The organism is Pseudomonas sp. TE3911, assembly GCF_054062775.1.
Genome location: NZ_JBSSFP010000001.1, coordinates 5,151,273 through 5,208,566 on the forward strand (window position 1 = coordinate 5,151,273; position 57,294 = coordinate 5,208,566).

52 protein-coding genes and 1 pseudogene (2 of these 53 running past the window's edge) are annotated in these 57,294 nt (G+C 59.7%); 35 read left to right on the forward strand and 18 right to left on the reverse strand.

Features of this window, described 5'->3' with window-relative positions; translation table 11 throughout:
* Nucleotides 1-1,075, forward strand: partial view of a M48 family metallopeptidase gene (locus ACVWXD_RS23270; protein ID WP_457371367.1) — the 3' portion only. The gene continues 1,055 nt to the left of window position 1, outside the view; 1,075 of the gene's 2,130 nt are visible here — the last part of the coding sequence; the start codon falls outside the window, past its left edge; its stop codon occupies nucleotides 1,073-1,075.
* 73 nt (nucleotides 1,076-1,148) lie between these two features.
* On the opposite strand, the gene ACVWXD_RS23275 is transcribed toward ACVWXD_RS23270, so the two are convergent.
* Nucleotides 1,149-2,441, reverse strand: a complete 1,293-nt coding sequence (locus ACVWXD_RS23275) for an OprD family porin (protein WP_032884986.1) — start codon at nucleotides 2,439-2,441, stop codon at nucleotides 1,149-1,151.
* A 410-nt stretch (nucleotides 2,442-2,851) separates the two neighbouring features.
* On the opposite strand from ACVWXD_RS23275, the gene ACVWXD_RS23280 reads away from it, so the two are divergent.
* Nucleotides 2,852-4,921 carry a TonB-dependent receptor gene (locus ACVWXD_RS23280; RefSeq protein ID WP_457371368.1) on the forward strand — a complete coding sequence of 690 codons (2,070 nt, stop codon included), beginning with the start codon at nucleotides 2,852-2,854 and terminating at the stop codon, nucleotides 4,919-4,921.
* 90 nt (nucleotides 4,922-5,011) lie between these two features.
* On the opposite strand, the gene ACVWXD_RS23285 is transcribed toward ACVWXD_RS23280, so the two are convergent.
* From ACVWXD_RS23285 to ACVWXD_RS23295, 3 genes and pseudogenes are all read right to left on the reverse strand, one after another.
* Nucleotides 5,012-5,227 (reverse strand): hypothetical protein, encoded by a 216-nt coding sequence (locus ACVWXD_RS23285; protein WP_032884982.1) that lies wholly within the window; start codon nucleotides 5,225-5,227, stop codon nucleotides 5,012-5,014.
* Nucleotides 5,228-5,461: 234 nt separating this feature from the next.
* Nucleotides 5,462-6,568, reverse strand: coding sequence for an agmatine deiminase (gene aguA, locus ACVWXD_RS23290; protein WP_032884980.1), 1,107 nt, complete (start codon nucleotides 6,566-6,568; stop codon nucleotides 5,462-5,464).
* 122 nt (nucleotides 6,569-6,690) lie between these two features.
* A pseudogene (locus ACVWXD_RS23295) lies at nucleotides 6,691-7,307 on the reverse strand (aminotransferase class III-fold pyridoxal phosphate-dependent enzyme); the annotation flags it as partial.
* Between the two features lie 318 nt (nucleotides 7,308-7,625).
* Here ACVWXD_RS23295 and rfbB point away from each other — a divergent pair.
* The 7 genes from rfbB to ACVWXD_RS23330 are packed head-to-tail and all read left to right on the forward strand — an operon-like array spanning nucleotide 7,626 to nucleotide 14,685.
* Entirely contained in the window at nucleotides 7,626-8,708 is a 1,083-nt protein-coding gene (gene rfbB, locus ACVWXD_RS23300; RefSeq protein ID WP_457371369.1) for a dTDP-glucose 4,6-dehydratase, read from the forward strand.
* Nucleotides 8,705-9,577 carry a glucose-1-phosphate thymidylyltransferase RfbA gene (rfbA, locus tag ACVWXD_RS23305; protein ID WP_032884973.1) on the forward strand — a complete coding sequence of 291 codons (873 nt, stop codon included), beginning with the start codon at nucleotides 8,705-8,707 and terminating at the stop codon, nucleotides 9,575-9,577. Before rfbB ends, rfbA begins: the two co-directional genes overlap by 4 nt.
* On the forward strand, nucleotides 9,574-10,119 hold the full coding sequence (rfbC, locus tag ACVWXD_RS23310) for a dTDP-4-dehydrorhamnose 3,5-epimerase (RefSeq protein ID WP_032884972.1): 546 nt from the start codon (nucleotides 9,574-9,576) through the stop codon (nucleotides 10,117-10,119). The genes rfbA and rfbC overlap by 4 nt, the downstream gene beginning before the upstream one ends.
* Nucleotides 10,116-10,985 (forward strand): dTDP-4-dehydrorhamnose reductase, encoded by an 870-nt coding sequence (gene rfbD, locus ACVWXD_RS23315; protein ID WP_457371370.1) that lies wholly within the window; start codon nucleotides 10,116-10,118, stop codon nucleotides 10,983-10,985. Before rfbC ends, rfbD begins: the two co-directional genes overlap by 4 nt.
* Before the next feature lie 36 nt (nucleotides 10,986-11,021).
* Nucleotides 11,022-12,830, forward strand: a complete 1,809-nt coding sequence (locus ACVWXD_RS23320) for a sensor histidine kinase (RefSeq protein ID WP_032884970.1) — start codon at nucleotides 11,022-11,024, stop codon at nucleotides 12,828-12,830.
* Complete coding sequence (locus tag ACVWXD_RS23325) at nucleotides 12,827-14,203, forward strand: sigma-54-dependent transcriptional regulator (protein ID WP_032884969.1); 1,377 nt, start codon at nucleotides 12,827-12,829, stop codon at nucleotides 14,201-14,203. The genes ACVWXD_RS23320 and ACVWXD_RS23325 overlap by 4 nt, the downstream gene beginning before the upstream one ends.
* 26 nt (nucleotides 14,204-14,229) lie before the next feature.
* Entirely contained in the window at nucleotides 14,230-14,685 is a 456-nt protein-coding gene (locus tag ACVWXD_RS23330; RefSeq protein WP_457371371.1) for a YiiD C-terminal domain-containing protein, read from the forward strand.
* A gap of 127 nt (nucleotides 14,686-14,812) precedes the next feature.
* On the opposite strand, the gene cysQ is transcribed toward ACVWXD_RS23330, so the two are convergent.
* Together cysQ and nudE are read right to left on the reverse strand one after the other, a co-directional pair.
* On the reverse strand, nucleotides 14,813-15,649 hold the full coding sequence (cysQ, locus tag ACVWXD_RS23335) for a 3'(2'),5'-bisphosphate nucleotidase CysQ (RefSeq protein WP_032884967.1): 837 nt from the start codon (nucleotides 15,647-15,649) through the stop codon (nucleotides 14,813-14,815).
* Entirely contained in the window at nucleotides 15,646-16,212 is a 567-nt protein-coding gene (gene nudE, locus ACVWXD_RS23340) for an ADP compounds hydrolase NudE (RefSeq protein WP_457371372.1), read from the reverse strand. Before nudE ends, cysQ begins: the two co-directional genes overlap by 4 nt.
* An 87-nt stretch (nucleotides 16,213-16,299) precedes the next feature.
* On the opposite strand from nudE, the gene yrfG reads away from it, so the two are divergent.
* Nucleotides 16,300-16,962, forward strand: coding sequence for a GMP/IMP nucleotidase (gene yrfG / locus ACVWXD_RS23345; RefSeq protein WP_032884964.1), 663 nt, complete (start codon nucleotides 16,300-16,302; stop codon nucleotides 16,960-16,962).
* 109 nt (nucleotides 16,963-17,071) lie between these two features.
* Here yrfG and lysM read toward each other — a convergent pair whose 3' ends face one another.
* On the reverse strand, nucleotides 17,072-17,512 hold the full coding sequence (gene lysM / locus ACVWXD_RS23350) for a peptidoglycan-binding protein LysM (RefSeq protein ID WP_095186282.1): 441 nt from the start codon (nucleotides 17,510-17,512) through the stop codon (nucleotides 17,072-17,074).
* A 132-nt stretch (nucleotides 17,513-17,644) separates the two neighbouring features.
* Between lysM and ACVWXD_RS23355 the strand changes: the two genes are divergently transcribed.
* The 4 genes from ACVWXD_RS23355 to ACVWXD_RS23370 all read left to right on the forward strand — a co-directional run bounded on the left by ACVWXD_RS23355 (nucleotide 17,645) and on the right by ACVWXD_RS23370 (nucleotide 22,500).
* Nucleotides 17,645-18,532: a LysR family transcriptional regulator gene (locus tag ACVWXD_RS23355; RefSeq protein WP_032884960.1), complete on the forward strand. Its 888-nt coding sequence runs from the start codon at nucleotides 17,645-17,647 to the stop codon at nucleotides 18,530-18,532.
* 97 nt (nucleotides 18,533-18,629) lie between these two features.
* Entirely contained in the window at nucleotides 18,630-19,469 is an 840-nt protein-coding gene (fdhD, locus tag ACVWXD_RS23360) for a formate dehydrogenase accessory sulfurtransferase FdhD (RefSeq protein WP_032884958.1), read from the forward strand.
* Nucleotides 19,466-21,814, forward strand: a complete 2,349-nt coding sequence (locus ACVWXD_RS23365; RefSeq protein ID WP_032884956.1) for an FdhF/YdeP family oxidoreductase — start codon at nucleotides 19,466-19,468, stop codon at nucleotides 21,812-21,814. Before fdhD ends, ACVWXD_RS23365 begins: the two co-directional genes overlap by 4 nt.
* A 206-nt stretch (nucleotides 21,815-22,020) precedes the next feature.
* Nucleotides 22,021-22,500 carry a glycine zipper domain-containing protein gene (locus ACVWXD_RS23370; protein WP_032884954.1) on the forward strand — a complete coding sequence of 160 codons (480 nt, stop codon included), beginning with the start codon at nucleotides 22,021-22,023 and terminating at the stop codon, nucleotides 22,498-22,500.
* Nucleotides 22,501-22,566: 66 nt separating this feature from the next.
* On the opposite strand, the gene ACVWXD_RS23375 is transcribed toward ACVWXD_RS23370, so the two are convergent.
* The 3 genes from ACVWXD_RS23375 to ACVWXD_RS23385 form a co-directional block, all read right to left on the reverse strand.
* Nucleotides 22,567-22,998 carry an acyl-CoA thioesterase gene (locus ACVWXD_RS23375; protein WP_032884953.1) on the reverse strand — a complete coding sequence of 144 codons (432 nt, stop codon included), beginning with the start codon at nucleotides 22,996-22,998 and terminating at the stop codon, nucleotides 22,567-22,569.
* A gap of 23 nt (nucleotides 22,999-23,021) precedes the next feature.
* Nucleotides 23,022-24,959, reverse strand: coding sequence for a RecQ family ATP-dependent DNA helicase (locus ACVWXD_RS23380; protein ID WP_457371373.1), 1,938 nt, complete (start codon nucleotides 24,957-24,959; stop codon nucleotides 23,022-23,024).
* Between the two features lie 224 nt (nucleotides 24,960-25,183).
* The gene (locus ACVWXD_RS23385) at nucleotides 25,184-26,359 is read right to left on the reverse strand and encodes a tetratricopeptide repeat protein (protein WP_260368047.1); all 1,176 of its coding nucleotides are present in this window, start codon (nucleotides 26,357-26,359) and stop codon (nucleotides 25,184-25,186) included.
* 257 nt (nucleotides 26,360-26,616) lie between these two features.
* Between ACVWXD_RS23385 and ACVWXD_RS23390 the strand changes: the two genes are divergently transcribed.
* From ACVWXD_RS23390 to ACVWXD_RS23400, 3 genes are all read left to right on the forward strand, one after another.
* On the forward strand, nucleotides 26,617-27,030 hold the full coding sequence (locus ACVWXD_RS23390; RefSeq protein WP_457371374.1) for a hypothetical protein: 414 nt from the start codon (nucleotides 26,617-26,619) through the stop codon (nucleotides 27,028-27,030).
* A 269-nt stretch (nucleotides 27,031-27,299) separates the two neighbouring features.
* Nucleotides 27,300-27,656, forward strand: coding sequence for a DUF1493 family protein (locus tag ACVWXD_RS23395; RefSeq protein WP_181644145.1), 357 nt, complete (start codon nucleotides 27,300-27,302; stop codon nucleotides 27,654-27,656).
* Nucleotides 27,657-27,765: 109 nt separating this feature from the next.
* Complete coding sequence (locus ACVWXD_RS23400) at nucleotides 27,766-28,629, forward strand: DMT family transporter (protein ID WP_241089534.1); 864 nt, start codon at nucleotides 27,766-27,768, stop codon at nucleotides 28,627-28,629.
* Between the two features lie 57 nt (nucleotides 28,630-28,686).
* Here ACVWXD_RS23400 and ACVWXD_RS23405 read toward each other — a convergent pair whose 3' ends face one another.
* Both ACVWXD_RS23405 and hslO read right to left on the reverse strand, forming a co-directional pair.
* Nucleotides 28,687-30,228, reverse strand: coding sequence for a phosphoenolpyruvate carboxykinase (locus ACVWXD_RS23405; protein WP_032884949.1), 1,542 nt, complete (start codon nucleotides 30,226-30,228; stop codon nucleotides 28,687-28,689).
* A 179-nt stretch (nucleotides 30,229-30,407) separates the two neighbouring features.
* Nucleotides 30,408-31,310, reverse strand: coding sequence for an Hsp33 family molecular chaperone HslO (hslO, locus tag ACVWXD_RS23410; protein ID WP_032884948.1), 903 nt, complete (start codon nucleotides 31,308-31,310; stop codon nucleotides 30,408-30,410).
* A gap of 126 nt (nucleotides 31,311-31,436) precedes the next feature.
* Between hslO and ACVWXD_RS23415 the strand changes: the two genes are divergently transcribed.
* Nucleotides 31,437-32,240, forward strand: a complete 804-nt coding sequence (locus ACVWXD_RS23415; protein ID WP_122682158.1) for a phosphatase PAP2 family protein — start codon at nucleotides 31,437-31,439, stop codon at nucleotides 32,238-32,240.
* A gap of 63 nt (nucleotides 32,241-32,303) precedes the next feature.
* Here the strand turns inward: ACVWXD_RS23415 and ACVWXD_RS23420 are convergent, their stop codons facing one another.
* Nucleotides 32,304-32,711 carry an RNA-binding S4 domain-containing protein gene (locus ACVWXD_RS23420; protein WP_032884944.1) on the reverse strand — a complete coding sequence of 136 codons (408 nt, stop codon included), beginning with the start codon at nucleotides 32,709-32,711 and terminating at the stop codon, nucleotides 32,304-32,306.
* Between the two features lie 116 nt (nucleotides 32,712-32,827).
* Here ACVWXD_RS23420 and rimA point away from each other — a divergent pair, with 116 nt between their 5' ends.
* Genes rimA through rimK form a run of 3 tightly spaced genes read left to right on the forward strand, consistent with a single transcriptional unit; the run spans nucleotide 32,828 to nucleotide 35,005 of the window.
* Nucleotides 32,828-33,607, forward strand: coding sequence for a S6 modification regulatory phosphodiesterase RimA (gene rimA / locus ACVWXD_RS23425; protein ID WP_032884942.1), 780 nt, complete (start codon nucleotides 32,828-32,830; stop codon nucleotides 33,605-33,607).
* Nucleotides 33,608-33,620: 13 nt separating this feature from the next.
* The gene (gene rimB, locus ACVWXD_RS23430; protein ID WP_032884940.1) at nucleotides 33,621-34,103 is read left to right on the forward strand and encodes a retropepsin-like aspartic endopeptidase RimB; all 483 of its coding nucleotides are present in this window, start codon (nucleotides 33,621-33,623) and stop codon (nucleotides 34,101-34,103) included.
* A complete protein-coding gene (gene rimK, locus ACVWXD_RS23435) occupies nucleotides 34,100-35,005 on the forward strand; it encodes a 30S ribosomal protein S6--L-glutamate ligase (protein WP_003171022.1) in 906 nt (301 codons plus the stop codon). The genes rimB and rimK overlap by 4 nt, the downstream gene beginning before the upstream one ends.
* Nucleotides 35,006-35,145: 140 nt before the next feature.
* On the opposite strand, the gene ACVWXD_RS23440 is transcribed toward rimK, so the two are convergent.
* A complete protein-coding gene (locus ACVWXD_RS23440) occupies nucleotides 35,146-36,459 on the reverse strand; it encodes an ATP-binding protein (protein WP_032884939.1) in 1,314 nt (437 codons plus the stop codon).
* 116 nt (nucleotides 36,460-36,575) lie between these two features.
* Complete coding sequence (ompR, locus tag ACVWXD_RS23445; RefSeq protein WP_015373500.1) at nucleotides 36,576-37,316, reverse strand: osmolarity response regulator transcription factor OmpR; 741 nt, start codon at nucleotides 37,314-37,316, stop codon at nucleotides 36,576-36,578.
* Nucleotides 37,317-37,672: 356 nt separating this feature from the next.
* On the opposite strand from ompR, the gene ACVWXD_RS23450 reads away from it, so the two are divergent.
* The 7 genes from ACVWXD_RS23450 (at nucleotide 37,673) to tauD (ending at nucleotide 45,891) form a co-directional block, all read left to right on the forward strand.
* Complete coding sequence (locus ACVWXD_RS23450; RefSeq protein WP_095186289.1) at nucleotides 37,673-40,009, forward strand: Tex family protein; 2,337 nt, start codon at nucleotides 37,673-37,675, stop codon at nucleotides 40,007-40,009.
* Nucleotides 40,009-40,392, forward strand: a complete 384-nt coding sequence (locus ACVWXD_RS23455; RefSeq protein ID WP_457371375.1) for a PaaI family thioesterase — start codon at nucleotides 40,009-40,011, stop codon at nucleotides 40,390-40,392. Before ACVWXD_RS23450 ends, ACVWXD_RS23455 begins: the two co-directional genes overlap by 1 nt.
* Before the next feature lie 214 nt (nucleotides 40,393-40,606).
* Complete coding sequence (gene gshA, locus ACVWXD_RS23460; protein ID WP_457371376.1) at nucleotides 40,607-42,190, forward strand: glutamate--cysteine ligase; 1,584 nt, start codon at nucleotides 40,607-40,609, stop codon at nucleotides 42,188-42,190.
* Between the two features lie 249 nt (nucleotides 42,191-42,439).
* Complete coding sequence (gene tauA / locus ACVWXD_RS23465) at nucleotides 42,440-43,417, forward strand: taurine ABC transporter substrate-binding protein (RefSeq protein ID WP_122756734.1); 978 nt, start codon at nucleotides 42,440-42,442, stop codon at nucleotides 43,415-43,417.
* Nucleotides 43,418-43,430: 13 nt separating this feature from the next.
* A complete protein-coding gene (gene tauB, locus ACVWXD_RS23470) occupies nucleotides 43,431-44,210 on the forward strand; it encodes a taurine ABC transporter ATP-binding subunit (RefSeq protein WP_032884932.1) in 780 nt (259 codons plus the stop codon).
* Nucleotides 44,207-45,043 (forward strand): taurine ABC transporter permease TauC, encoded by an 837-nt coding sequence (gene tauC / locus ACVWXD_RS23475; protein ID WP_032884931.1) that lies wholly within the window; start codon nucleotides 44,207-44,209, stop codon nucleotides 45,041-45,043. Before tauB ends, tauC begins: the two co-directional genes overlap by 4 nt.
* An 11-nt stretch (nucleotides 45,044-45,054) precedes the next feature.
* A complete protein-coding gene (gene tauD / locus ACVWXD_RS23480; protein WP_260368042.1) occupies nucleotides 45,055-45,891 on the forward strand; it encodes a taurine dioxygenase in 837 nt (278 codons plus the stop codon).
* A 65-nt stretch (nucleotides 45,892-45,956) separates the two neighbouring features.
* On the opposite strand, the gene mgrA is transcribed toward tauD, so the two are convergent.
* The 3 genes from mgrA to epsC all read right to left on the reverse strand — a co-directional run bounded on the left by mgrA (nucleotide 45,957) and on the right by epsC (nucleotide 50,472).
* Nucleotides 45,957-46,994 (reverse strand): L-glyceraldehyde 3-phosphate reductase, encoded by a 1,038-nt coding sequence (gene mgrA, locus ACVWXD_RS23485; RefSeq protein WP_457371377.1) that lies wholly within the window; start codon nucleotides 46,992-46,994, stop codon nucleotides 45,957-45,959.
* A gap of 187 nt (nucleotides 46,995-47,181) precedes the next feature.
* On the reverse strand, nucleotides 47,182-49,143 hold the full coding sequence (gene betT, locus ACVWXD_RS23490; RefSeq protein ID WP_163033287.1) for a choline transporter BetT: 1,962 nt from the start codon (nucleotides 49,141-49,143) through the stop codon (nucleotides 47,182-47,184).
* A 402-nt stretch (nucleotides 49,144-49,545) separates the two neighbouring features.
* Entirely contained in the window at nucleotides 49,546-50,472 is a 927-nt protein-coding gene (epsC, locus tag ACVWXD_RS23495; RefSeq protein WP_095186296.1) for a serine O-acetyltransferase EpsC, read from the reverse strand.
* Between the two features lie 166 nt (nucleotides 50,473-50,638).
* Between epsC and ACVWXD_RS23500 the strand changes: the two genes are divergently transcribed.
* The 7 genes from ACVWXD_RS23500 to ACVWXD_RS23530 form a co-directional block, all read left to right on the forward strand.
* Nucleotides 50,639-51,634, forward strand: coding sequence for a D-cysteine desulfhydrase (locus ACVWXD_RS23500; protein WP_032884924.1), 996 nt, complete (start codon nucleotides 50,639-50,641; stop codon nucleotides 51,632-51,634).
* 278 nt (nucleotides 51,635-51,912) lie between these two features.
* On the forward strand, nucleotides 51,913-52,707 hold the full coding sequence (gene tcyJ / locus ACVWXD_RS23505) for a cystine ABC transporter substrate-binding protein (protein WP_181644141.1): 795 nt from the start codon (nucleotides 51,913-51,915) through the stop codon (nucleotides 52,705-52,707).
* The gene (gene tcyL / locus ACVWXD_RS23510; RefSeq protein WP_457371378.1) at nucleotides 52,707-53,372 is read left to right on the forward strand and encodes a cystine ABC transporter permease; all 666 of its coding nucleotides are present in this window, start codon (nucleotides 52,707-52,709) and stop codon (nucleotides 53,370-53,372) included. The genes tcyJ and tcyL overlap by 1 nt, the downstream gene beginning before the upstream one ends.
* Nucleotides 53,373-53,375: 3 nt before the next feature.
* Complete coding sequence (gene tcyN, locus ACVWXD_RS23515; RefSeq protein WP_032884920.1) at nucleotides 53,376-54,122, forward strand: L-cystine ABC transporter ATP-binding protein TcyN; 747 nt, start codon at nucleotides 53,376-53,378, stop codon at nucleotides 54,120-54,122.
* Between the two features lie 327 nt (nucleotides 54,123-54,449).
* Nucleotides 54,450-55,226, forward strand: coding sequence for a hypothetical protein (locus ACVWXD_RS23520; protein ID WP_181644140.1), 777 nt, complete (start codon nucleotides 54,450-54,452; stop codon nucleotides 55,224-55,226).
* A 187-nt stretch (nucleotides 55,227-55,413) separates the two neighbouring features.
* The gene (locus ACVWXD_RS23525) at nucleotides 55,414-56,655 is read left to right on the forward strand and encodes an SfnB family sulfur acquisition oxidoreductase (RefSeq protein ID WP_260368040.1); all 1,242 of its coding nucleotides are present in this window, start codon (nucleotides 55,414-55,416) and stop codon (nucleotides 56,653-56,655) included.
* A gap of 26 nt (nucleotides 56,656-56,681) precedes the next feature.
* A protein-coding gene (locus ACVWXD_RS23530; protein ID WP_032884916.1) for an SfnB family sulfur acquisition oxidoreductase crosses the window boundary here: on the forward strand, nucleotides 56,682-57,294 show its 5' portion. 581 nt of this gene lie beyond the right edge of the window; 613 of the gene's 1,194 nt are visible here — the first part of the coding sequence; its start codon is at nucleotides 56,682-56,684; its stop codon lies off the right edge, out of view.

Here is a 57,294-nt window from a genome sequence, read left to right on the forward strand (position 1 = left end):
CGGTGTGTTTTTCATGCAGCGCTTTGATGACGCAGTTAACCACTGGAGCCGTGAGCGCGAATTGCTGGCGGATGCGGCTGGTGCGCGACTGGTAGGCAGTACAGCTGCGGCGTCGGCGCTGTTGCGGGTGTCGGTGTTGCAACCGCACATAGAGGACTCACTGCTGGCACTGTGTGACGCTGCCTCGGCGACAGATTTGCCCGACGCCGTGCTCGCGACCTCGCGTGAGTGCCAATTGCAACTGCCGCCCGAAGCCTTGGCGATTCATCAACCGCACCCAACCGACTCCCATCCCTCCAACGGCGAACGCCTGCAGGCGCTGAACGTTTCGCTGGACGATGCCCTGCGCAGCGCAACCCGCGCGGTGGATAGCGACGCGGCGAATGCTCAGATAGATGCCTGCTTCAGCGCACCACAGGCCCTGCGCGCGCAGCTGTCTGGCGACGTGATGGAAGTGGCCGAGTCGGAGAACACCGCGCATACCCATCTGCTGGAAACCCTGGCCGCTTCGACCGAAGGTGATCGTAGATTGCATGAAGGAGGACAGTGGCGCGGGGTACTGATGGCGCTGTCGGGCCTGCCCTTTGTGTTGGCTGCGCTGTTTATCTTGAGCCGGGTCTGGCTCGCCCCGGAGCGTTTGAAAGGCACGCCGCTGTCGGCAGTCGGCGCGGGCGCTTGCCTGGGTGTTATTGGGCTGGCCCTGCTGTGGCTGGGGATCCGCCGATTCATTCGTGCGCCGCAGACCGCATTGCGCCTGACGCCGGAACATTTTGAGTTCAATAACCTGGCGCAGCCGCTGCCCATCGAACATATCGAAGAGATTTCGCTGCAATTCGTCCAGGGCATTTGGATAACGCTTCAATTGACGCCCGAGGCGCCATTACCTGCAACGCGCAAGACAGCGTTCGGCGTTCCCGGTGTGCGAATTAATAAAAAGAAACGCCAAGTGCTGCTGCTTATGGCACAGCTCTGTATCGACAATAAAAAGATAGAGCCCTATGAAGGGTTGTCCTTGATGCTCGACTACAAGAATGCAGCGTTGGCGCGCAAGATGTTGCAGAGCCGCCAGGACTGATACGCGCACATAAAAAAACCCCGAACCAGTCGGGGTTTTTTATCGCCTGGAATCAGGCGTGACGTGCGATCAGTTAGAAAACGTTGATCGGGTAGTCGGCGAACAGACGGATTTCGTTACCGCCTACGTTGTACTTGTCGGCATTGCTGGAAACGCGCAACCACGAGGCACGAGCACGCAGGCTCAGGTCTTTGGCTGGGCCGCTCTGAACGACGTATTTGAACTGGTTGAAGATCTCGCGCTCGGTGCCGTTGCCACGGCCACTGCCGTCGTCAATGTTGGTGCCGCGAACGTAGGCCACGTTGTAGGTCAGGCCAGGCACGCCGAAGGTGCTGAAGTCCAGACCGTAGCCGGCTTGCCAGGAGCGCTCGTCCTTGCCGTTGAAGTCGGACCAGTAGGAGTTGGCCAGCAGGATGGTGTTGCCGCCGTCGCCGATGCCGGTGTCCACGGTATTGTCACGGTAGCCGCCATACAGGTAACCGGTATCGCCGGTACTGCGCTGATGGGCCAAGGTGAAGCTGTGCGCACCAACAGCCCATGTAGCGCCCAGGCTCCAGATTTTGTTGTCGCGCGCGTCGCCATTACCGCGTTGCTCGGCGAAGCTCCTGTCCAGCTTGGTTTTGTAGCCGTTGAAGTCAAAGGTCAGCGACTGTTTCTCTGGCAGGGCCAGCACGTAGTTGACGTTGACGTATTGCTTCTTCAGCACGTCTTGCATGTCGGAAGCGTACAGCGCAGCCGACAGGCTTTCGGTGAACTTGTAGCTGCCGCCCAGGTAGCTGATGTTCTTCAGGTTACCGCTGTCGGTGCCTTCAGCACCTTTTTGGGCTTCCTTGGTGAAGCGACCTGCGTCCAGTTGCAGACCTTCGATCTCTTTGGAAACGATCGAGGTACCGGTGTAAGTTTCCGACAACAGACGAGAGTTGTCGTACTGCAGCACAGGAACGGCCGGCATTTGATCGCCGTACTTGAGCACGGTGTTCGATACGCGGAACTTCACCGCGGCGCCGCCCTTGGCCAGGTCGTCGGCTGCTGCGCCGCTGTCACCTTGCTTGAAGAAGTTAATACCGCCCGCGCCGCTGCGACCTTTGCCACCGTCCAGACGGATAGCGTACTGACCGATCACGTCCACACCCACACCAACGGTGCCTTGGGTGAAGCCGGACTCAAACTTGCCGATGAAGCCCTGGCCCCATTCAGCTTTGTCTTGCTTGCCGTTTTTGTAGTCACGGCTGATGTAAGCGTTACGTGCTGCGATGTTCAGGTGGCTGTCTTCAACGAAACCCTTGGATTGCTCCTGGTCGTTTGCCATTGCTGCCGATGCGCTCAAAATCCCCAGAGCGATCAGACTCATCCGTTGCTTCAACATTTTCTTGTATTCCTTATTTCTGGTTGAGTACGCACTGTGACACCAGGCTCCATGTCGCTTTTCTGGTGTCGACTTTTCCGGAAAAAAGAAGGCCCGCGGACGACTGAACATGCCGCGGGCCTTTTTTTATTAGATGAGTCATGGCGGTTAGCCACAGGCGTTGGGCGCAATCCTAGTCGCGGGTTGAACTATGTGTCAATTTCGCGAATCGTCTGTATTTAGGCGAAATAATTCTAAGCAAAGGCCTATAGCCTGTCTGAAAACGACAAAAATCTTGTCGCATACAAGAAAAAAACACATCCAGTAACACATATCAAAGTGGATACGTTTGGTAATAGATAACGTACGCAAATGCAAAGCATTACCATTAGCGCGTTTTCTCCTCCCAAACATTTTGGATACTTTTCCCAATGCCTGCCCCTCGCCTGACACCCATGACTCTTGGGCTTTCTGTTCTGCTGTCTGCCGGTTTTGCCTGCGCGGCCACCACCTTGCCCGAGACCTCGATCAGCGTCGAAGCTGACGAAGATGACCCGCGCATCAAGGAAACCAGCACCGCCACACGCACCGCCACTCCCGTGCGTTATGTGCCTCAGGCTATTGATTCGGTGAAGACTGAGAACCTGCGTTCATACGGCACCAACGACCTGGGCCAGGCTTTGAGCGGCATCCCCAACGTGAGCAGCGGCGCCGATACACGTTTCGACAGTGTGCGCATCCGTGGTTTTGACGCGAGCAATGACTTCTACCTGGACGGCATTCGCGACGACAGCCAGTACGTGCGCGACCTGCATAACATCGAGCGCATCGAAGTGCTCAAAGGCCCGGCAGCAGTGCTTTACGGGCGAGGAGGTCAGGGAGGGATCGTCAACCGCGTGAGCAAGTTGCCAACGGCCGGGCACAAATCGAGCATCGAGGCGCAAGGCGGCAGCAACGATTTGCGCAGCCTGTATGCCGACCTGAGCACTGACCCCACCGATAACATCAGCCTGCGCCTGAACATGGGTAACCAGGACAACAACAGCTTTCGCGACGACGTGAGCGGCAGTCGCCAACTGTTTGCACCGTCCATGAGCTGGCAACTCACGCCTGACCTGAACTGGCTGGTGCAATACGAATACAGCCGCTACAACCGCACGCCTGATCGCGGCGTGCCCGGCGTCAACGGGCGCCCAGCGGATGTGAGCCGCAGCACCACCTACGGCGACAGCCGCGATTACATCGACGACAAAACCCAGTCCCTGCGCTCCAAGCTCACCTACGAGCTCAACGACAACTGGCAACTGCGCCAGACGCTGGGCGTGTTCAAGCTCGACAGCGATTTCGACAATACCTACCAAACCGGCTACAACCCTGCGAACAACCGCGTGACGCGCCAACGCTGGCAACAGGACCTGACCACCCTCAACATTTTCAACAACGTCGAGCTCGAAGGCAGTTTCAGTACCTATGGCCTGGAGCACCGCCTGCTCACTGGCCTTGAGCTGGGCAGCCAACGTCGCGATCCAAAGCTATACAGTGGTGGCCTGACCGTGCCGGCCATTGACCTCAACCAGCCGAATCGTCATTTGAGCCATACCGGGCGGATGAGCGTGTCGAGCAACAACCACACCGAAGTCGAAAGCCGCGCCATTTACGTCCAGGACCAACTGCGCCTGAATGATCAATGGCAAGTGCTGGCCGGCGTGCGTTACGACGTGTTTGAAGTGAGCACCAAAAACAAGCTGCTCAATGTTCAGGAGGGGGTCGACAGCCGCAAGGCCAGCCCACGTTTCGGCCTGGTGTGGACGCCTCTGGAACACCACTCGTTCTATGCCTCGTGGAGCAAGACGTTCTCACCGGCAGGGGGTGGTTTGATCGGCATCACCCCGAACGCCGCCGGCAGCGTCAACGACCTGAGCCCCGAGCTGACCAAGCAGAAAGAAATCGGCGTGAAGAGTGACTGGCTCGACGACCGCCTGAGCACCACTCTGGCGGTGTACGAACTGGAACTCTACAACCGCCGCACCAACGACCCGCTTGACCGCACCATCATCCTGCTCAGCGGCCTTCAGCGTTCGCGTGGCGTGGAGCTGACGGCCACCGGCAAGATCGTCGGCAATTGGTATGTACGCGGCGGTGTTGGCGTGCAGGATGCCAAGGTCGAGAAAGACAACAATGGCTTTGAAGGCAAGCGCGTCAGCGACGTCGCCAAGCGCAATGCCAGCCTGTTTATCACCTGGAAACCGGAAATGGGCTGGTACGCAGAAACCGGCCTGACGCTGGTGGGCGACCGTTATGCCGACAGTCTCAACACCGTGGTCCTACCGGGTTATGGCAGTTGGGATGCGCTGGTCGGGTTCCGCCATAAAGAATGGGACGTGCGGGCGGCGCTGAACAACATTACCGACAAGACTTACTACGAATCAGCAACCAGTGTGGCGCAGATTCAGCCGGGGGAGCCGCGTAACCTGGTGGTGACGGGGACTTACAGCTTTTAATTTAAGTGTGGGAGGGGCTGCTTCGCCGCACAACGCAGGCGAGCCCCCTCGCCGCAGCAGGCTCGCTCAAACCTTTGATGGCCGTGTTGTTCAGTTTTTGAGCAGGTCACACAACGCGTGCACTTCATCATCACTGAACAACCCTACCGGGTAGCGTTCACTCATCACGCTGCGCAGATCCGATTGCCGCCGGACCTGCCGCGCGCCGTGTTCCTTCAACCAGTGCCCCAGCGCATGGATCGTATCGTTGTTAACCCGTAAAGGGTGGAAGGTGCGCGTGTAGATCGGGTTGATATCGGCGTTCATTTCAGCGCTCTCTCCTACTGCTTGAGCGGCTAACTTACTCAAGGTTTATGACAGAACTGTGCAGTTCTCACCTTGGGCCACTGAGGCAACACCGATACAAGAGCTATGCCAATGTCGCGTGCTTGCGGGCTTATGGGCACAAAAAAGCCCGCGGCCTTACTGGGCCGCGGGCTTGCTGCAGACGCTGAAACCGAGTAGCACCCGGCCGCCGGAAAGGCGCTGTTACAACTGCACTCAGTTTTTGTGCGGGGCGGGCTGCTGCTGGGTCAGACAGTGGATATTACCGCCACCCAGTAACAGTTCACGGCCCGGCACCATCACCACTTCGTGTTGCGGGAACAGGTTCTGCAGGATGGCCTTGGCTTCGTTGTCCAGCGGGTCGTCGAAGCTTGGCGCGATGATGCCGCCGTTGACGATCAGGAAGTTGACGTAGGAACCGGCTAACCGCACGGTCGGATTACGTTCCTGGGTGCCGTCCACCGGGTCAACACCTGCGCATTCTTCTTCAGTGGCATACAACGGCCCTGGGATCGGCATTTTGTGCACTGTGAATGGGCGGCCCTGAGCGTCGGTGCTGCTTTGCAGCACGTCCATCGCCGCGTGGCAGCGGGCGTAGTTCGGGTCTTGCGCATCGTCGGTCCACGCCAACAACACTTCACCTGGACGCACGTAGCAGCAGAAGTTATCCACATGGCCGTCGGTTTCGTCGTTGAACAGACCGTCCGGCAGCCAGATGATCTTATCCACAGCCAAGTTGGCGCTGAGCACCGCTTCGATCTCGGCACGGTCAAGGTGCGGGTTGCGATTGCGGTTGAGCAGGCATTCTTCAGTAGTGATCAGGGTGCCTTCGCCATCGACATGGATCGAACCGCCTTCCAGCACAAAACCTTCGGTGCGATAACGCGGTGCTCGCTCGATTTCGAGGATCTTGCCGCCCACCTGCGAGTCGCGATTCCACGGCGAGTAGAGGCCGCCATCAAAACCGCCCCAGGCGTTGAAATCCCAGTTCACGCCGCGCACTTCGCCGCTGTTGTTGATCACGAACGTCGGGCCAGTGTCGCGTACCCAGGCGTCATCGCTGGACATTTCCACCACACGAATATTCGGCACGTCCAAACGAGCGCGGGCGTTTTCGTACTGGCCGGCAGAAACCGCCACGGTCACCGGCTCAAAACGCGCGATGGCCTTGGCCACTGCCACATGAGCCGCCTGCGCAGGTTTACCCCCCAGACGCCAGTTGTCCGGGCGCTCGGGCCAGACCATCCAGGTTTGCGTCTGTGGTGCCCATTCGGCGGGCATATGGAAGCCATCGGCGCGGGGGGTGCTGTGCAGGGTGGTCATGGCGATCAGGACTCCGAATGGGGGAAAAGGCCGACTTTATAACGGATAAAAATCGGCTTTAAAAGCGATCAAAAAGCATGATCGATAAATATGACAGGTAATAGCCGATAACAATCGATTAATTACAACTGCTCATCGAGTACCTTCGACAACATGTCGACAAAAAAATCCACGCTGCGTTTAGACGTAACCATCGGCGGCTTGATCTTGAGGATGTTCAGGTAGTCACCAGTAGGTTGCATGAAAATCCCCAACGCGCGCAGGCGGTCACATAGCAACGTGGTCTCTTCGGTCGCCGGTTCCAGGGTTTGTCGATCGCGAACCAACTCCAGGCCAAGATAAAAACCGGAACCGTGAACCGCGCCCACCAAGGGATGGCGATCAATCAGTGCTTCCAACCGCGCCTTGAAATGCCCTCCGACAACTTTGGCGTTTTCCCACAGTTTTTCTTCCTCCATCACGTCCAGCACCGCCATGCCGATGCGGCAACTCACCGGGCTGCCCCCGACGACGAGAAGAAATACCCTCCAGCCTCCAGTGCCTCGGCGATTTCCCGCCGGGTAATCACTGCACCCAACGGCTGGCCGTTGCCCATGCCCTTGGCCATGGTGATGATGTCAGGTACAACGCCCTGCTCTTCAAAGCCTCAGAAAAAATGCCCCATGCGGCCATAGCCCACCTGCACTTCATCGGCGATGCAGACGCCGCCCTGAGCGCGAACCAACCCGTACACCTGCTCAGCGCCCTGATGACCTTGGGTACGCGCACGCCCTGCAGTGTGTTGAGGGCTGCGAGCTAGGGCTGCAACTCCACAGCGGCGTAGTCGCCCCGGCAGATTTTCAGAACAAACCGGCCGCGGGAGCTGTCGACTTTGTAATTGAGGTCTTGCTGGCTGCCCAATGACTGCAACGTGCCAGAAAGGCCGTTTTTTAGACGTGTATATCGCCATTGTTCAGGGGGCTTGCGCAACCCCCACATGCACACGGTCCTGACCAGCGCCACAACACAAGCTATGCTCCATTCGCTAAACGTCCGCCTAAGGAAAAGGGCCCCAGTCATGCGCATTCTCATTACCGGTGGCGCCGGTTTTATCGGTTCTGCTTTGATACGTCATCTGATTCAGCACACCGAGCACGAAGTGCTCAACCTGGACAAACTCACCTACGCCGGCAATCTGGAATCGCTGACCAGTATCGCGGCCAATAGCCGCTATGAGTTCGTACAGGCCGATATCATCGACCAAGCCACCGTCAGCGCAGTGCTCGCGCGCTTCGAGCCTCAAGCGATCATGCATCTGGCCGCCGAATCCCACGTCGACCGTTCGATTGACGGCCCGTCGGATTTTATCCAGACCAATATCGTCGGCACCTACAGCCTGCTGGAAGCCGCCCGCGGCTACTGGCAAACCCTTTCCGGGCCAGACAAGAGCGCGTTTCGCTTCCACCATATTTCTACCGACGAGGTCTACGGCGACCTACACGGCGTGGACGATCTGTTCACCGAAACCACGCCCTACGCGCCCAGTTCGCCCTACTCTGCCAGCAAAGCCGCGTCCGACCACTTGGTCCGCGCCTGGCAACGCACCTACGGCCTGCCCGTGTTGCTGACCAATTGCTCCAACAACTACGGCCCCTTCCACTTTCCTGAAAAGTTGATTCCGCTGGTGATCCTCAACGCTCTCGCGGGCAAGCCTTTGCCGGTCTATGGTGATGGCTTGCAAGTGCGCGACTGGCTGTTTGTCGAGGACCACGCCCGAGCGTTGCTCACCGTCGTGACGCACGGCGTAGTCGGCGAGACCTACAACATCGGCGGCCACAACGAGCAGAAGAACATCGATGTTGTGCGCAGCATCTGCAGCCTGCTGGAGGAATTGGTACCCCACCCTCCGCACGGTGTGGAGAAATACGCCGACCTGATCACGTTCGTGAAAGACCGTCCGGGCCACGACCAACGCTACGCGATCGACGCCAGCAAAATCGAACGCGAACTGGGCTGGGTACCCGAAGAAACCTTTGAAACCGGGCTGCGCAAAACCGTGCAGTGGTACCTCGATAACCTGGAATGGTGCCGCAGGGTTCAGGATGGGAGTTATCAAGGTGAACGATTGGGCAATACCGACACGAGGGATCTGATTGCATGAAAGGAATCGTATTGGCCGGTGGCTCCGGCACACGCTTGCACCCCATCACCCTGGGTGTCTCCAAACAACTGCTGCCGGTCTACGACAAGCCGATGATTTACTACCCGATCTCGGTACTGATGCTGGCAGGCATCAAAGAAATTCTGGTGATTTCCACGCCGGCGGACTTACCGCAATACCGCAACCTGCTGGGTGACGGTAGCCAGTTTGGCGTGACGTTCAGCTACGCCGAACAACCGAAGCCGGACGGGCTGGCGCAAGCCTTCCTGATTGGCGAGCAGTTCATCGGCAACAACCCCGTGTGCCTGATCCTGGGCGACAACATTTTCCACGGCCAGCGTTTCAGCGAGCAGTTGCATGCGGCGGTCAATCGCGGCAAAGGTGCCACGGTGTTTGGCTATTGGGTCAAAGACCCAGAGCGCTTCGGTGTAATCGACTTCGACAGCGAAGGCCGCGCCCTGTCCATCGAAGAAAAACCCGCTGTACCGAAATCCAGCTATGCCGTCACCGGCCTGTATTTTTACGACAACGACGTGGTCAGCATCGCCAAGGCGGTCAAACCCTCCGCCCGTGGCGAACTGGAAATCACCGACGTCAACAACGCTTATCTCAAGCGCGGCGACTTGCAGGTGGAGCGCTTCGGTCGAGGTTTCGCCTGGCTGGATACCGGCACCCACGACAGTTTGCTGGACGCGTCGCAGTACGTGCAGACCATCGAGCGTCGCCAAGGTCTCAAAGTGGCGTGCCTTGAAGAAATCGCCTACGGCAACGGCTGGATCGACCGCGACCATTTGTTGGAGCGCGCCAAATACTTCGGCAAGACCGGTTATGGTCAGTACCTGTATTCCCTGGCGGGAGACAACCAGTGAATATCATCGACACCTCACTTCCCGGTGTATTGATCCTCGAACCAAAAGTATTCGGTGACGAACGCGGCTTTTTCTACGAAAGCTTCAACGCCCGAGCCTTTGCAGAGGCTACCGGGCTCAGGCGCGAGTTCGTCCAGGACAACCACTCGCGCTCACAAAAAAATGTGCTGCGAGGCCTGCATTACCAACTGGAGCACACCCAAGGCAAACTCGTGCGTGTCACCGCTGGCGAAGTGCTCGATGTCGCCGTGGACATTCGCCGCAGTTCGCCGAACTTCGGCCAATGGGTGGGCGTACGTCTGTCGGCACAGAACCGTCGCCAGTTGTGGGTACCGGAAGGGTTTGCCCATGGGTTTGTGGTGCTGAGCGACTACGCCGAGTTCCTGTACAAGACCACCGACTACTACCAGCCGAGCGCCGAACGCAGCATCCTGTGGAATGACCCGACGCTGGCTATCGACTGGGAGCTGAACGAGCCGCCGCAACTGTCCGCCAAGGACCAGGCGGGCAAACTGCTGATGGACGCCGATCTGTTCCCATGAAGATCCTGATTACCGGCCAACATGGCCAAGTCTCCCAGGCACTGCAAGCGCACCTTCAGGGGCTGGGCGAATTGATGGTGCTTGGCAGCAACCAGCTCGACCTGGCCAAACCGGACCAGATCCGCGAGCAGATCCGCGCCCATCGCCCCGACCTGATCATCAACGCCGCCGCCCACACCGCAGTCGACCAAGCCGAAAGCGAACCAGACGCCGCATTCGCCATCAACGCCATCGCCCCCGGCATCCTTGCGCAGGAAGCCAAGGCCCTGGGGATTCCACTGATTCACTACTCCACCGACTATGTGTTCGACGGCAGCAAGCCTGCGCCCTACACCGAAGCCGACACGCCGAACCCGTTGAGCGTCTACGGCCAGAGTAAGCTGGCGGGCGAGCAGGCCATTGCGACGGCGGGCGGTCAATACCTGATCCTGCGTACCAGTTGGGTCTACTCCAACCAGGGCAAGAATTTCCTGCTGACCATGCAACGCCTGCTGCAAGAGAAACCGCAGATGCGCATCGTGGCTGACCAGATCGGCGCGCCAACATGGGCCGGGACCATTGCCGGCAGCACCCGCGCACTGATCGAGCGCTGGCTGGCCGGCGAGGCGGGAGAATGGGGTATTTATCACCTCACCGCCCAAGGTGAAACATCGTGGTTCGGCTTCGCTCAGGCGATTGGCGAGCACCTGCACGCCGATGGCAAAGCCTGTGCCGAACTGGAAGCGATCCCATCCAGCGCCTACCCGACGGCCGCCAAGCGCCCCTTGAACTCACGCCTCGATTGCAGCCGCTTGCAGCAACAGTGGCACGTCAGCCAGCCACACTGGCAAGACGCATTGCGCGAGTGTCTTGCACAGCAGCACTAGGCATAATGCGCCTGTCCCCATAGGCGCACGACTCCCATGACTCCATCCCTTCCGCGAAGACCCCGCTGGCGCAGCCTCGCCCTGCTGGCATTGTGCCTGGCACCGCTGCTGTGGCCGCTGGAGCACTTGGCCGAGCGCTATTACCGCAGCGAACTGGCCGGGCAGAATCGCCAGACCCTCGACCTCTACGTCGCCAACCTGTTGGGCACCCTGCACCGCTATGAAGTGCTGCCGCAGATCCTCGGCGACTTGCCCGCGCTGCGCACCGTGCTGGATGCGCCGAATGTAAGCTCCCATCAAATCAACGCCAACCTGCTGCTCAAGGACGTCGCCGCCCAGGCCGGGGTTGAAGTGATGTACCTGATGGACACCACCGGCAAGACCCTCGCCGCCTCGAACTGGGATAAACAGGACAGCTTTGTCGGGCGCAATTTCTCGTTCCGCCCGTACTTCAGCGAAGCCATGGCCGGGCGCCTCGGGCGGTTTTTCGGCCTGGGTACTACGTCGGCCAAACGCGGTTATTTCTTCGCCGCCGCCGTGCGCGAGGGCGACAAGATCATCGGCGTGCTGGTGGTCAAGGTCGACCTGGACCATACCGAAAGCCTGTGGGGCAACACGCCTGAACAACTGCTGGTAACCGACCACAACGGCGTGGTGATCCTCACCTCACGCCCGCAATGGCGTTTCCGCGCCACTCGGCCGCTGACCGCTGAAGAACGACAGGCGATCACTGCAATCCAGCCCTACCCCACCCGTGATCCACAGCCGCTGAGCCTAAGCAACACCGCATGGTTGCGCCAATCCACTGCCATCGCCGAGACCGGCTGGAACGTCGAAATCCTCGCGCCCCAATCATTGATCAGCCGCCCGGTGCGCACGGTGGTCGCCGTGGGTGGGGCCACGCTTCTGGTGCTGATGTTGCTGCTCGGTTTGATGATGCAACGACGCCGCCATTACCTGGAGCGCATCGCTTTTGAAGCCAAGGCGCGTCGCGAACTGGAAGCCCGTGTGATCGAGCGGACCAGCGACCTGGAAGGCTTGAACCGCCGCCTCAAACAAGAAGTGCTGGAACGCGAACATGCCCAGCAGGAACTGGTGCGCGCCCAGGATGATTTGGTGCAAGCGGGCAAGCTCTCGGCGCTGGGCACCATGTCGGCGAGTATCAGCCACGAACTCAATCAGCCCCTGGCCGCAATTCGCAGCTATGCGGAAAACGCCGAGATCCTGCTGGACCATGAACGCACCGCCGATGCGCGGGGCAACCTTAAGTTGATCAGCGAACTGACCGGACGCATGGCTTCGATCATCGCCCACCTGCGCGCCTTCGCCCGGCGCGACCGGCATGCGCCGGAGAGCGTGGCCCTGCAACCGGCGCTAGACGACGCGCTGGCGCTGCTGGCCAAACGTCGGCGGTCAATGGAAGTGGAGCTGATCCGCGATTTGCCGGAAGCGACCCTGTGGGTACAGGCCGGCGAAACACGGCTGCGCCAAGTGCTGGGCAACTTGCTGGCCAACGCCCTGGACGCCCTCACCGAAAAAGGCCCGCCGCGTAAACTGTGGCTGAGTGCCGAAACCACCGCCCAAGGCGTCAACCTGTACATTCGTGACAATGGCCCTGGGTTTTGCATGGAAGCGTTGGGCCGCGCCAGCGAACCGTTCTACACCACCAAGACCCGCACCCAAGGCCTGGGATTGGGCCTGGCGATCTGTGACACCTTGATGCGTGCCTTTGGCGGCGAACTGTCGTTCGCTAACCACAAGGAAGGTGGCGCGCTGTTAACCCTGAAATTGCGTGCCGGCTCGCCGGGCGTCAGTCTGCAACCGTCCGAGGACCGCAGTGTATGAGTATCGATAACCAGATTCAGGTGGTGTTGATCGACGACGATCCACACCTGCGTCAGGCCCTGTGCCAGACCCTGGACCTGGCCGGGCTGAAAGTCCTGACCCTGGGCGAAGCCACCGGCCTCACCGCGCGCCTGTCGCGGGATTGGCCGGGCGTAGTGGTCAGCGACATCCGCATGCCCGGCATGGACGGCCTGGAGCTGCTGGCCGAACTACACGGCCAGGATCCAGACCTGCCGGTGCTGCTGATCACCGGCCACGGCGACGTGCCGTTGGCGGTGCAGGCGATGCGCGCGGGTGCCTATGACTTCCTCGAAAAACCCTTCGCCAGCGACTCGCTGCTCGACAGCGTGCGCCGCGCCCTGGCCTTGCGCCGGCTGGTGTTGGATAACCGCAGCCTGCGCCTGGCCCTCAGCGACCGCCAGCAACTGAGCACGCGACTCGTTGGGCACTCACCGCAAATGCTGCGCCTGCGCGAGCAGATCGGCGCGTTGGCGGCGACCAAGGCCGACGTGCTGATCCTCGGTGAAACCGGCGCCGGCAAAGAAGTCGTGGCCCGTGCACTGCATGACCTGTCGAACCGACGCAGCGGTCCGTTTGTGGCGATCAACGCCGGTGCCCTGGCGGAATCTGTAGTGGAAAGCGAACTGTTCGGTCATGAGCCCGGAGCCTTTACCGGGGCGCAGAAACGCCGCATCGGCAAGTTCGAGTTTGCCAACGGCGGCACCTTGTTCCTCGACGAAATCGAAAGCATGAGCCTGGATGTGCAGGTCAAACTGTTGCGCCTGTTGCAGGAGCGCGTGGTGGAACGCCTGGGCGGCAATCAACTGATCCCGCTGGATATCCGCATTATCGCTGCCACCAAGGAGGACCTGCGCCAGGCCGCCGACCAGGGCCGTTTCCGCGCCGACTTGTATTACCGTCTCAACGTCGCGCCGCTGCGCATTCCGCCGCTGCGCGAGCGCGGTGAAGATGCATTGATGCTCTTCCAGCACTTCGCCGACGAAGCCAGCAGCCGCCATGGCCTGACGTTGCACGAGCTGCAGCCGGGCCAGCGGGCCTTGTTGTTGCGTCACAGCTGGCCGGGCAATGTGCGGGAATTGCAGAACGCCGCCGAGCGCTTTGCACTGGGCCTGGAACTGGCACTGGACAGCACGCCGGACAACCCCGCCAGCAGCGTACTGACCTCCACACCGGGTGGCTTGAGCGAGCAAGTCGAGCAGTTCGAGAAAAGCCTGATCGCTGCCGAACTGACCCGTCCCCACAGCTCCATGCGCAGCCTCGCCGAAGCCCTCGGAGTACCGCGCAAGACCTTGCACGACAAACTGCGCAAGCATGGCCTGAACTTCGCCAACCAAAGCGCCGACGACGAATGACCCTGCCCACCCACCAAGAGGTCCCCATGAGCCGCGACAGCCGTTACCTGGAATCCGTCCTGCACCACGACATCCCCCTGACCCGGGAAATGGGCCTCAAGGTGCTCGACTGGCAAGACAGGCAACTGCGGCTGCACCTGCCCCTGCAGGCCAATATCAACCACAAGAGCACCATGTTCGGCGGCAGCCTCTACTGCGGCGCGGTGCTGGCGGGTTGGGGCTGGCTGCACCTGCAACTGCGTGAGGAAGGGATTGAAGACGGGCATATCGTGATTCAGGAAGGGCAGATCAGTTATCCGCTGCCGGTGACGCAAGACGCGACCGCAATATGCGCGGCGCCGGAGGAGAAGGTGTGGAAGCGCTTTGTCGCGACCTACAAGCGGTATGGCCGGGCGCGGTTGGCGTTGGACACGTGGATCGTGAATGAGGGCAGTGACGAAAGAGCGGTAGCCTTCACTGGCCAATACGTCCTGCACCGCTAGAAGCCAATACACAAAACAAATGTGGGAGGGGGTTTGCTCCCGATGGCGGTAGTTCAGTCACTGCTGTATTGACTGATACACCGCTATCGGGGGCAAGCCCCCTCCCACATTTTGATCTGCGATGGTTTTAAGATCTTGCCAAGGTCAGCAACCGCTCACGCCAGGCAGCCTTGGCCGGCAACGCCAGAAAAAACGGGTTCAACAACGATTCCCGCGCCGGGTAGCTGAACGGCTCACCACTCAACTCCAGCACCTCGCCCCCCGCACCTTCGAGCACGCCTTGTGCCGCAGCCGTATCCCATTGCGAAGTCGGCGCCAAGCGTGGATAGCAGTCGGCGCTGCCCTCGGCCAACAGGCAGAACTTCAACGAGCTGCCGATATTCGCCAACTTCAACTCACCCACGCCTGCGCTCAACCCGTCCAGCAAACGCTCCTGCTCGGGGCTGGTATGCCGACGGCTGGCAACCACCGTGAATGCCTCACCCGCCGCCGGTGCCTTGCGCACCTGGATCTGCCTGGGCGCTTCGTTCACATCGGATCGCCACGCGCCTAAACCTGCGCCGCCAAAGTAGCAACGGCCACTGGTGGGCATCGACACCACACCGAACACCACGCGGCCGTGTTCAATCAGGGCGATATTGACGGTGAACTCTTCACTGCCGGCGATGAATTCCTTGGTGCCGTCCAGCGGGTCCACCAACCACCAACGCGTCCAGCCTGCGCGCACGCTCTGGTCGATATCAGCGTCTTCTTCGGACAGCACGGGGATGCTCGGGTCCAGCGCGGTGAGGCCAGCGAGAATCAGGTGGTGGGCGGCCAGGTCTGCTGCCGTCACCGGCGAATCGTCGGCCTTTGAAGTCACCGCCACATCGGCGCGCCAGTACGGCAGGATGACTTCACCCGCCTGGCGAGCCAGCTCGATTACAGGGGCGATAAACGGGTGGCCTAAAAACAGTTCGCTCATGCGGTAAACGCTCCACGCTGGATCAACAGATCTCGTATCAGGTACAACGCCGCCAAAGCGCGACCCTCACTGAATTGCTCGTTTTGCGCTAACTGTGACAGCTCGCGCAGATTGACCCGATCCACGCGCATCGGCTCGGGCTCATCGCCTTCAAGGCTTTCTTCATACAGGTCAGTGGCCAATACCACTTGGATTTTCTGGCTCATATAACCGGGCGACAGCGACAGCTCGGTAATGTGTTCCAACTGTCGCGCGCCGTAACCGGCTTCTTCCTTGAGCTCACGATCGGCGGCAGCCAGTACGTCTTCACCCGGTTCGATCAGGCCTTTGGGCAAGGACAACTCATATTCGTCGATACCGCCGCAGTACTCTTCCACCAGCAAGGCATGCTCTTCATCGATCATCGCCACGATCATCACCGCGCCATAGCCGGCACCACGCCCCACCAGGCGCTCGTAGGTCCGTTCAACGCCATTGGAAAAGCGCAACTGCACTTCCTCCACGCGGAACAAACGGCTACTGGCGACTATTTCGCGGGCGAGGACGGTGGGTTTCTGGCGCATGAGCGGCTCCTTGGCGTGATCGGGTTACTATACCGTGGCTTTTCCGATTGTCTGTGTCGGATATCTTTACTTACATGAGACCGCACCATGCCCTCTTTGCCCTGGCACGCCATCGACACTGTCCTGCTGGACATGGACGGCACCCTGCTCGACCTGCATTACGACAACCACTTCTGGATGGAGCACCTGCCCCAGCGCTACGCCGAGCTGCACGGGGTGAGCCGGGCCATGGCCGAGATGGAGTTGCAGCCTCTGTTCGAGCGTAACGCCGGACAGTTGCAATGGTATTGCCTGGATTTTTGGAGCACAGAACTGAAGATCCCAGTGCGTGAACTCAAGCTGGAAACCGCTCACCTGATTGCCCTGCGCCCGGATGCGGATACCTTTCTCGCGGCGATCAAACAGGCCGGCAAGCGCGTGATTCTGATCACCAACGCCCATCGTGATTCGCTGTCGTTGAAGTTGGAACGCATTGAACTGGCGCCGTATTTCGAGCGATTGATCAGCTCCCACGACTACGGTTTCGCAAAGGAAGATCCGCAGTTCTGGGATGCCTTGCAGGCCGACATTCAGTTTGATCCCTCGCGCAGCCTGTTTATCGACGACACCTTGCCTATCCTGCGCAGCGCCCAGGCGTTTGGCGTGGGCCATTTGCTGGCGGTAAAAGAGCCGGACAGCAAAAAAGGGCCGAAGGACACGGGCGAGTTTGCAGCAGTCGGTGACTACCGCGATCTCATTGTCGGGCTCTGACCAAATGTGGGAGGGGGCTTGCTCCCGATAGCAGTGTGTCAGTCAAGGAAGCTTTGACTGACACTCCGTTATCAGGGGGCAAGCCCCCTCCCATATTTTCGCCCGTGTATTACTCAGGAATACGCAGCGTCTGCCCTGGGTAAATCTTGTCCGGGTTCGACAACTGCGGTTTGTTAGCTTCGAAGATTTTGTTGTACTGATTGGCGTTGCCGTAGACCGCCAAGGATATTGCGCTAAGGGTGTCGCCCTTTTTCACCACGACGAAACGGGCTGCGGCAACTGCCGGGCCGGATACGGTGATCTGGTCATCCACACTGGCCACACCGGCAATATTGCCCGCCGCCAGAATGATTTTTTCTTTCTCTTCCTGACTGGCAACGGTTCCAGTAAGCGTGACCTTGTCACCCTCCACAGTCGCGTGAACATCGGGATTACCCAGCCCGACTTCTTCAATGTGCTTTTTCAGATCATCGCTTGCGTTGGCGTTGCCCGGGGTCAACAGCTTGGCCAACTTCTCGCCTGCTTCCTTAACAAAGCTAAAAAGACTCATCGTACGCGCTCCTTGGTAGTTGATTTCCAGATGCCAAAGACTAGACCAGTCCTACAGATTTGGGTTCCAGCCCGGCCAAAGACCCAAACGCGCTAGAATCCCCCCGCCATTGGAATAAGCCCTGGAGCGAAGATGGACATCAAACAGCTGAAATTCCTGATCGCCCTCGACGAAACCCGGCACTTCGGCCAGGCAGCGGCTCGTTGCCACATTACCCAGCCCACCCTGTCGATGCGCCTGCGCAGCCTCGAAGAAGAGTTGGACTTGCCCCTGGTCAATCGCGGCCAGCGCTTCGAAGGCTTCACCGCACCCGGTGAACGGGTGCTGGCGTGGGCCCGAACAGTGCTGGCGGCGTATGACGGCTTGCAGGCTGAAGCTGCTGCCTGTCGCGGCAACCTGGTGGGTACGTTGCGTTTGGGCGTGGTGCCGCTGTCGAGCTTTGATCCGTTGGCGTTGATGCAACAACTGCATAAAGAACACCCGAGCCTGCGCTTCGAGCTATCGGCCTTGAGCTCCGAACAGATCCTTGAACAACTTGCGAGTAATCGACTGGACCTGGGCGTCTCCTATCTTGAGCGTTTGGATAATGAACGCTTTGACTCACTGGCCTTGGGCGAAACGCGCATGGGCCTGCTCTACGACCAGCGGTTTTTCAGCTTTGGCGACAAGCCGTTGAGCTGGGAGGCCCTGACCGAACTGCCCCTGGGCATGCTCACCAGTGGCATGCATTTTCGCCAGTCCATCGACCACAACTTCCACAGCCGTGGACTCAATCCCCAACCGCTGCTGCAAACCGATGCCGTCCATCAGTTGCTACAGGCGGTACACGGCGGGCTGTGTTGCGCGGTCATGCCCCTGGACGGTGGCCTGGATGCGCTCACCGAGCACCTGCGCCTGCAACCTATCGAGGATGCCCACACCCTTGCGCGCCTGGGGCTGATCATGCGTCGCAGCGCACCGCGCTCCGCGCTCGCAGAGGCATGTTTCGCGCTGTTTCAGAAATCGCAAAACGCGTCTTGATCGACGTCATCTATCGGTAGATCAGTACTGGCAATTAGACGCGACGCTTTGTCGCGCCTAGTCTAAACACTGACCAATCCGCCGGTGGTACTGCCCCATGAACGCCAAGCGCCCAGTCTGCGCGGCGCCCGCCTCTGAAACGCCCGCGCCCGCCGCCAGCCAGAGCTACCAATACTGCAATCTCGAACACACAGAGGTCGCCAGCACTGCGTTGGCGGAAGAAGTGGCGTTGGCGATCGCCTATAACGACATCAGCCAGGCAGTCATGCTGGTCACGCCGACGGACCTGGAAGACTTTATCGTCGGCTTCAGCATCGGCAGCGGCATTATCGCCGACGTTAGCGACATCTATGATCTCAAACTCAGCGGTTCAGGCTCGACCCAGTACGCTCAGGTGCAGATTTCCAGCCGCGCGTTCTGGAATCTCAAGCAGCAACGTCGCCAGTTGGCGGGCACCAGCGGTTGTGGTTTGTGCGGTGTAGAAGCGGTGGAACAAGCCTTGCCTGACCTTAAGGTCCTGCCCGGCGCACCACTGCCACCCGCCGAATGGCTTGATGGTCTGCGCCAGCGCATCAGCGCCTTTCAGCCTCTGGGCCAATACAGCGGCGCGGTGCATGCGGCGGTGTTCATGAACAGCCAAGGCGAACTGTTGATGGGCCGCGAAGACATTGGCCGGCACAACGCGCTCGATAAATTGATCGGTGCGTTGATCCGCCAAAAGATCCCGACCGATGGCGGCCTGGCGATTGTCACTAGTCGTTGCAGCCTCGAATTGATCCAGAAAGTTTTGCGCGCAGGCATCCAGACCCTCGTCAGCCTGTCGTCGCCCACCGGCCTGGCCCTGCAATGGGCCCGCCGGCACAACCTCAATCTCATCCACCTGCCGCAGAAAAGTGCGCCGCGGGTCTACAGCCCTGCGATGGAGAACCAGCCGTGAGCAATCATCATCAAGCCGACCAAACCCCAACCCCGCGCTACAAGCCTTACAAAGGCCCGGCGGGCGGCTGGGGCGCGCTGATCAGCGTGGCACAGGCGTGGTTGACCAGCGACAACGCGCTGAAAAACCTGCGCATGATGCTCAAGACCAACCAGAACGGCGGCTTTGACTGCCCGGGCTGCGCCTGGGGCGACTCGCCGGAAAGCGGCATGGTCAAGTTCTGCGAAAACGGCGCCAAGGCGGTCAACTGGGAAGCCACCAAACGTCGTGTAGACGCTGCATTCTTCGCCAAACACAGCGTCACTGCGCTGCTGGAACAGAGCGATTACTGGCTCGAATACCAGGGCCGCCTGACCGAGCCGATGCGCTACGACGCCGAAACAGACCGCTACACACCCGTCAGTTGGGAAGCAGCCTTCGACCTGATCGGCCAGCACCTCAACGCACTGCCAAGCCCGGATATGGCCGAGTTCTACACCTCGGGCCGGGCCAGCAACGAGGCGGCGTACCTGTACCAGCTGTTCGTGCGCGCCTACGGCACCAACAACTTCCCGGATTGCTCGAACATGTGCCACGAGGCCAGCGGCGTGGCCTTGGCGCAAAGCGTGGGCGTCGGCAAAGGCACCGTGACCTTTGATGACTTCGAACATGCCGATGCGATTTTCGTCTGGGGCCAGAACCCCGGCACCAACCACCCGCGCATGCTCGAACCGCTGCGTGAAGCGGTTAAACGCGGCGCCCAGGTGGTGTGTATCAACCCGCTGAAAGAGCGCGGTCTGGAACGTTTTCAGCACCCGCAACACCCGCTGGAAATGCTCACCAACGGCGACAAGCCGACCAATACCGCCTACTTTCGCCCAGCGCTGGGTGGCGACATGGCTATCCTGCGCGGCATGGCCAAGTTCCTGCTGCTGTGGGAACGCCAGGCGCAGGCCGAAGGCAAGGAAGCCGTGTTCGACCACGACTTCCTCAACGAACACACGGCCAACGTGCTCGATTACCTGGGCCAGATCGACGACACCTCGTGGGATGAAATCGTCGCGCAATCCGGCCTCCCACTGGTGGAGATTGAGCAAGCGGCACGCATGTACGCCAAAGGCAAAAACGTGATCATGTGCTGGGCGATGGGCATCACCCAGCACCGCCACTCGGTACCGACCATCCAGGAAATCGCCAACCTGATGCTGCTGCGCGGCAACATCGGCCGCCCAGGCGCCGGTTTGTGCCCGGTGCGCGGCCACAGCAACGTGCAGGGCGACCGCACCATGGGCATTAACGAACGTCCACCGGTGGCGTTCCTCGACGCCCTGGAGCGTCGCTTCCAGTTCCAGGTGCCGCGTACCAACGGGCACAACGTGGTGGAAGCGATCCACGCGATGCTTGAAGGCCGCTCCAAAGTATTTATCGGCCTGGGCGGCAACTTCGCCCAAGCTACCCCGGACAGCCCGCGCACCTTCGAAGCACTGCGTAATTGCGACCTGACCGTGCAGATCAGCACCAAGCTCAATCGCAGCCACCTGATGCACGGCAAGGACGCGCTGATCCTCCCGTGTTTGGGCCGTACCGACATCGACATCCAGGCCGACGGCCCGCAGGCGGTCACGGTGGAAGATTCGTTCAGCATGGTTCACGGCTCCAATGGCCAACTGCAACCCCTGTCGAAGCTGATGAAGTCCGAGCCAGCAATCCTGGCCGGCATTGCCGCCGCGACGCTGGGCAGCAAGCCGGTCGACTGGAACTGGCTGGTGGCCGACTACAGCCGTATCCGCGACCTGATTGCCGATACCATTCCAGGCTTCAAGGACTTCAACGACAAGATCAAAAACCCAGGTGGCTTCTACTTAGGCAACTCCGCCGGCGCGCGCCGTTGGAACACGCCTTCGGGTCGCGCCAACTTCCGCCCGAACATCCTGCCCAAAGACTTGATCCACGAACGCACCCACGCCACTGGCCGGGTACCGGATCTGATCATGCAGTCGATGCGCTCCCACGATCAGTACAACACCACCATTTATGGCCTGGATGACCGCTATCGCGGCGTGAAAGGCCAGCGTGACGTACTGTTCGTCAACGAAGCCGACATCATCCGCCTGGGCTTCAAGCCGGGGCAGAAGGCTGACATCGTGTCGCTGTGGGAAGATGGCCGTGAGCGTCGTGTGAAGGGCTTCACGTTGCTGGCGTTTGATATCCCGGCGGGGCAGGCAGCCGCTTACTATCCGGAAGTGAACCCGCTGGTGCCGCTGGAAAGCACCGGGGATGGCAGCCATACGCCAACATCGAAGTTCGTGGCGATCCGCTTGGAAGCCGCAAGCGATAATGGCCTGATCATGGCCCGGACAGCCTGACTGATCATTTCGGACACAAAAAAGGCCGCTTTTGCATAAAAGCGGCCGTTCCGAAGTAGTTAAAGACTCTCAAAAACCACTTAAGTTCCCGATTAAAAACAGTAACTTAGAGGATTGTGTACAACTCGTGTTACTGGTCGGAATTCTATTGTCACAATGTCAATACAGCCTCAGGATCGCGCCGTCATCCTCTTGAGGTTTCCCGAATGAAGTTCTCCTCGATTCTCTTGTTGTCCCTTGGCCTGGTCAGTGGCGCAGCCATGGCCGGTGGCACCACCGAAGCCGGTGTAGGCGGCGCATTGGGCGGGGTTCTAGGTTCTGTCGTCGGCCAGCAGTTGGGCGGCAACACCGGTTCGACCATCGGCGCGGCCCTCGGTGGCGCAGGTGGTAGTGCGGTCGGCGCTGACAAGCGCAGCCGTGGCGAAGCCGCTATTGGCGGCGCCCTGGGCGCAGCCGGCGGCAACGTCGTAGGCCGCAGTGTCGGCGGTAGCACAGGTGCACTGATCGGCTCGGCTGCAGGCGGTGGCGCGGGCGGTGCACTGGGCAACTACATGGGCAACAAGAGCGATGACGATGATCGTCGTGATCGTGGGCGCGACAACCGTCGCTATGACCGTGATGACCATCGCGGCCGCGGCCATGCCTATGGGCATCGCAAGAACAAGCATCACTACCGTCACCGGTAATCTCTAAAAAACGCCGCAAAACCAATGTGAGAGCAAGCTTGCACCCTCTCACATTGGTTTTTGCCGTCAGACCACCAACCGCTGCAGCGCCTCGCGCAACACTCCCGGAATGGTCACCGGCTGGTTCGACCCCCGATCCACAAACACATGCACAAAGCGCCCCGCCGCGCAGGCTTCCTCTTCGCCTGTCTTGAACACCGCCAACTCATACTGCACTGAGCTATTGCCTAACTTGCCCACTCGCAAGCCAATATCGATACGCTCGGGAAAGGCAATCGACGCGAAGTAATCGCACGCCGAACTCACCACAAACCCCACCACTTCGCCGCCATGAATATCCAGCCCGCCCTGCTCGATCAGGTAGGTATTCACCGCCGTGTCGAAAAAGCTGTAGTAGGTGACGTTATTCACGTGACCGTACACATCATTGTCGTGCCAGCGCGTGATGATCGGCTGGAAGTGAGGGTAATCGGCACGCTGTGGCACTGAATCAGGCATGGGTACCTCTGGTGAAAGTGGGTTTACAGGTCATTCAAATGGACTTCGGCCCAACTGCGTACTTCGGCATAGGGATAGTCTTCCAGCGCAGCAAAACCGGGAATGCCCCGCGCCTTCAGCTTGGTAAACAACGGCACACTGATACCCCCGAGAAAGCGCGTCAGTCGCTCGGCACCGGGCAGTTGGCCCGTGTGCTCATGATGCCTGTGGATAAAATCACCGCACAGCTCCATGAAATTTTTATCCACAAGCGGCGGCAAGCCCGGCGGTGATGGCAGGTGCGCCACATGGCCGTGACAGACCGAGCAATGTCCGCAGCGATGGGGGGCTTTTTCATCACCAAAATAATGGGCCAAGCGCTGGCCCAAGCAGTGATCGGTGGCAAACAGATCGAGCATGGCGTGAATCCGCGCCACTTCTGTCACCTCGTGGTGCTTAAAGCCTGTGTATAACTCGGCGCTTAACACCTGTGGATCAAATTCGGTATTCAGCAGGCTGTAGACCTCAGTCATCTGCTTGCTTTCCAGCTCGATCAGGCCTTGCTCCTGGAAGTAATCCAGCGCCTTCACCACACGATTGCGCTCGGCATTGTGCTGCTGATACAGCGCGTCGAAATCCACCGTCGCCCAGGTCTTAGCACGCTTGCACACTTGAATAATCGCCGCGACAAACTGCTGCCGCTCACCGGAAAACCGCGCCAGTAACGCTTCGGGCTCAATCAGGTATTTGAAGCGGTATTCGGCATAAAACGCGTAGCGCGGCGCGATCACGCCTTTGAGCTCCAACTGCACCAGCAGGGTCTTGAGTGGCAGCTCGCGGATATTGCTGTGGTCCGACAGCGACCTCAGTAAAAACTCCCACTGCCCTTCACTGCGCGCCGCCTGCAAATCCTCCAGCACCCGGCGGATCCCCTCCTGCTCAGGCGTGTCACCGTACACAAAGTTTTCCAGCACATTGAGGCTGTCACGGTTGGCCAACACCAGGCAGTCCGACGGCTGCCCATCACGCCCGGCGCGGCCTATCTCCTGGCTGTAGTTCTCGATGGATTTGGGCAGGTCAAAATGCACCACATTGCGGATGTCACTCTTGTCGATGCCCATGCCAAACGCGATGGTGGCGACAATGCAATTGGAGCGCCCGCTCATGAAGCGCTGCTGGATACCCTCACGTCTGTCGTGGGGCAAGCCGGCGTGATACGCCTCGGCCTGTATGCCATTGCGGTTCAGATGCTCGGCAATATGCTCGGCGGTTTTTTGCAGGGTGACGTAGACGATGCTCGGCTGGTTGGCCCGTTCGCTCATCCATTGCACCAGGCGACGGCGTTTGTCCGCGCCGCTGACCGGTTCGAACAACAGGTTCAGGTTCGGCCTATAGAACCCCGTAGTCACCACATCACCCGGCGCTATGGCGAACTTCGCCTGCATATCGGCAATCACCTTGGGCGTGGCTGTAGCCGTCAGCAGCAGCGCTTGTGGGATCTTGAACTGACGCTGGTAGTCCGGCAGCTTCAGGTAGTCCGGGCGAAAGTTATGGCCCCACTCAGAAATGCAGTGCGCCTCGTCCACCACCAGCAGCGAGATCTGCACACTTTGCAGGAAGTTGCGGAAACGCTCGTTCTTCAAGCGCTCCACGGAAATCATCAGGATTTTCAGCTCACCGGAACGGGCGCGGGCCATCACGTCATTGGCGTCGTCACGACTCTGGGCCGAATCGATACTGCCCGCCGAAATGCCATGGCGTTGCAAAAAGCCCAACTGGTCCTGCATCAGTGCCAACAGTGGCGAGACCACCAGCGTCAGATGCGGCAGCAACACTGCTGACAGCTGATAACACAGGGATTTACCCGACCCAGTAGGGAAAATTGCAGCCGCCGAACGACCGGCCAGAACGGCGCTGACCGTTTCTTCCTGACCCAAACGAAACTGTGGATAACCAAAGACCTGCTGGAGGGTGTCGTGCATAGGCTGTCACTCCATTGACCGCTGAAGGTGGCTTAAAAACGTAGCCCAGTAAGCTCAGCGGATCGAGAAAGGTCGCATGGAAAAAGAGACAGGATGATACACAGGCTGGGAGATGGCCCAGGGCCGAAGTGGGAATAACCTGATGATGCAGTAGGAAACACACCGATCCAAATGTGGGAGGAAGCAAGCACCTCCCACATCTTTAGAACTGCGCTACAGCTGAATCAGCGGTTCTGCACCCGCTCAATCGCCGTGTCATACACCGGGTTGGCTTTCTGTTCCTTGGCCAACTGGTAGTGACGCAGCGCATCCTGGAACTGCCCCGCCGCTTCGTAGATCCGCGCAATGTTGTAGTAGGCACCTGCACGCACGGTCGCAGCATTGGCGCCGGTGGCAAGGGCGATAGCCTTGCGGTTGGCCCAGATCGACTCGGCAGTGTTACCGGCTTTCTGATACGCCAAGCCGAGGTTGCCGTAAGCCTTGCCGAAGCTGTTATCCAGATCGATGGCCTGACGGAAGTAGTCAATCGCCTGATCCAGGTTGCCTGCCTGGTAAGCCGCTTCACCTTTCAGGTTCAGCTTCTTCGCCTCAGTCTGTACGGAAGAGCTAACGGTGACTGCGGTGACCGCGACGCTGTCATCCAGCAGCGGTTTGACTTCGTTCAGCACATTGGCGGCATTCACTGTCACGCCACTGAAGGTGTTGATGTCCTGGAAGTCGCCGCTGCCGGTCATGCGGAACACCGTCCACAGGTTGCCGCTGCGGTTCTTAGGCACGTAGTAGGTGCGCACCAGCGATTGGCCCATGTACACGAACACCTTGGCTTCGCTGTCGGACAACTGGCGCGAGCCTGGGTTGCCGCCATTACTGTAGTCGTGCACGGCATAGACGTAGCTTTCGCCGTAGTGCTTTTTCTGCAGGGTGATGGTTTCCGGGCCGTAGCTGTCGGTGTCATCCACATCCAACTCGGCGTCGGTACCCTTCTGGTTCTCGAAATAGATGTTATTGCCGGGGAAAATCATGTGGGAGTCGAGGTCACTCGGGGTCTTGCCCCAGGTCAGCACCACACGCAGGCCATCGAGGTTTTCCATCACCGGGCTGATGGCGTAGGTCATGCCCGCGCATGGGCACTTCACCACCAGGTTGGAGTAGCCGGGCTTCTTGATGATCAGCAGGTTGCTCGCGTCATCGGCGGCCTCACTGGTCAGCGTCACTTGGCCCTGGGCGTTGGTGCGACCCACCACATTCTGCGCGCCGTTGCGTTGCAGTAGCACTTCGGCGTCGGCGATTTTCTGATCCTTGACCACGGCGCTTAGCACTTCAATCGGCAACTGTTCGGCCTGGACGGAAAAAGCCAACGCACACAATGACATCGCCGAAGCGACACGAAGCAAACCCATGCTTAACTCCCTTTAAGTAGTGGGCGGAAATCGCCCTACAAGATTTTGCGGTGAAACATACGCTTAATTCAGGCCACTGGCGGAGTTTTTGTAGAAAATGTGATGCCAAGCCACAAATGCCTGAAACAGTCGTAGGAAATTTCCACAGGTCACGACATCTCCTTCCCAAACTGCTCCAGACACCCGCTTAACCCTCTACAGAAGTTACCCGTCGCTGAATGAAAATAGCGCGGCCTCAACTTTCCCGGCAGAAACCTGTGAACATCGAAAGGACTCAATACATTGGCCACTACGGCATCACCTTCGCGGTGATTCGGTTTAGCGTTCTACCTGCCCATCGACAAACACTGGCAAACCTCTGTCTTTTGGAAGCCGGCACCCGCGCAACCGAAGTTCGCTATCGGCTGGCGGATCTCTACGGAAAAATGCTACCCGGTGATTTGCCTTGCAAAATGACTGTCGCAATCGCTAAGCCGCTGAACCGGCAGCAGGCAGATTTGCTCAATGAACGCGGGCGCCTTATCGCTCTAGCGTTAGCGGGACTTTTCAGTGCGCCAATTCACCCGTTTTCAAAACCAATAGCGCGCGCCGCTGCCACCACTGTGGGTGCGATCACCAAAAGTATTATTCGCAGCTATCCACTCGAAGCCATGGAATGTCAGAAGCCATGACTATCTGCGTTCAAATTGTCGCCTTTGTGGCGCTATACCTTGTTTTGAATCACCAAATCACAACCCCAATACTCAGAAAGCGATTTGCTATCACGTTGCTCGCGACAGGCGTTACGTTGGCATTCCTACTACCCTACGTAGCAGTAATCCTTAAAATGCCCCTCCTGCCTGTATTCCTATTCTTGATAGGCTTGGCACTCTTCATCACCCGAAACAAATTCCGCTTGAAACGCGACCTCCCTCTTCACCCACTCCTGCGTGCCCCCACCATGAACCTCGCCCCCGAGTTCCCCGAAGACCCCGTCATGCAGCAACTCCTGCAACTGCTGCACGAAGAAATCGGCCTGCCGAAACACAAGACTATCCGCCTGCAAACCTCACTCAATTTCGACCTGGGCTGTGACGGCAGTGAAGCCAAGCAACTGATGGAAGCGCTGGAGCAGGAATTCGCACTCGACCTGGGCGACTACGACACTTATCGTTACTTCAACCCGCCGGTCTTTGATGTGTTCCTCAAGCGTCGGGCCAAGGGGCGCGGCAACAAGGTTCCACTGACCATCGGCATGCTCTATCTCGCCATCAAGACTCACAGCTGGGACACGCAGACGCTGGAAAACCTGAGCTAACACGCAGCCCCCTGTAGGAGCCCGGCTTACCGGCGATGGCGGTCTTGAGGTCGCCATTGCCGGCAAGCGGGGCTGTTAAAGGAAATTGAGTCTTCAGAAAGGACGATACATGGACGTAACAATGGGCCTGCTGGCCGCCCTGCTCTGGGGTGGCACGGATTTCCTCGTCGGCCTCAATGCCCGGGCTGTCGGCGTTAAACGCGCCGTTTACTTTGGCCAGGCGCTCGGCTTCCTGATCATGACCTTGCTACTGGTCATGTTGCCGACCTTTCTCTTCAAATCCCTCGACGCCCCGCTAAGCGCCTGGCTGCTGGGCATCGCAGCCGCGCTGCTCACCGTGTCCGGCGCTCTCGCGCTGTCCAAAGCCTTCGCCATGGGCAAAGCCGCCATCGTTGCACCACTGGTGACATCGTACGGCGTGGTCACTACCTTATTGTCCTGGGCCAGCGGCGAGCACATCAGCCTTATACAACTCGGTTGCATTGCCCTATGCGTCATCGGCGTGATCCTCTCCAGCATCCACAAGGACAACGGCGTACCCCACAACAACCCCCGCCTATCCATCGCCTACGCCATGCTCGCCGCACTGTTGTACGGCGCCAGTTTCTGGCTGCAAGGCCGCTACACGCTACCCGCGTTGGGACCGATCACCATGCTTTGGTTGGGTTATCTGGTGGGCGTGTGCGTACTGGTAATGATGGTGCTGAAGATCAAAGATGGCCTGAAAATCCCGCCACTGAAAAACTGTGCGACGCTGACCGGCGCGAGCTTGATGAACCTCGGCGGGTTCTCGGCGTTTTCATGGGGTGCGATGGCGGGGTCGGTTTCGGTGGTGACGGTGATCAGTACGTTGTCAGGTGGGATTGCGGCGATTCTGGGGTTTGTGTTTTTCAAGGAGCGGCTCACTGCGGTGCAGGTGCTGGGGGTTGTATTGGTATTGATCGGAGCAGTAGTTCTGCACATCGCCGACTGACCTTTCGCGCATAAAAAAGCCGCCCACAAGAGGCGGCTTTTTCACAACACGCGAATCTTACAACTTAGGACCCGCAGCCTTGATCGCATCGCTCACTTCAAACTTCTTGAAGTTCTCGATGAACAGACCAGCCAGCGCCTTCGCGGCTTCATCGTAAGCGGCCTTGTCAGCCCAGGTGTTACGTGGGTTCAACAGGCCGGTTTCAACACCCGGTACGGCCAATGGCACGTCGAGGTTGATGGTGTCGAGGTGTTCGGTTTCAGCACCGATCAACGCGCCGCTCTGGATCGCTGCGATCACACCGCGAGTGGTCGGGATGTTGAAGCGCTTGCCAACGCCGTAGCCGCCGCCGGTCCAGCCGGTGTTGACCAGATAGACCTTGGAGCCGAAGCCGCGGATGCGCTTGATCAGCAGCTCTGCGTATTCGCCGGCTGGGCGTGGGAAGAATGGCGCGCCGAAGCAGGTGGAGAAAGTCGACTTGATGCCGCTACCCGACCCCATCTCAGTCGAACCCACCAATGCGGTGTAGCCGGACAGGAAGTGGTAGGCCGCTTGTTCTTCGCTGAGGATAGACACTGGTGGCAGTACGCCGGTCAGGTCGCAGGTCAGGAAGATCACTGCGTTTGGCTCGCCGCCCAGGTTCTTCTCGGAACGTTTGGCAACGTGCTCCAGCGGGTAAGCGGCGCGGCTGTTCTGGGTCAGGCTCACGTCGGCGTAGTCGGCGTGCTTGGCGTCGTCGATCACGACGTTTTCCAATACTGCGCCGTGCTTGATGGCTTTCCAGATAACTGGCTCGTTCTTCTCGGACAGGTCGATGCATTTGGCATAGCAACCGCCTTCGATGTTGAACACCACGCCTTCGCCCCAACCGTGTTCATCGTCACCGATCAGGTAACGGCTTTCGTCGGCCGACAGGGTGGTTTTACCGGTGCCGGACAGGCCGAAGAACAGGGTCACGTCGCCCGCTTCGCCGATGTTGGCGGCGCAGTGCATCGGCAGTACGTCGGAAGCCGGCAGCAGGAAGTTCTGCACCGAGAACATGGCTTTCTTCATTTCACCGGCGTAACGCATGCCAGCGATGAGTACTTTTTTCTGTGCGAAGTTGAGAATCACGCAACCGTCGGAGTTGGTGCCATCACGCTCTGGCACGCACTCGAAGTTAGCCACGTTGAGCACTTGCCATTCGTCACGGCCGGCCGGGTTGTACTGGGCCGGGTTGATGAACAGGCAACGACCGAACAGGTTCTGCCAGGCAGTCTGGGTGGTCATTTTCACAGCTAGGTAGTGGTCTTCGGCAGCCCCTACGTGAACGTGGGAAACGAAGTGCTCTTGCGCGTTGTTGAAAGCCTCGACGCGAGCCCACAGGGCATCGAACTTGTCGGCCGGGAACTTGCGGTTGATCGGGCCCCAGGCGATAGCGTCCTGGGTGGAAGGCTCTTCAACGATGAAACGGTCGACCGGCGAACGACCGGTGCGATGACCGGTTTCTACGACCAGTGCGCCAGTATCGGCAAGCACGCCTTCACCGCGCTGCAGGGCTTCTTTGACCAGATCGTCAACACTCAGATCGGTGTATACGGCGTTATTGGCTTGCGTCATGAGGTTCCCCGTCGGCCTATGGCCGAGTGCTCCAAACGTTTTGTAGTAGAAAGTTGCGCACTACTACCGCGAAAAAAGTGGGCCGGATTATGCCAGAAAAGCCCAAAAAGAGTAGGGCCCTCCCGTCAGAACACCTCTAATCCGGCATTTGTCAGGTGATTTACCTGTGCTTAAACGTTTTAGTGGCGGGTGTCGGATGGCGTGTCGATGCCTGCGCCAGCGAACAATTGAGTGACATCGGCAGCATCGAACAGGTAGCGCTGGTTGCAGAACTGGCAGTCGATCTCGATGTTGCCACCGTGTTCCACCACCAGATTTTGCGCATCTTCCAGACCCAGGCTGACCAATGCGCTACCCGAACGCTCGCGGGAGCAACTGCAATGGAAGCGCAAGGTTTGCGCGTCGAACAGGCGCACAGGTTCTTCGTGGTAGAGGCGATGCAGGATGGTTTCGTTGTTCAAGCCCAGCAGCTCTTCGGCTTTCAGGGTGTCGGCCAGAGCGATGGTGTGCCGCCAGCTTTCAGCGCGATCGTCGTCGTCCTTGATGCGGTCGGCCGGCAATTGCTGCAACAGCATGCCACGGGCGCGTTTGCCGTCTGCGTTGAGCCAGAACTTGGTGCCGACTTGTTGGGACATCACGAAATAGTTAGTGAAGCAATCCGACAAGGTTTCGCCGTCGAGGTCGACGATGCCCTGGTAACGCTGGCCTACGGTCGGGTCGACGGTGAGCGCCAGGACGCCGTTGGGCATCAGGTCCGCCAGCATGGCGTCCGGGGCAATCAGGTCGGCGTCATAACGGGCCAGGCCGCGGATTTCACGTTCGCTGGAGCACTCGATCATCAGCAGCGGGATCGGGCCTTCGGAGCGGGCCTGCAGGATTAGCAAACCGTCAAACTTCATGGTGCCGACCAGCAACGCCGCAGCGGCCATCAGCTCTCCAAGCAGTTGCGCGACCGGCTCAGGATAGGGGTGCTTGGCGAGGACTTCGGCGTAGCTGAGTTCCAACGAAACCATTTCGCCGCGGGCGTCGCTCTCGTCGAAGATGAAGCGTTGGGTGAAGTCGGTATCCGGTAGATCAGTCATAGGTCTGGGTATCTGAATTGATGACAAATTGATTACAAGGTTTATAGAATTAAACGCTTTAGCACCGTTTTGGTGCGAATTTCTCCTGGAAACAGAGAGTTTAAATAGAGCGAAGAGGGACAGTTTATGAACAATCCGGGTTTGTTCCAAGCCAAGTGGAACCTCCGGCGATGGGCTCTGTGCAATCTACTCGCTATCGCGCTGCTGTGTTTTTGGCTGTGGCCCACGGGCCAGATGCTCTGTGTGATTTTCGACGAGTGGCTGTTTCATCTGCTCAATGACCCTCTGGCAACCAACGCAACGTGGCTGCACATTTGGGCCGTGGCCAGTTTGCGACCGTTTGATGCGGTGGTCGGGGTGATCCTGCTGTCGCTGCTGGTTCGCGGCGAATGGGTGTTCAAGGCCGTGCAGGTGCGTCAGGCGCTGTTAGGTTTTGTCGGCATTTTGTTGCTGCTGTTGTTTATCCGCATGCTGTTTTCCAAACTTGCGGCACAGATGGGCTGGCAGCACAGCAGCCCGTCGATGGTGATCGGCGGGGCCATTCAGATGAGTGATTACTTTCCTGGCCTGGAGAAGACCTGGGAGCTGAAGGACCGTTCGAGCCAAAGCTTCCCTGGGGATCATGCGTCTGTGCTGTTGATTTGGGGGATGTTCATGACGGTGTTCGCCAAGCGCATCGGCCAAGTGCTGGTGATCTGGGGCCTGGCGCTGTTGTTTATGATGCCGCGGCTGGTGGCAGGTGCGCATTGGGGGCAGGACGATTACATCGGCGGAGTGCTGCTGGCGCTGTTGGCGTTGGGCTGGGGGTATTACACGCCGTTTGCGGCAAAGGTGTCGGGCGCTTTGTTACACGTGACGACGCCGATCTTCGGGTTACTTGGCAAGCTGCCGGTGATCGGAGGATTGAGCGTCGTGCGCACATCCCCTTAACGCTGCAGGCCGAATAAGCGAGGGGGCTGGCTCCCTCCCTAATTCGGCTGGGGTTCTGCGCAATCAGTCATCACTGCCACTGCCGCGAAACTTGAAAAGGTCGCGGCGTTGCTTCTTGCTCGGCTTACCATCGGTGGTCAGGCCTGAAGCCCCCGCCTTGCGCATCGCCGCAGCATTTTCGCGCTTGGCGATGCTAGCGTCGGTCTCGGTGTAGAGCGCCTGAGCTTCAGGTGCGCCACGACGCACGATGGAAAGTGCTTGGACCACAATGGTCTTTTCATCAAAACCGGTACGAATCTGAAATTCATCGCCGACGCGTGGCTCCTTGCCCGGCTTGCAGCGCTCGCCACGATGGTGCACCTTGCCACTCTCTATCGCCGCCTTGGCCAGGGCACGGGTTTTATAGAAACGCGCGGCCCACAGCCACTTGTCCAGGCGAACCTTTTCTTCCTCTTCCTGCTTTTGAGCCACTTGAATTCCTCGCTCTGAAAAATGTCGCAACTTTACCGTTGAAACCCTTCGACGCATAAACCTCAAGGCTCACCTAAGATACGCCAGGTAGCACCCTGTTTTCGCGAGGATACGCCGTGACCGACTTTCCCACTTCACTCACCTCGCCTGACCAGCGCTGCGTAGGCTGCCAGCAAAGCGAGCCCCTGGGTTTCGATTTTGCGTTTGCCTACCAGCCTATCGTAGACCTTCGGGACCATTCGATTTTTGCCCACGAAGCCTTGGTGCGCGGTACACAAGGCGAAGGCGCGTTGTCGGTGCTTAGCCAGGTTAACGAAAGCAATCGCTACCGCTTCGACCAACGCTGCCGCACCCAGGCAATTGCCGGCGCAGCAGCCATGGGGATGCAAACCCATCTTTCCATCAATTTCATGCCCAACGCCGTGTACCGTCCGGAGTTGTGCATCCGCAGCACCCTGGAGGCGGCTCGCGCGCACAATTTCCCGCTGAACAGACTGATTTTCGAGACGCTGGAAAGCGAGCATGTAGATAACTATCGCCATTTGACGAATATTCTGCGTGAATACCGCGAATTCGGCTTCAAGACCGCCATCGACGATTTCGGAGCGGGCTATTCGGGGCTGAATCTACTGGCCGATTTCCAACCTGACTTGATCAAACTCGACATGGCTCTGATCCGCGATGTGGACCAGGATCGTGTCCGTCAGGTGATCGTCCGGGGGATTGTCACAATCTGTGAGCAGTTGAACGTTACTGTCATCGCCGAAGGCATTGAAAGTGCCGGAGAGCGAGACTTTCTGTCTGACTGTGGAATATTTCTCATGCAAGGCTACTGGTTCGCCAAGCCCGCATTCAAAGCCCTGGCCGAGGTTTCACCGAAAGCTTGGGCTAATTGACCGGTTACCCATATTGAAGACATTTGACCATTTGACCGTTGTGGGTCTGCGTGAGTGGGTGGCACTTCCCGACTTGGGAGTGGCAGGCCTGCGCGCGAAGATCGACACAGGTGCCAGCACCTCAAGCCTGCACGCCACCGATATCGAACCCTTTGAGCGCGACGGTGAGAAGTGGGTGCGCTTCACCGCACATCTGGGCAGTGTTGTGCAACTGCGCCACCGCCGCTGCGAAGCGCCCCTGGTGACGATGAAAACCATCAAGAGCTCCAACGGCCATGCGCAGGTGCGCTATGTGATCAGCACCACCCTGGCGTTGGGTGATCGGGTATGGCGGGTGGAGTTCACCCTGGCCTGCCGCAAGGCTATGCGTTACCGCTTGCTGTTGGGTTCCAAGGCGCTGATTGACGGCCAGTTGGTGGTCAACCCCGGCATCAAGTACGTTCAAGACAAGCCGGTGTTCCCGGTCTCTACTATTTCTGCCCCAGGTGCTGCATGAAGATTGCTGTGCTGTCGCGAAACCCGCGTCTGTATTCCACCCGCCGCCTGGTCGAGGCCGGCACCGAACGTGGCCACGAAATGGTGGTGATCGACACGTTGCGTGCCTATATGAACATTGCCAGCCACAAGCCGCAGATCCATTACCGAGGCAAACCGCTGGAAGGCTTTGATGCCGTAATCCCGCGGATCGGCGCTTCGGTGACGTTTTATGGCTGCGCGGTGCTGCGCCAATTCGAGATGATGGGGGTGTTCCCCTTGAACGAGTCCGTGGCCATTGCGCGCTCGCGGGACAAATTACGTTCGCTGCAACTGCTGTCGCGCCGGGGGATCGGCCTGCCGGTCACCGGGTTTGCCCACTCACCCGATGACATCCCGGACCTGATCGAGATGGTCAACGGCGCCCCACTGGTAATCAAGGTACTGGAAGGCACACAGGGCATTGGCGTAGTGCTGTGTGAAACCGCAACCGCGGCGGAGTCGGTGATCGAGGCATTCATGGGCCTCAAGCAGAACATCATGGTGCAGGAATACATCAAGGAGGCAGGGGGTGCGGATATCCGCTGCTTCGTGGTGGGCGACAAGGTAATTGCGGCAATGAAGCGCCAGGCCAAACCTGGAGAGTTTCGCTCCAACCTGCACCGCGGCGGCAGTGCCAGCCTGATCAAGATCACCCCTGAGGAGCGCATGACCGCGCTGCGGGCGGCCAAGGTGATGGGGTTGGCCGTGGCGGGGGTAGATATCCTGCGTTCGAACCACGGGCCGCTGGTGATGGAAGTCAATTCATCTCCGGGCCTGGAAGGTATCGAAACCACCACTGGCAAAGATGTGGCGGGGATCATCATTCAGCATCTAGAGAAGAATGGTGGGCCGAATATGACCAGGACCAAGGGCAAGGGCTGATAAAACGCAGTCTGTGGCACACGTAAACCAAATGTGGGAGGGGGCTTGCTCCCGATAGCGGTGGATCAGCCAGCTTATTGGTAGCTGACCCACTGCAATCGGGAGCAAGCCCCCTCCCACATTTTGATCTGCGTTGTTTGTTAGACCGCGTCTCTGGGCAACATCAAGCCCAACGGCAAACGCACCCGCGCCTCAAGGCCGCCGCCTTCGCGATTACGCAACTCAACATTGCCACCATGCATCGAGGCAATTCGTCGCACGATTGCCAGCCCAAGCCCCGTGCCTTTGCCACCGCGTGCACGGTCCCCACGAGTAAACGGGTTGAAGATACCCTCCAGTTCCGCCGGGTCGATCCCCGTGCCACGGTCCATCACACTCAGCACCACATAAGGTGCGGCGCTGTCGCCCGAAACGTACGCCGCCACTTCCACATCAGAGCCGGCGTGATGCAAGGCGTTGCCAATCAAATTGTTCAACAGGCGCTTCATCGACACACGTCGCAACGCAAACGGCTGGATCGGCTCAAGGCGCATCCGTACCTGTTCGCCGTTCTGGTTATAAGGCGCAACCACCTCGCGCACCAAATCCGTCAGGTCGACTTCCTCAACCACCTCATCACGGCCATCGCGGATAAACGCCAGAAACTGATCGAGAATCGCGTCCATGTCCTCGATATCGCGGACCATGTCGTCGGTCAGATCGGTATGGTTGTCCATCAACTCCAGGGACAGTCGCAAGCGTGTCAGCGGCGTGCGCAGGTCGTGAGAGACACCGGCCAGCATCAACTCGCGTTCGCGCCCGGCCTGTTCGACATCCTCTGCCATCTGGTTGAACGCGCCGTATACCTCGGTCATTTCACTCGGTGTATCGCTGACCGGCAGGCGCACGCTACGCCCCTGACCCAATTGCCGGGCGGCGAACACCAATCGTTTAAGGGGTTGGTTGAGCTGGCGCACAAAGATCCACGCGGATGCTGTGGAAAGCAGCCCGATCGCCAAAAACCAGCCCAACACGTTCCAGATCTTCTGCCCCCGCAAAGGATGAGGGTACAGCGGTACTTTCAGCCAGTCCTCACCCAGGCTCGGCGCACGTACCCACAATGCAGGAGACACATGCATACGCAGCCGTACTTCGGTGTCTTCACCCAGTTCGGCCTGCATTTGGCGCTGGTAAATCTCGCTGTAAGGCCAATGTTGCTCGCCCTCCGGCACACCCGCCCCCGCCACGCGCACCAGAGTGGCGGCCTTGGCAATCTTCTCGCGGTTCTCGGGATCGGCGGCCCAATAGGCGCGCAGCGTCAAAGCCACACCGTGGCTGTACTGTCGATCCACCAGCACATCTTCGTTCATCAGCAGATAAACCAGCGTGAGCGCTTTGGAAAACAGAACGACGATCAGCACCAGCCAAAGGGTGCGGGAGAAGAAACTTTGTGGGAACCACAGCGGGGTTTTCATAGATGAAAGCTGGACACCTTGCAGGAACGAGTGGCGCTCGCAGAATTGCAGACGCCGGGCATCCCGTCGACCCTCATGGAGTCAAACGCCAGGATGCCCGCCCTGCAAATCATCGATCACTTGGTTGCGGTGCCATCCGGCACAAACACATAACCCACGCCCCAGACAGTCTGGATATAACGTGGCTTGGAAGGGTCCGGCTCGATCATCCGGCGCAGACGGGAAATTTGCACGTCGATGGAGCGCTCCAGGGCGTCCCATTCACGACCACGAGCCAGGTTCATCAGCTTGTCGCGTGTCAGCGGCTGGCGAGCGTTCATCACCAGCGCCTTGAGCACGGCGAATTCGCCGGTGGTGAGCATGTGCACTTCATCGCCGCGCTTGAGTTCGCGGGTCGCCAGCGACAGTTCGTAGTCGCCGAAGGTAACGCTTTCGTCTTCGCTGCCTGGCGCGCCCGGTACTGGCGGTGCCTGACGGCGCAATACGGCTTTGACCCGCGCCATCAACTCATCCGGATTGAAGGGTTTGGCCAGGTAGTCATCGGCGCCCAGTTCAAGGCCCTTGATGCGGCTCAGCTCATCGCCCTTGGCGGTGAGCATGATGATTGGAATCTGATTGTTCGCGCCGCGCAGGCGTTTGCATGCGGTCAGGCCATCTTCGCCGGGCAGCATCAGGTCAAGTACGACCAGGTTGAATACTTCGCGCCCCAGGAGGCGATCCATCTGCTCGGTGTTCGGCACCGCGCGGGCACGGTAGCCCTTGGAATTGAAGAAACGCTCCAGCAGGCTGCTCAGCCCTGGATCGTCATCAACGATGAGAATTTTTTCGCCTTCAGCAGTTTGTGCAGTGCTGCTCATTAGATGCTCCTCTTATCTCGGCGCGCATTATGGCGTAGCTGTCGTTATACGCACCGTGTGCATTGTTAGCAGATTTTTCCTCAACTGCCAGCAAACCCGCGCCCTACAACCACCCGCGCAGTAGCCCTCAAGGACAAAACGCTGGTTATAATGCGGCGCCCTCATACAGGGCGACGTCAGATCGTTACCTTTTTACTGCCAAGCTTTTTTACCCGCTTGTCGCGATTTTTCCGATTTCGAGGGTCAATAGGCTGCCTCTTGACCCAGGCAGCGGCGCCAGTCGGGCCGCTCAACCAGCTGCGCAAGGCCTTGTTTTCCGGGCCTGCAAGCTGCTTCTAAGAATTTCAGGTGGTTTTATGGACAGCATCAACAGCCGCATCGCCGAGGAACTCGGTGTACGCCCACAACAGGTCGAAGCGGCCGTCGCTCTACTGGATGAAGGCTCCACGGTGCCCTTCATCGCCCGTTACCGAAAAGAAGTGACAGGCAGCCTCGACGACATCCAACTGCGTCACCTGGAAGAGCGCCTGCGCTACCTGCGAGAACTCGACGAACGGCGTATCAGCATCCTCGCCAGCATCGAGGAACAGGGCAAGCTGACCCCGCAGCTTGAGCGCGACATCAAGCTCGCCGACACCAAAACCCGCCTCGAAGACCTTTACCTGCCCTACAAACAAAAGCGCCGCACCAAGGGCCAGATCGCCCTCGAAGCCGGCCTGGGCGAACTGGCCGACGGCCTGTTCAACGACCCGTCGCTGACCCCGGACACCGAAGCCGCGCGCTTCGTCAACGCTGAAAAAGGCGTTGCCGATGTCAAGGCAGCCCTCGAAGGCGCCAAGTACATCCTCATGGAGCGCTTCGCCGAAAACGCCAGCCTTCTGGAAAAGCTGCGTACCTACCTCAAGCAGGAAGCCATCATCAGCGCTCGCGTCATCGCCGGCAAAGAGGAAGAAGGCGCCAAATTCCGCGATTACTTCGAACACGACGAACCGCTCAAGAGCATGCCGTCCCACCGTGCACTGGCGATTTTCCGTGGCCGCAACGAAGGCATTCTCAGCTCCGCACTCAAAGTCGGCGACGAGCTGCCGGGCACCATGCACCCGTGCGAAGGCATGATCGGTCAACAATTCGGCATCCAGAATCAGAATCGTCCTGCTGATAAGTGGCTCGGTGAAGTAGTGCGCTGGACCTGGAAGGTCAAGCTCTACACCCACCTGGAAACCGACCTGCTGGGCGAATTGCGCGACGGCGCCGAAACCGAAGCGATCAACGTCTTCGCCCACAACCTGCACGACCTACTGCTGGCCGCACCAGCCGGCCCGCGCGCCACCCTGGGCCTCGACCCGGGCCTGCGCACCGGCTGCAAGGTCGCCGTGGTCGATGCCACCGGCAAGCTGCTGGACCACGCAACCGTGTACCCGCACGTGCCGCATAACAAGTGGGACCAGACCCTCGCGATTCTGGCCGCCCTGTGCGCCAAGCATTCGGTGGACCTGATCGCCATCGGCAACGGCACCGCCAGCCGTGAAACCGACAAGCTTGCCGCCGAACTGATCAAAAAATACCCAGCCATGAAGATGACCAAGGTAATGGTCTCCGAGGCGGGCGCTTCGGTGTACTCGGCGTCGGAACTGGCTTCCAAGGAATTCCCGGACCTCGACGTGTCGATCCGTGGCGCGGTATCCATCGCCCGTCGCCTGCAGGATCCGCTGGCCGAACTGGTGAAGATTGACCCTAAATCCATCGGTGTCGGCCAGTACCAGCACGACGTGTCACAGCTGAAGCTGGCGCGTGGCCTGGATGCGGTGGTGGAAGACTGCGTGAACAAGGTTGGCGTGGATGTAAACACTGCCTCAGTCGCGCTGTTGGCCCGTATCTCCGGCCTGAACACCACGCTGGCGCAGAATATCGTCACTCACCGAGACGAAAACGGCGCGTTCAAAACCCGCGCCGCGTTGAAAAAGGTCGCTCGACTGGGCGAGAAAACCTTCGAGCAAGCCGCCGGTTTCCTACGCGTAATGAACGGTGACAACCCGCTGGATTCCTCGGCCGTTCACCCGGAAGCGTATCCGCTGGTGCAACGCATCGCCGCCGAGACCGACCGCGACATCCGTTCGCTGATCGGTGACGCTGCGTTCCTCAAGCGCCTGGACCCGAAGAAGTACACCGACGAAACGTTCGGCGTACCGACCATCACCGACATCCTGCAAGAGCTTGAAAAGCCTGGCCGCGACCCACGTCCTGAGTTCAAGACCGCCGAGTTCCAGGACGGCGTCGAAGACCTCAAGGATCTGGAGCTGGGCATGATCCTGGAGGGTGTGGTGACCAACGTGACCAACTTTGGCGCGTTTGTGGACATCGGCGTGCATCAGGATGGTTTGGTGCATATCTCCGCACTTTCGGAGAAGTTCATTAAAGACCCACGTGAAGCGGTGAAAGCCGGTGATGTGGTCAAGGTCAAGGTCATGGAAGTCGACATCCCGCGCAAACGCGTTGGTTTGTCGATGCGTATGAGCGACACCCCCGGCGAGAAAATCGACGGTGCCCGTGGCGCACGCCCAGGCTCGGCGCCGCGCCAGTCGCAGAACCGTTCCGAAAGCAGTCAACCGCGCAAGGAAACCGCAACCGCGGCGCCAAGCAACAATGCCATGGCCTCGCTGTTCGCCAACGCCAAGCAGTTGAAGAAACGTTGATGGAAATCCCGGCCGGTTTGACTCAGAGCGCCTTCAGCGAACTGATCGGCTGCCGCCTGCAACGCCTGGAAGAAGGCGTTGCCGAGATGGCCCTGACCCTGGAGCCGCACCTGCGCAACCGCGCGGGCAAGCTCCATGGCGGGGCGATTTTCAGCCTGGTAGACATCACCATGGGGCTGGCCTGTTCCAGTTCCCATGGTTTCGACCAGCAGAGCGCGACCATCGAGTGCAAGATCAACTACATCCGCGCCGTGGAAGACGGGGATGTGCTGTGCACCAGCCGTGTGATTCACGCCGGCCGGCGCACCCTGGTGGTCGAAGCCGATGTGTATCAGGAGGAACGACTTGTCGCAAAAGCACAGGGCACCTTCGCTGTCCTATAGCTCACCACCCACGATTTGAGTTAATTTCGGCGCTGCGATAACGGCGTCGGAATTTTCCTGCTGCGCTATGGCCCAATTCATGGAGTGAAGTAGGCTTTTTTACCGCGGGTCAAATCGACTCACAACCAGGCGATCACGCCAGTTTTAACTTCACCCTTGTAGACCGTCCTGCCCACCCCCATATTGGGGCGACTGACGCGTGAAGGAATCCAACTTGAGCGAACTTCTCAACCGCCGCCTGGCTCTGCTCGGCAAGCGCGAACACCTCTCCCTGCTAGAGCAGTGCCTGCATGGCATCGAGCGTGAGTGCCTACGTGTCACGGGTGAAGGTCGCCTGGCGCAAACGCCGCACCCGGAAGCCCTGGGCGCCGCGTTGACCCACGAACAGATCACCACCGACTACTCGGAATCGCTGCTGGAGTTCATCACCCCAGCCCTGCCCAACCCGGCCGATACCCTGAGCAGCCTGGACAGGATCCACCGCTTTGCCTACACCAAGCTGGGCAGCGAATACCTGTGGAGCCCCTCGATGCCGTGCCCGTTGCCGGCCGAGGAAGATATTCCGATTGCCTACTACGGCACCTCCAATATCGGACAGCTCAAGTACGTGTACCGCAAGGGCCTGGCCCTGCGTTACGGCAAGACCATGCAGTGCATCGCCGGCATCCACTACAACTTTTCCCTGCCGGAACAGTTGTGGCCGTTGCTCAAGGAAACTGAAGGGTTCGTCGGCACCGACCGCGACTATCAGTCCACGGCTTACATCGCGCTGATCCGCAACTTCCGCCGTTACAGCTGGCTGCTGATGTACCTGTTCGGTGCCTCACCGGCGCTGGACGCGGGTTTCCTGCGCGGTCGCTCGCACCAGCTGGAAGTGCTCGACGCCGACACCCTCTACCTGCCCTACGCCACCAGCCTGCGCATGAGTGACCTGGGTTACCAGAGCAACGCCCAGGCCGGCCTGACGCCGTGCTACAACGACTTGGCGAGCTACACCGACAGCCTGCGCGAAGCGGTGGCAACGCCCTACGCGCCTTACGTCGAAATCGGCACGCACAAGGACGGTGAGTGGGTACAGCTCAACACCAACATCCTGCAGATCGAAAACGAGTACTACTCCAACATCCGCCCCAAGCGCGTGACCTACACCGGTGAACGACCAATCCAGGCGCTGGTGGCACGCGGCATTCAGTACATCGAAGTGCGTTGCCTGGACATCAACCCGTTCTTGCCGATGGGCATCGACCTGCCCGAGTCGCGCTTCCTCGACGCGTTCCTGCTGTACTGCGCGCTGAACGACAGCCCGTTGTTCGCCAACAACGCGTGCGGCAATGCCACCGCCAACTTCCTCAGCGTGGTCAAGGAAGGTCGCCGTCCGGGCCTGCAATTGCAGCGCGACGGCGCGCCGGTGGACATGAAGGAATGGGCCACCGAGCTGTTGGAGAAGATTGCACCGTTGGCCGCCCTGCTCGATCAGAGCCATGGCATCAGCGAGCACAGCCAGGCGCTGGACGCCCAGCTTGCTAAGGTCAACGACCCATCGCTGACCCCTTCAGCGCAGGTACTGGCCGCGATGGCCGAGCGCAAAGAGAGTTTCGCGCAGTTCTCCCTGCATCAGAGCGAGTTGCATGCCGAGTATTTCCGCCGTGAGCCGTTGCCCGCAGAAGAGCAGGCGCGCTTTGAGGACCTGGCGCGCAAATCGCTGGCGCAACAGGCGGAACTGGAGCAGAACGAAGTGGGCGATTTTGATGTGTTTGTGGGGTCGTACCAGGCCAGCATTCTCGCCATCAGTAACTAACTGAAGCCGACCCGGCTCAAAATGTGGGAGGGGGCTTGCCCCCGATAGCAGAGCGTCAGTCACCCATCAGTGGCTGAGCTACCGCCATCGGGCGCAAGCCCCCTCCCACATTTGCCCTCATCAAGCTCAAGACTTGCTTCAACCTTTCCCCACATAAGCTAATTCGAAAATGTTATTTATTTTCGGATTCTTAGATCATTTAGTCTCCTCTCACGCCGACCCTCGGCCGCCTGATTGAGGAGCTTCCCCTTGAAACTTTTAACCCCCCTGCGCCTCTTGGCGGCGTTGTCCCTGGCCGGTGCCAGCCTGTTTGCCCAGGCGGCGGATGTGACCATCGCTTACCAGACCACCGTGGATCCGGCCAAAGTCGCCCAGGCCGACGGCGCGTATGAAAAAGCCACCAACGCCAAAATTGATTGGCGCAAATTCGACAATGGCGCCGACATCATTGCCGCCATCGCCTCCGGTGACGTGCAGATCGGCTACCTCGGTTCCAGCCCGCTGACCGCGGCGATCACCCGCAAAGTGCCAGTGGAAACCTTCCTCGTCGCCACCCAGATTGGCGGTGCCGAAGCCCTGGTGGCACGCACCGGTTCGGGGATCAACAGCCCCCAGGACCTGATCGGCAAAAAGATCGCCGTGCCCTTCGTCTCCACTGGCCACTACAGCCTGTTGGCCGCACTCAAGCACTGGAACATCGACCCGTCGAAAGTGACCATCCTCAACCTCGCGCCACCGGCGATCATCGCCGCCTGGAAGCGCGGTGATATCGACGCCACCTACGTGTGGGATCCCGCGTTGGGTGTGGCCAAGGAGAACGGCAAAGTGCTGATCACCTCTGGCGAGCTGGCCAAGTTCGGCGCGCCAACGTTCGATGCGTGGATCGTGCGTAAGGATTTTGCCGAGAAGCACCCGGAAATCGTCACGGCCTTCGCCAAAGTCACTCTGGATGCCTACGCCGCCTACCGCAAAGACCCACAAGCCTGGCTCGCCGACAAAGGCAACGTCGACAAGCTGGTGAAGCTATCCGGCGCTAAGGCCAGCGATATCCCGCTGTTGTTGCAAGGCAACGTCTACCCGCTGGCCGCTGACCAAGTGACCCTGCTGGGCGCCCCGACTACCAAGGCCGTGACCGATACGGCTGCGTTCCTCAAGGAACAAGGCAAGGTCGACGCCGTGCTGCCGGACTACGCGCCTTACGTCAGCGCCAAGTTCATTACTAACTGAGGAGTTCATCGCGATGGCCTTGCTACAACTGGAGCGCATCAGCGCACAGTACCCAGGCGCCCCGGAACCGGTACTGGCGGATATTTCACTCGACCTTGGGCCCCAGCAATTGCTGGTGGCCCTCGGGCCGTCCGGCAGTGGCAAGACCTCGCTGTTGAACCTGATTGCCGGTTTTGTCGAACCTTCTGCCGGGCGCATTACCCTTGATGGCGTGCCGGTCAAAGGCCCCAGCGCCGAGCGTGGTGTGGTGTTCCAGGACGATGCGTTGCTGCCCTGGCAGGATGTGTTGGCCAATGTCGGCTTCGGCCTCGAATTGGCCGGCGTACCCAAGGCCCAACGTGAAGTACGTGCCAGGGAAATGCTCGCGCTGGTGGACCTGGCGGGTTTCGACAGCCGCCGTATCTGGCAGCTCTCCGGCGGCCAGAAGCAACGCGTCGGCCTGGCGCGCGCCTTGGCGGCAGACCCGCGTGTGCTGCTGATGGACGAACCCTTCGGCGCCCTCGATGCCTTCACCCGCGAACAGATGCAGGAGTTGTTGCTGCAAGTCTGGCGACGCACGGCCAAGCCTGTATTCCTGATTACCCATGACATCGAAGAAGCCGTGTTCCTCGCCACTGATTTGATCCTGCTGGCGCCCAACCCAGGCCAGATCGTGGAACGCCTGCACCTGGACTTCGGCCAACGCTATGCGGCGGGTGAATCGGCGCGGGCGATCAAGTCCGACCCGCGCTTTATCGAGACCCGCGAACACGTGCTGGGCAAAGTGTTCTCCCAACGGCAGGTGTCCGCATGAGCAGCTACGAACTTCCCGCCACCGCCGCCAAGCCGGTGACGCACGCGGTCATTGCGGTGCGCCGCAGCTTAAGCACACGCTGGATCAGCCTGCTGACACTGGCCGCGCTCCTGGCAATTTGGTGGGGGGTGACCGCCACCGGTTTGATCGAACCGCTGTTCCTGCCACCGCCGTCCGCCGTGCTGCAAAAAGGCTGGTTGCTCGCGACCACGGGCTATATGGACTCCACTCTGTGGCAACACCTGGGCGCGAGCCTCAGCCGTATCGGCCTGGGCCTGGGCTTCGCGGTGCTGACCGCCGTGCCGGTGGGCATCGCCATCGGTTCCAATCGCATTGCCCGAGGCATTCTCGACCCGCTGATCGAGTTCTACCGACCGATTCCACCTTTGGCCTACCTGCCGCTGATTGTGATTTGGTGCGGCATCGGTGAGCTGTCTAAAGTGCTGCTGATTTACCTCGCGATCTTCGCACCGATTGCCATCGCCACCGCGACCGGCGTACGCACCGTCGACCCGGCCAAATTGCGCGCCGCGCAGTCGTTGGGCGCCACCCGCGCCCAGCTGATTCGCCATGTGATCCTGCCAAGCGCCCTGCCTGACATCCTCACCGGCGTGCGCATCGGACTGGGTGTGGGCTGGTCGACCTTGGTCGCTGCCGAGCTGATCGCCGCCACAAGCGGCCTGGGCTTTATGGTGCAGTCGGCGGCGCAGTTCCTGGTCACCGATGTGGTGGTGCTGGGGATCCTGGTGATCGCTCTGATCGCCTTCGCCATGGAAATGGGCCTGCGTGCCCTGCAGCGTAAGTTAGTGCCTTGGCATGGCCAGGCACATTGAGTGAGAACCGCATGAGCAGCCTGACCCTTACCCCATTGAGCACTGCCTTGGGCGCCCAGATCAGTGGCGTCGATATTACCCAGCCGCTGAGCGCCGAACACCGCGATGCCATCGAGCAGGCGTTACTCAGCCACTCGGTGCTGTTCTTCCGTGGCCAGCCGATCACCCCGCAGCAACAAGCGCGGTTCGCCGCGAATTTTGGCGACCTGCATATTCATCCGATCTACCCCAACGTGCCGGAACAGCCCGAAGTGCTGATCCTCGACACCGCCGTCACCGACGTGCGCGACAACGCCGTGTGGCACACCGACGTGACCTTCCTGCCCACCCCGGCGCTCGGCGCGGTGCTTAGCGCCAAGCTGCTGCCGGCGTTTGGTGGCGACACGTTGTGGGCCAGTGGTATTGCGGCGTATGAGGCGTTGTCCGAGCCGTTGAAGGCGTTGCTCAATGGCCTAACCGCCACCCACGATTTCACCAAGTCTTTTCCGCTGGAGCGCTTCGGCAACACCGCCGAAGACCTGTTGCGCTGGGAAGAAACCCGTAGGAAGAACCCGCCGCTGTCGCACCCGGTCGTGCGCACGCATCCGGTGAGCGGGCGTAAGTCGCTGTTTGTCAGTGAGGGGTTTACCACCAGGATCAATGAGCTTGAGCCCGCAGAGAGCGAAGCGATCCTGAAGCTGCTGTTTGCCCATGCGACACGGCCGGAATTCACGATCCGCTGGCGCTGGCAGGAGAACGACGTGGCCTTCTGGGACAACCGCGTGACCCAGCACTACGCGGTGGATGACTACCGGCCGCAGCGGCGGGTGATGCATCGGGCGACGATTCTTGGGGACGTGCCGTTCTAAACCACACAGCACATCAAATGTGGGAGGGGGCTTGCCCCCTCCTACATTGACCGAGTCATACCAAATTATTCAGCGGTCGATGGCTTTTCCCACAGGTTAATCCCGCCTTCCTGCGCAAACCGATCGATTTCCGCCAGTTCTTCCGCACTGAAGCTCAAGTTCTTCAACGCTCCGACGTTCTCGATAATCTGCTCCGGCCGGCTCGCGCCGATCAGCGCACTGGTGACCCGTGGATCACGCAACGTCCACGCCAGTGCCAGTTGCGCCAGGCTCTGACCACGGCGCTGGGCGATTTCGTTCAGCGCACGCACATGGGCGATGTTGGCGTCGGACAAGTGCTTGGCCTGCAACGAACCACCGCCCGGGCGATTGACCCGTGCATCAGCCGGCACGCCGTTGAGGTACTTGTCGGTCAACAAACCCTGAGCCAGTGGCGTAAAAGCGATCACACCGGCGCCGAGTTCCTCGGTGGTGTCGAGCAGGTCTTTTTCCACCCAGCGGTTGAGCAGGTTGTAGGCCGGCTGGTGGATCAGCAGCGGTACCTTCCACTCCTTGAGCAGCGCAGCGATTTCGCGAGTCTTCACGCCGGAATACGACGAAATGCCGATGTACAACGCCTTGCCTTGTTGCACGGCGGTGGCGAGGGCGCTGGCGGTTTCTTCAAGCGGGGTGTCGGCGTCAAAGCGGTGGGAGTAGAAAATATCCACATAGTCGACGCCCAGGCGCTGCAGGCTTTGGTCCAGGCTGGCCAGCACGTATTTGCGCGAACCGCCGCCCTGGCCGTAAGGGCCGGGCCACATGTCCCAACCGGCCTTGCTGGAGATAATCAATTCGTCGCGGTACTGCTTGAAGTCTTCACGCAGCAAACGACCGAAATTGATCTCGGCGCTGCCGTAGGGCGGGCCGTAGTTATTAGCCAGGTCGAAGTGGTTGATACCCAGGTCGAACGCCGTGCGCAACAGGGCGCGCTGGGTGTCGATCGGGGTGCTGTCGCCAAAGTTGTGCCACAGCCCCAGGGACAGTGCAGGCAGCACCAATCCACTGCGGCCTACGCGGCGATACGGAATAGATTCATAGCGGTTTTCGGCAGCAATGTACGTCATCGAATCCTCTCTGGGTCTAGGGCAAATAAGGCCTGGGAATAAGGTTATTCCCAGGCCTTTTAACCAGCTGAATCGCTTAAGTCTGCCCTTTCGTTGTACAGCAAAGTCCTACGCCAGAGGAACGATAAGACTCATAAAAAACTGCAATTTCACGCAAGCCCAACGTCACCGCTGGCCTGCGCAAAACCTAGCGCACCAAGTGCAGGAACTGCAGGTGCCGCTCGTACTGGTCGAGGATGTCGTTGATGATCTGCTCCTTGGTGTAGCCCACCAGGTCGTAGTCCTGGCTGCCCTCGCTCAAGTGCACTTCCGCCCGGTAATAGCGACGGTTATTGATCTCTTTGGAGCCCATGCCGCCACGGGCAAACGACGGCGTGAAGTAGCCGCGCATCTGCACCTGGTAGATGAACGGATGCTCCTCGCCATGGCCGATTTCCAGGCTCACGCTGTCGTTGGATGGATCCGGTTGGGTGACCACCGAAAGTCCCTTCTCGACAAACACCGCCGTCACTTCTTCAATCGCCGGGCGCACCGTCGATTCAAGGAAGCGGTACACCTCATCGCGCGATGGGAAATGCACCGCCTGGCTCAAGCGCTGGCGCCAGCCGCCCTTGCCTTTACGCGAAGCCGAGATCGGCGCCAAGGAATGCAACTGGGCGATCTGCTTTTGCGACTCCAGATAGAAAGCCTTGTGCAGCCCCCACATCATCAGCAACAAAATCAGTGAGAACGGCAGCGAGGTCAGCACCACCGCCGATTTCAGCGAGTCGATACTGCCAGCAAACAGCAACGCACTGGTGACCAGCGCGGTCATCGCACCCCAGAACACCCGCAGCCATTTCGGCCCGTCTTCATCGGCGTTGCCGCCTTTGGACGACAGCGTCGACAAAACTACCGTGCCCGAGTCCGCCGAGGTGACGAAGAACACGAAGCTGATAAACACGGTCACCGCGATAACGGTTTTGCTCCACGGATAGGTTTCCAGCAGCAGGTAGAGGCTCATCGACGGGTCATCGATGGCCGACTGACCGAGCGCGGTCATGCCGTGGTTGAGCACTTGGTCGATGGCGCTGTTGCCGAAGATCGACATCCACGCCAGGGTAAAGCCCAGCGGGATCAGCAGCACGCCGAACACGAATTCGCGGATGGTGCGGCCACGGGAAATCCGCGCGATAAACAGGCCCACGAACGGCGACCATGCGATCCACCAGGCCCAGTAGAACACCGTCCAACCGCCCAGCCAGTCGCTCGGCTTGTCGTAGGCGTAGACGTCGAAACTCTTGGTCGGCAGCGCGCCGAGGTAGTCACCGATGTTCTGGATCAAGGTGTTGAGCAAGTGCTGGGTAGGCCCGGCAAACAACACAAACAGCAGCAGCGCGCAGGCCAGCAGCATGTTGATGTCGGACATCACCCGCACGCCCTTATCGACGCCGGCCACTGCAACAAGGATCGCCGCGCCCATCATCAGGGTGATCAAACCGACCTGAATCCACTGGGTGTGGGCAATGCCAAACAAGTAGTCGAGGCCGGAGTTTAGGTGCAGCACGCCGAAGCCCATGTCGGCGCCAAGACCAAACACCGTGGCAATGATGCCGAAGCCATCCACCGCGTAGCCGATAGGGCCGTTGATGCGCTTACCGATCAGCGGGTACAGCGCCGAACGCAACGCCAGTGGCAGGTTATGCCGGTAGGCGAAATACGCCAGCGCCATGCCGACAAACGCAAACACACCCCAACCGTGCAGGCCCCAGTGCAGAAACAGAATCTGCATGGCTTGGCGCGCGGCATCGGCGTTCATCGGCGCGCCTTGGGGCGGCTGCACCAAGTGCGTCAGCGGCTCGGAGACGCAGAAGAAGAACAGCGTGATGCTGATCCCTGCGGCGAACAGCATGCCGGCCCAGGACAGATAACTGAATTCGGGCTCGTCGTGGTCGGCACCGAGTTTTATCTTGCCGTAGCCCGATAGCGCGGTGACCACCACGAAGACCAGATACAGGGTCATCGCCAGCATGTAGTACCAGCCGACCGTATTGGCCGCCCAGTTTTGCGCTGCCAGCAACCAGGCACCGGCCTGTTGCGGGATAGCGATGACAGTGATGCCGAACAGCAGGATGAAGGTCGCGGCGAAGTAGAAAACCGGCGCATTCATGCGCACTTGGCCGCTGGCTGGGGTGGACGATGCACTCATGAGCGATGCACCCCGAGGTTGGAGCATGTGGCTGTAAATAACGGACTCAGCAAAGGTAAGCCTCCTGTTGTGAGCGGGCAGCGAACCACCGGGTTTAACTTGAACGAACATTCAAGTTAAACATGGATAGGCGGTTTTGGACTAATCGCAGGGCTGAGTGGTCGGTTATTCCTACACTAGCTCAAGGATTGGTATGACGGGTGCGAGAGGCAAATCGTTCAGCGATTGCGGGGTAAATCTGGAGTGAGGCTAACAATGTGGGAGGGGGCTTGCTCCCGATGGCGGCATATCAGTCAATGAATGTACCAACTGACACGCGCTATCGGGAGCAAGCCCCCTCCCACAGGGGATCTGCGTAAGGTTTTACTTCTGCGCCCCGTCATCATGCTGCAGATTCGCCTGAGTAATGTTCGCCTCAGCCGGCACACTGCGCGTCAGCCACACATTACCGCCAATGGTCGAGCCCTTGCCGATGGTGATCCGCCCGAGGATCGTCGCCCCGGCGTAGATCACCACATCATCCTCGACGATCGGGTGACGCGGATGGCCTTTCTGCAACTGCCCATCTTCATCTGCCGGGAAGCGCTTGGCGCCCAACGTCACGGCCTGGTAGATGCGCACCCGCTCGCCGATGATCGCGGTTTCACCAATGACCACACCGGTCCCATGGTCGATAAAGAAGCTCGGGCCGATCTGCGCGCCGGGGTGGATGTCGATGCCGGTGGCCGAGTGGGCGATTTCCGCAATGATCCGCGCCAGCAGCGGCAAGCCGGCGCGGTACAAGTGGTGGGCCAGACGGTGGTGAATCACCGCCAGGATCCCCGGATAGCACAGCAACACTTCATCCACACTGCGCGCGGCCGGGTCGCCGTGGTAAGCGGCGAGTACGTCGGTGTCCAGCAGGCTTCGCAGAGACGGCAAGGCCAGGGCAAAACCCTGGATCAGGCGGATGGCGTGGGCATCGATCTGGCTGTCATCCTGCCCGCCCTGTCGCGCGGCATAACGCAGCTCAAGACGCGCCTGAGCGAGCAACGCATTGAGCGCGACGTCGAGGGTATGACCGACGTAAAAATCTTCACTTTCTTCACGCAAATCCGCCGGCCCCAAGCGCATCGGGAACAGCGCGCCGCACAGCGCTTCGAGGATTTGTGCAACGGCTTCTCGGGACGGCAATTCGCGTCCGCCATGCTCGCCGCTCAAGCGGCCATTGCGCGTTCGCCACTGGTCCCGGGCGCCGCGCAACTGGCTGACAATGGTCTGCAATTGCCAATGACTGGAACGCTCACTCACAGTATTTACTCCTGACGTAATGGCCATCACTTTACGGTATGCACCCTGGCCGCCATTAAGAACCAATGGTGTGATGCTAAGAACCATCGGGCATAAGCGATTGACGGTTGCCCGATGAAAAGTGCCTGCCTATAGTCGCTTCATCCCTTAGCCACCGTGCGTAGCCATGATCAAGCAACAGCTCGACCGTTTTAACCGCCTGGACCTGCTCGGCGGTGCCACCGCCCTGGAAAAACTCGAACGGTTGTCGACCTGGTTGGGACGGGACATCTACGTCAAGCGCGACGACACCACGCCACTGGCGATGGGCGGCAACAAACTGCGCAAACTCGAATATCTGGCCGCCGACGCCATCGCTCAGGGAGCCGACACCCTGGTGACCGCCGGTGCCATCCAGTCCAACCACGTACGCCAGACTGCCGCCCTTGCCGCCAAGCTCGGCCTAGGCTGCGTGGCCCTGCTGGAAAACCCCACCGGTACCGAAGACCCCAACTACCTGGGCAACGGCAATCGCCTGCTGCTGGAGCTGTTCGACGCCAAGGTGGAATTGGTGGAAAACCTCGATAACGTCGACGACCAACTCAACGCCCTCGCCGACCGCCTGCGCAGCAACGGCAAGAAGCCGTACCTGGTGCCCATCGGCGGCTCCAATGCCCTCGGCGCCTTAGGTTATGTGCGCGCCGGGCTGGAACTGGCCGCGCAGATCGAAGACAGCGGCATCGAATTCGCCGCCGTGGTACTGGCGTCCGGCAGTGCCGGCACCCACAGCGGCCTGGCCTTGGCGTTGAGTGAAGTACTGCCGAACTTACCGGTAGTCGGCGTCACCGTATCGCGCACCGACGAAGCCCAGCGCCCCAAAGTCCAGGGCCTGGCCGAACGCACTGCCGAGTTGCTCGGCGTGGATATCCCCGAAGCCTTCAAGGTGATCCTGTGGGACGAATACTTCGGCCCACGTTATGGCGAACCGAACGCCGGGACCCTTTCGGCGGTCAAGCTATTGGCGAGCCAGGAAGGCCTGCTGCTGGACCCGGTCTACACTGGCAAGGCCATGGCCGGCTTGCTGGACGGTATCGGGCGCCAGCGCTTTGAAGATGGCCCGATTATTTTCCTGCATACCGGTGGGGCACCGGCGTTGTTTGCCTATGACTCGGTTTTCAACTGAATAAACGCGGGCTAAATGTGGAAGGGGGCCTGCCCCCGATAGCGGAGTGTCAGCCAGCTCATCTGTTACTGATACACCGCTATCGGGGGCAAGCCCCTTACCACATTAGACTCAACGCATATTCATAAAAAGAATATCAATTGAGTTTTATATTATTTTCAAGTCTTAAAACCGGGCTTTATCATCGCGCCGAAGGCGAAGACGCGCTTCGCGCTTTAAGGCAGGATACGACTACCGCGTCACCTGCTTCGCTCAACATAAAAACACAGGGGCTCTTCATGACTATTTCCGCATTCCGTCGCACTTTGCTGGTCGGTACTTTGGGTTTGGCTCTCGGTGCCAGCCTGCTGGGCCAGGCCGTTGCCGGCGAGCAACTGGGCAACATCAAAAAGGTCGGCGAGATCAAAATCGGCCTGGAAGGCACCTATCCGCCGTTCAGCTTCGTCGATGAAAGCGGCAAGCTCAGCGGTTTCGAAGTCGAGCTGTCCGAAGCGCTGGCCAAGGAGCTGGGCGTCAAGGTCAAGCTGCAGGCCACGCCATGGGATGGCATCCTCGCCGCCCTGGAATCCAAGCGCCTGGACGCAGTGGTCAACCAAGTGACCATCTCTGAAGAGCGCAAGAAGAAGTACGATTTCTCCACGCCTTACACCGTTTCCGGTATCCAGGCGCTGGTGCTGAAGAAGAACGTTGACACCATCAAGACCGCCGACGACCTGGCCGGCAAAAAAGTTGGTGTGGGCCTGGGCACCAACTACGAGCAATGGCTCAAGGACAACCAACCCAAAGCCATCATCAAGACCTATAACGATGATCCGACCAAGTTCCAGGACCTGCGCATCGGCCGTATCGACGCGATTCTGATCGACCGCCTGGCCGCCCTGGAATACGCCAAGAAAGCCCCGGACACCGCCGCTGCAGGCGATGCCTTCTCCCGCCAGGAAGCCGGTATCGCGCTGCGCAAAGGCGAGCCTGAATTGCTGGAAGCGGTGAACAAGGCCCTCGACAAGCTGCGCGCCGATGGCACCTTGAAGAAGCTGTCCGAGAAGTACTTCAACGCTGACGTCACTCAATAATGGAAGCAGGTTTCCAACTCGCGCTGGACTCCGCGCCCTTTCTGCTCAAGGGTGCGTATTACACGGTGATTCTCAGCCTTGGCGGCATGTTCTTCGGCTTGCTGCTGGGCTTCAGCCTGGCCTTGATGCGTCTGTCGCGCTTCAAGCTGCTGAGCTGGACTGCCCGTGTCTATGTCTCGTTCTTTCGCGGCACGCCCTTGCTGGTACAGCTGTTTTTGATCTACTACGGCTTGCCGCAAGTGGGCATCGAGCTGGATCCGATCCCGGCAGCCATGATCGGCTTTTCGCTGAACATGGCCGCCTACGCGTGTGAAATCCTGCGGGCCGCCATCGCGTCTATCGAGCGTGGCCAGTGGGAGGCCGCTGCCAGTATCGGCATGACCCGCGCGCAGACCCTGCGCCGGGCCATCCTGCCGCAGGCGATGCGCACCGCGCTGCCGCCGCTGGGCAACAGCTTTATTTCGCTGGTCAAGGACACGGCGCTGGCCGCCACCATTCAGGTGCCGGAGCTGTTTCGCCAGGCGCAACTGGTGTCGGCGCGTACCTTCGAAATTTTCACCATGTATCTGTCCGCCGCTCTGATCTACTGGGTACTGGCGAGCATCCTGGCGCATTTTCAAAATCGTCTGGAAGACCGGGTCAACCGGCATGACCTGGAGTCTTGAAGCATGATCGTGGTTGAAAAACTGACCAAACAATTCAACGGTCAGGTGGTGCTCAACGGCATCGACCTTGAGGTCAAGGAAGGCGAAGTTGTCGCCATCATCGGCCCCAGCGGTTCCGGCAAGACCACCTTCCTGCGCTGCCTGAATTTCCTTGAAGAACCCACCAGCGGCCGCATCAAGGTGGGCGATATCCAGATCGACGGCAGCAAACCGCTCAACCAGCAACAGAACCTGGTGCGACGCCTGCGCCAACACGTGGGTTTTGTGTTCCAGAACTTCAACTTGTTCCCCCATCGCACTGCGCTGGAAAACGTCATCGAAGGCCCCACCGTGGTCAAGAAGATGCCGCGCGAAGACGCTATTGCCCTGGGGCGCAAGCTCCTGGCCAGGGTCGGCCTGGCGGGCAAGGAAGACGCCTACCCACGGCGTCTGTCCGGTGGTCAGCAACAGCGCGTGGCGATTGCCCGTGCATTGGCCATGGAGCCGGAGGTGATTCTGTTCGACGAACCCACCTCGGCACTCGATCCGGAACTGGTGGGTGAAGTGCTGGCGACCATCCGCAGCCTGGCTGAGGAGAATCGCACCATGGTCATCGTCACCCACGAAATGAGCTTTGCCCGAGACGTTGCCAACCGGGTGATCTTTTTCGACAAGGGCGTGATCGTGGAACAGGGCGAAGCCAAGGCATTGTTTGCCAACCCCAAGGAAGAACGCACGCGGCAGTTTTTGAGCAAATTCCTCGCGCATTAACTGCACCCTACGATTGAGCATTTGTGGCGAGGGAGCTTGTTCCCTCGCCACCATTAGTATTCCTACAAGAAGTCCTCGCCCACAGCTGTAAAACACGCTCGCTATTGCGCCTTAAAATCCCCCGCCCAGTCAGACCCGTCTGAATATCACCGAACCCGCCGTTTAGCCTTTTGCCGCCATTGACGCCCCTTGGCCAACCCTCTTATCTAAGGCCCAGAGGATTGGATCCTATCCCGGCTATTCACTGAATCGTTCCTTTCAGCCCCGCTGCGCACCTGCGCCTAAGGGTCGGAACGATTGCTGCTGGCTGCATCAAGGAGATTACTTATGACGTGCACTGCAACCCCGGCCCTGCTCACCGCCCCGACGTTGCCACAGGCCCTTCGAAACGGCATCAATGCCCTGGCAGCCGCACAGCTGCTGGTCGATATCGCACCCTACCCTGGCATGGATGACGGCGATCTGATCGAGCTGTTCTGGAACAACTGTTTTGCGGCCTCACGGCGGGTGACTGCCTGCGAAGTCGGCATGCCTACCCGACTGCGTGTTCCGGAAAGTTTTGTGCAGGAGGGTGTCGCTCAGGTTCATTACCAAATCATGCAGGTCGGCCGCGCCCCAGCACGTTCGGCCATGACGCACCTGCGTGTGAAAACCAACTCCCCCGGAGGCCTGCCCTGCGCCCTCTACAGCGGTGAAAACCAGAACCTTGCCCCGGTGGGTCTGCCGGACACCATTCGCCGCTACGGCGTGAATGCCAGCCAGGTGCGGCGGGGGATTCCGCTGACCATCGAGCCCTACCTGAACATGACCACCGGCGATGCCATCACCCTGCGTTGGGGCGACGCACGCATGGACCTGCCGAAGATACAGGCCAAGGCCGTCGGCCAGGCGGTGCAGGTTTGGGTGCCGCCGACGTTGATAGTCGAGGCCGGCGACGACAGCCGGTTGGAGGTGACTTACTGCATTCTGGACCGGGTCGGCAACAATTCGCGCTGGGCGCCAGCCCGGACGCTACGTATTGCCGCCAGCGCGATCACCCGTCCGACCGGCACCGCGCCGGTCTATCAGCCACGCCCTCTGGGCTCACCCTGTGAACCCGGTTGATCGCCCTTCTATGCATATTCCCAAAAGTTAGTTTATTTAAATATTTAACAAGCTTAGGGTATATGCACCGGACCACCGGACATCTTTGATTTTTCTGTTTTCATTTCATTGAATGCGAGGTCGGTATGGTCAGAATTACCCCGGTGCACAACGCCAGGGCATTACGTGCAGCCAAGGAGCGGCGCTGATGTCTAACTTGGCTCTAACACCCCCCCAACGTGATCTGGACGTAGCACCGCTGCTGTTGCCGGCCGCCGTGCTGCGCAACGACGCCGAGGCGCTGAACGCCGCCCATGAGCTGGCCGAGGCCGCGCGCCTGCAAGCCGCCACGCGCGATCAGCAACGCAAGCTGCCATGGGCACAGATCGAACAGTTCACCCGCAGCGGGCTGGGCAGTATTTCCATTCCCCGCGAGTACGGCGGCCCGCAAGTGTCATTCGTGACGCTGGCCGACGTGTTCGCAATCATCAGCGCGGCAGACCCGGCCCTCGGGCAGATCCCGCAGAACCATTTCGGCATCCTGCACCTGTTGCAGGGCGCTGCCACCGAACGCCAGAAAAAGCAGTTGTTCCAGAGCGTGCTCGACGGCTGGCGCATCGGCAACGGCGGCCCGGAACGGGGCACCAAAAACACTCTGGAACTCAAGGCGCGCATCACCGCCAAGGGCGACGGTTACGTGATCAGCGGCCAGAAGTTCTACTCCACCGGTGCGCTGTTTGCCCACTGGGTAGCGATCAAGGCGCTGAACGATGACGGCAAGCAGGTCATGGCGTTCGTGCGCCGTGGCACCGAAGGGTTGCGCATCGTCGATGACTGGTCAGGCTTCGGCCAACGCACCACCGCCAGCGGTACGGTGCTGCTCGACCAGGCGCCGGTCGACGCCGACCTGGTGGTCGACAACTGGCGCATCGGCGACAGCCCGAACATCCAGGGCGCCGTCTCGCAATTGATCCAGGCCGCGATCGACGCCGGCATCGCCCGCGGCGCTCTGGATGACACCATCAGCTTTGTTCGCGAGCGCTCACGGCCCTGGATCGACGCCAAGGTCGAACGCGCCAGCGATGACCTGTATGTAATCGCCGATATCGGCAAGCTGAAAATCGAGCTGCACGCCGCCGAAGCGCTCTTGCGCAAGGCCGGCCAAGTGCTGGATCAGGTCAGTGCCGCGCCGATTACCGCGCAGTCCGCTGCACGCGCCTCAATCGCCGTGGCCGAGGCCAAAGTGTTGACCACTGAAGTGTCGTTGCTGGTCAGCGAGAAGCTCTTTGAACTGGCCGGCAGTCGCGCCACCCTCGCTGAGTTCAACCTCGACCGGCATTGGCGCAACGCGCGCGTACACACGCTGCACGACCCCGTGCGCTGGAAGTACCACGCGGTGGGCACCTATCGCTTAAACGGCACCCTGCCTGCTCGCCACTCCTGGATTTAACCGACCAGACCTCTGGAGAAATACGCATGACCCTTTCTCATCACGTCGCGGTTATCACCAGCGATGAACAAGCCCTTGTTGTCGCCAGCGACCTGGCCGAAGACTTCCGCCGCGACAGCGCCCAGCGCGACCGCGAACGCCGCCTGCCGCTGCCCGAGTTGGACGTGTTTTCCCGCTCCGGCCTGTGGGGCATCAGCGTGCCGAAGGCATACGGCGGTGCAGGCGTGTCCAACGTCACCCTGGCGAAGGTCATCGCCTTGATCGCCCAGGCCGACGCCTCCCTGGGCCAGATTCCGCAAAACCATTTCTATGCCCTGGAAGTGCTGCGCGTGAACGGCAGCCCCGCGCAGCAACAACGCCTGTACGCCGAAGTACTCGCCGGCCAGCGCTTCGGCAATGCCCTTGCAGAACTGGGCACCAAGACCGCTCACGATCGCGTCACGAGCATCACCCGCGACGGCGACGGTTTTCGCATCACGGGCCGCAAGTTCTACTCAACCGGTGCGATCTACGCGCAACGCATCCCGACCTCCGTGGTGGATGAGCACGGCGTGCAGCAGTTGGCGTTTGTACCGCGCGACAGCGAAGGCCTGAGCGTGATTGACGACTGGAGCGGCTTTGGCCAGCGCACCACCGGCA

Coding starts and splice junctions, on each gene's coding strand:
- tauC (WP_032884931.1), top strand. CDS start 44,207: ATGAGCAGCTACGAACTTCCCGCCACCGCCGCCAAGCCGGTGACGCAC.
- lysM (WP_095186282.1), bottom strand. CDS start 17,512: ATGAGTCTTTTTAGCTTTGTTAAGGAAGCAGGCGAGAAGTTGGCCAAG.
- ACVWXD_RS23440 (WP_032884939.1), bottom strand. CDS start 36,459: ATGAAAACCCCGCTGTGGTTCCCACAAAGTTTCTTCTCCCGCACCCTT.
- nudE (WP_457371372.1), bottom strand. CDS start 16,212: ATGCGCCAGAAACCCACCGTCCTCGCCCGCGAAATAGTCGCCAGTAGC.
- ACVWXD_RS23385 (WP_260368047.1), bottom strand. CDS start 26,359: ATGGGTTTGCTTCGTGTCGCTTCGGCGATGTCATTGTGTGCGTTGGCT.
- ACVWXD_RS23320 (WP_032884970.1), top strand. CDS start 11,022: ATGACTCCATCCCTTCCGCGAAGACCCCGCTGGCGCAGCCTCGCCCTG.
- rfbA (WP_032884973.1), top strand. CDS start 8,705: ATGAAAGGAATCGTATTGGCCGGTGGCTCCGGCACACGCTTGCACCCC.
- ACVWXD_RS23285 (WP_032884982.1), bottom strand. CDS start 5,227: ATGAACGCCGATATCAACCCGATCTACACGCGCACCTTCCACCCTTTA.
- ACVWXD_RS23330 (WP_457371371.1), top strand. CDS start 14,230: ATGAGCCGCGACAGCCGTTACCTGGAATCCGTCCTGCACCACGACATC.
- tauD (WP_260368042.1), top strand. CDS start 45,055: ATGAGCAGCCTGACCCTTACCCCATTGAGCACTGCCTTGGGCGCCCAG.
- rfbB (WP_457371369.1), top strand. CDS start 7,626: ATGCGCATTCTCATTACCGGTGGCGCCGGTTTTATCGGTTCTGCTTTG.
- tcyN (WP_032884920.1), top strand. CDS start 53,376: ATGATCGTGGTTGAAAAACTGACCAAACAATTCAACGGTCAGGTGGTG.
- tcyJ (WP_181644141.1), top strand. CDS start 51,913: ATGACTATTTCCGCATTCCGTCGCACTTTGCTGGTCGGTACTTTGGGT.
- ACVWXD_RS23415 (WP_122682158.1), top strand. CDS start 31,437: ATGAACAATCCGGGTTTGTTCCAAGCCAAGTGGAACCTCCGGCGATGG.
- ACVWXD_RS23355 (WP_032884960.1), top strand. CDS start 17,645: ATGGACATCAAACAGCTGAAATTCCTGATCGCCCTCGACGAAACCCGG.
- ACVWXD_RS23450 (WP_095186289.1), top strand. CDS start 37,673: ATGGACAGCATCAACAGCCGCATCGCCGAGGAACTCGGTGTACGCCCA.
- ACVWXD_RS23525 (WP_260368040.1), top strand. CDS start 55,414: ATGTCTAACTTGGCTCTAACACCCCCCCAACGTGATCTGGACGTAGCA.
- ACVWXD_RS23400 (WP_241089534.1), top strand. CDS start 27,766: ATGGACGTAACAATGGGCCTGCTGGCCGCCCTGCTCTGGGGTGGCACG.
- ACVWXD_RS23280 (WP_457371368.1), top strand. CDS start 2,852: ATGCCTGCCCCTCGCCTGACACCCATGACTCTTGGGCTTTCTGTTCTG.
- ACVWXD_RS23395 (WP_181644145.1), top strand. CDS start 27,300: ATGAACCTCGCCCCCGAGTTCCCCGAAGACCCCGTCATGCAGCAACTC.
- ACVWXD_RS23275 (WP_032884986.1), bottom strand. CDS start 2,441: ATGTTGAAGCAACGGATGAGTCTGATCGCTCTGGGGATTTTGAGCGCA.
- tauB (WP_032884932.1), top strand. CDS start 43,431: ATGGCCTTGCTACAACTGGAGCGCATCAGCGCACAGTACCCAGGCGCC.
- rfbD (WP_457371370.1), top strand. CDS start 10,116: ATGAAGATCCTGATTACCGGCCAACATGGCCAAGTCTCCCAGGCACTG.
- rimK (WP_003171022.1), top strand. CDS start 34,100: ATGAAGATTGCTGTGCTGTCGCGAAACCCGCGTCTGTATTCCACCCGC.
- fdhD (WP_032884958.1), top strand. CDS start 18,630: ATGAACGCCAAGCGCCCAGTCTGCGCGGCGCCCGCCTCTGAAACGCCC.
- ACVWXD_RS23455 (WP_457371375.1), top strand. CDS start 40,009: ATGGAAATCCCGGCCGGTTTGACTCAGAGCGCCTTCAGCGAACTGATC.
- ACVWXD_RS23325 (WP_032884969.1), top strand. CDS start 12,827: ATGAGTATCGATAACCAGATTCAGGTGGTGTTGATCGACGACGATCCA.
- yrfG (WP_032884964.1), top strand. CDS start 16,300: ATGCCCTCTTTGCCCTGGCACGCCATCGACACTGTCCTGCTGGACATG.
- ACVWXD_RS23520 (WP_181644140.1), top strand. CDS start 54,450: ATGACGTGCACTGCAACCCCGGCCCTGCTCACCGCCCCGACGTTGCCA.
- hslO (WP_032884948.1), bottom strand. CDS start 31,310: ATGACTGATCTACCGGATACCGACTTCACCCAACGCTTCATCTTCGAC.
- tcyL (WP_457371378.1), top strand. CDS start 52,707: ATGGAAGCAGGTTTCCAACTCGCGCTGGACTCCGCGCCCTTTCTGCTC.
- ACVWXD_RS23380 (WP_457371373.1), bottom strand. CDS start 24,959: ATGCACGACACCCTCCAGCAGGTCTTTGGTTATCCACAGTTTCGTTTG.
- aguA (WP_032884980.1), bottom strand. CDS start 6,568: ATGACCACCCTGCACAGCACCCCCCGCGCCGATGGCTTCCATATGCCC.
- ACVWXD_RS23370 (WP_032884954.1), top strand. CDS start 22,021: ATGAAGTTCTCCTCGATTCTCTTGTTGTCCCTTGGCCTGGTCAGTGGC.
- betT (WP_163033287.1), bottom strand. CDS start 49,143: ATGAATGCGCCGGTTTTCTACTTCGCCGCGACCTTCATCCTGCTGTTC.
- ACVWXD_RS23405 (WP_032884949.1), bottom strand. CDS start 30,228: ATGACGCAAGCCAATAACGCCGTATACACCGATCTGAGTGTTGACGAT.
- cysQ (WP_032884967.1), bottom strand. CDS start 15,649: ATGAGCGAACTGTTTTTAGGCCACCCGTTTATCGCCCCTGTAATCGAG.
- mgrA (WP_457371377.1), bottom strand. CDS start 46,994: ATGACGTACATTGCTGCCGAAAACCGCTATGAATCTATTCCGTATCGC.
- ACVWXD_RS23500 (WP_032884924.1), top strand. CDS start 50,639: ATGATCAAGCAACAGCTCGACCGTTTTAACCGCCTGGACCTGCTCGGC.
- ACVWXD_RS23375 (WP_032884953.1), bottom strand. CDS start 22,998: ATGCCTGATTCAGTGCCACAGCGTGCCGATTACCCTCACTTCCAGCCG.
- ompR (WP_015373500.1), bottom strand. CDS start 37,316: ATGAGCAGCACTGCACAAACTGCTGAAGGCGAAAAAATTCTCATCGTT.